Annotated in this window: 52 protein-coding genes (1 of these 52 only partly in view); 25 read left to right on the forward strand and 27 right to left on the reverse strand. The window is 72.0% G+C overall.

What is annotated here, in order from left to right:
* Positions 1–305: 305 nt before the first annotated feature.
* The 4 genes from MPTA5024_RS17290 to MPTA5024_RS17305 all read right to left on the reverse strand — a co-directional run bounded on the left by MPTA5024_RS17290 (position 306) and on the right by MPTA5024_RS17305 (position 3,002).
* Positions 306–641 carry an STAS domain-containing protein gene (locus MPTA5024_RS17290; protein ID WP_036325109.1) on the reverse strand — a complete coding sequence of 112 codons (336 nt, stop codon included), beginning with the start codon at positions 639–641 and terminating at the stop codon, positions 306–308.
* Between the two features lie 216 nt (positions 642–857).
* The gene (locus MPTA5024_RS17295; RefSeq protein ID WP_036325110.1) at positions 858–1,340 is read right to left on the reverse strand and encodes a hypothetical protein; all 483 of its coding nucleotides are present in this window, start codon (positions 1,338–1,340) and stop codon (positions 858–860) included.
* Between the two features lie 111 nt (positions 1,341–1,451).
* Positions 1,452–2,312, reverse strand: coding sequence for an SAM-dependent methyltransferase (locus MPTA5024_RS17300; RefSeq protein WP_084369866.1), 861 nt, complete (start codon positions 2,310–2,312; stop codon positions 1,452–1,454).
* Between the two features lie 186 nt (positions 2,313–2,498).
* On the reverse strand, positions 2,499–3,002 hold the full coding sequence (locus tag MPTA5024_RS17305; RefSeq protein WP_036326549.1) for a VOC family protein: 504 nt from the start codon (positions 3,000–3,002) through the stop codon (positions 2,499–2,501).
* A 115-nt stretch (positions 3,003–3,117) separates the two neighbouring features.
* On the opposite strand from MPTA5024_RS17305, the gene MPTA5024_RS17310 reads away from it, so the two are divergent.
* On the forward strand, positions 3,118–3,330 hold the full coding sequence (locus MPTA5024_RS17310; RefSeq protein WP_036325111.1) for a hypothetical protein: 213 nt from the start codon (positions 3,118–3,120) through the stop codon (positions 3,328–3,330).
* 17 nt (positions 3,331–3,347) lie between these two features.
* Here MPTA5024_RS17310 and MPTA5024_RS44285 read toward each other — a convergent pair whose 3' ends face one another.
* On the reverse strand, positions 3,348–4,757 hold the full coding sequence (locus MPTA5024_RS44285) for an ROK family transcriptional regulator (RefSeq protein WP_269750588.1): 1,410 nt from the start codon (positions 4,755–4,757) through the stop codon (positions 3,348–3,350).
* Positions 4,758–4,863: 106 nt separating this feature from the next.
* Here MPTA5024_RS44285 and xylA point away from each other — a divergent pair, with 106 nt between their 5' ends.
* The 5 genes from xylA to MPTA5024_RS17340 all read left to right on the forward strand — a co-directional run bounded on the left by xylA (position 4,864) and on the right by MPTA5024_RS17340 (position 10,715).
* Positions 4,864–6,009 (forward strand): xylose isomerase, encoded by a 1,146-nt coding sequence (xylA, locus tag MPTA5024_RS17320; RefSeq protein ID WP_036325112.1) that lies wholly within the window; start codon positions 4,864–4,866, stop codon positions 6,007–6,009.
* Positions 6,010–6,028: 19 nt separating this feature from the next.
* Complete coding sequence (xylB, locus tag MPTA5024_RS17325; protein WP_036325113.1) at positions 6,029–7,396, forward strand: xylulokinase; 1,368 nt, start codon at positions 6,029–6,031, stop codon at positions 7,394–7,396.
* A 282-nt stretch (positions 7,397–7,678) separates the two neighbouring features.
* Positions 7,679–8,347 (forward strand): DUF998 domain-containing protein, encoded by a 669-nt coding sequence (locus MPTA5024_RS17330; protein ID WP_063794703.1) that lies wholly within the window; start codon positions 7,679–7,681, stop codon positions 8,345–8,347.
* Positions 8,348–8,421: 74 nt separating this feature from the next.
* Positions 8,422–10,350 (forward strand): sensor histidine kinase, encoded by a 1,929-nt coding sequence (locus tag MPTA5024_RS17335; protein ID WP_036325114.1) that lies wholly within the window; start codon positions 8,422–8,424, stop codon positions 10,348–10,350.
* Positions 10,347–10,715, forward strand: coding sequence for a DUF742 domain-containing protein (locus MPTA5024_RS17340; protein WP_036325115.1), 369 nt, complete (start codon positions 10,347–10,349; stop codon positions 10,713–10,715). Before MPTA5024_RS17335 ends, MPTA5024_RS17340 begins: the two co-directional genes overlap by 4 nt.
* Positions 10,716–10,785: 70 nt before the next feature.
* Here MPTA5024_RS17340 and MPTA5024_RS17345 read toward each other — a convergent pair whose 3' ends face one another.
* From MPTA5024_RS17345 to MPTA5024_RS17360, 4 genes are read right to left on the reverse strand one after another with little or no spacing between them, the layout of a single operon-like run.
* A complete protein-coding gene (locus MPTA5024_RS17345; protein ID WP_036325116.1) occupies positions 10,786–11,361 on the reverse strand; it encodes a GTP-binding protein in 576 nt (191 codons plus the stop codon).
* Entirely contained in the window at positions 11,342–11,710 is a 369-nt protein-coding gene (locus MPTA5024_RS17350; protein ID WP_036325117.1) for a DUF742 domain-containing protein, read from the reverse strand. The genes MPTA5024_RS17345 and MPTA5024_RS17350 overlap by 20 nt, the downstream gene beginning before the upstream one ends.
* A 13-nt stretch (positions 11,711–11,723) precedes the next feature.
* The gene (locus tag MPTA5024_RS17355) at positions 11,724–12,131 is read right to left on the reverse strand and encodes a roadblock/LC7 domain-containing protein (protein WP_036325118.1); all 408 of its coding nucleotides are present in this window, start codon (positions 12,129–12,131) and stop codon (positions 11,724–11,726) included.
* A complete protein-coding gene (locus tag MPTA5024_RS17360) occupies positions 12,128–14,737 on the reverse strand; it encodes a sensor histidine kinase (RefSeq protein ID WP_051458281.1) in 2,610 nt (869 codons plus the stop codon). The genes MPTA5024_RS17355 and MPTA5024_RS17360 overlap by 4 nt, the downstream gene beginning before the upstream one ends.
* A gap of 212 nt (positions 14,738–14,949) precedes the next feature.
* On the opposite strand from MPTA5024_RS17360, the gene MPTA5024_RS17365 reads away from it, so the two are divergent.
* The 4 genes from MPTA5024_RS17365 (at position 14,950) to MPTA5024_RS17380 (ending at position 18,892) form a co-directional block, all read left to right on the forward strand.
* Positions 14,950–15,768 carry an SDR family NAD(P)-dependent oxidoreductase gene (locus tag MPTA5024_RS17365; protein ID WP_036325119.1) on the forward strand — a complete coding sequence of 273 codons (819 nt, stop codon included), beginning with the start codon at positions 14,950–14,952 and terminating at the stop codon, positions 15,766–15,768.
* Positions 15,769–15,902: 134 nt separating this feature from the next.
* Positions 15,903–17,009 (forward strand): acyltransferase family protein, encoded by a 1,107-nt coding sequence (locus MPTA5024_RS17370; protein WP_084369755.1) that lies wholly within the window; start codon positions 15,903–15,905, stop codon positions 17,007–17,009.
* Between the two features lie 184 nt (positions 17,010–17,193).
* Positions 17,194–17,403, forward strand: coding sequence for a hypothetical protein (locus MPTA5024_RS17375; protein WP_232326509.1), 210 nt, complete (start codon positions 17,194–17,196; stop codon positions 17,401–17,403).
* 28 nt (positions 17,404–17,431) lie between these two features.
* Positions 17,432–18,892, forward strand: a complete 1,461-nt coding sequence (locus MPTA5024_RS17380; protein WP_036325120.1) for a flotillin family protein — start codon at positions 17,432–17,434, stop codon at positions 18,890–18,892.
* Between the two features lie 133 nt (positions 18,893–19,025).
* On the opposite strand, the gene MPTA5024_RS17385 is transcribed toward MPTA5024_RS17380, so the two are convergent.
* On the reverse strand, positions 19,026–19,817 hold the full coding sequence (locus MPTA5024_RS17385) for a helix-turn-helix domain-containing protein (protein WP_036325121.1): 792 nt from the start codon (positions 19,815–19,817) through the stop codon (positions 19,026–19,028).
* 64 nt (positions 19,818–19,881) lie between these two features.
* Here MPTA5024_RS17385 and MPTA5024_RS17390 point away from each other — a divergent pair, with 64 nt between their 5' ends.
* Positions 19,882–21,285 (forward strand): MFS transporter, encoded by a 1,404-nt coding sequence (locus MPTA5024_RS17390; protein WP_036326561.1) that lies wholly within the window; start codon positions 19,882–19,884, stop codon positions 21,283–21,285.
* Between the two features lie 9 nt (positions 21,286–21,294).
* On the opposite strand, the gene MPTA5024_RS17395 is transcribed toward MPTA5024_RS17390, so the two are convergent.
* From MPTA5024_RS17395 to wecB, 3 genes are all read right to left on the reverse strand, one after another.
* Positions 21,295–22,812, reverse strand: coding sequence for an MDR family MFS transporter (locus tag MPTA5024_RS17395; protein WP_036325122.1), 1,518 nt, complete (start codon positions 22,810–22,812; stop codon positions 21,295–21,297).
* A 117-nt stretch (positions 22,813–22,929) separates the two neighbouring features.
* Complete coding sequence (locus MPTA5024_RS17400; protein WP_036325123.1) at positions 22,930–25,005, reverse strand: glycosyltransferase family protein; 2,076 nt, start codon at positions 25,003–25,005, stop codon at positions 22,930–22,932.
* A 189-nt stretch (positions 25,006–25,194) separates the two neighbouring features.
* The gene (wecB, locus tag MPTA5024_RS17405; protein WP_036325124.1) at positions 25,195–26,322 is read right to left on the reverse strand and encodes a non-hydrolyzing UDP-N-acetylglucosamine 2-epimerase; all 1,128 of its coding nucleotides are present in this window, start codon (positions 26,320–26,322) and stop codon (positions 25,195–25,197) included.
* Positions 26,323–26,378: 56 nt separating this feature from the next.
* Between wecB and MPTA5024_RS17410 the strand changes: the two genes are divergently transcribed.
* The 6 genes from MPTA5024_RS17410 (at position 26,379) to MPTA5024_RS17435 (ending at position 34,252) form a co-directional block, all read left to right on the forward strand.
* The gene (locus tag MPTA5024_RS17410) at positions 26,379–28,076 is read left to right on the forward strand and encodes a glycosyltransferase family 4 protein (protein ID WP_232326510.1); all 1,698 of its coding nucleotides are present in this window, start codon (positions 26,379–26,381) and stop codon (positions 28,074–28,076) included.
* A gap of 107 nt (positions 28,077–28,183) precedes the next feature.
* Positions 28,184–29,446, forward strand: a complete 1,263-nt coding sequence (locus MPTA5024_RS17415) for a nucleotide sugar dehydrogenase (RefSeq protein WP_036325125.1) — start codon at positions 28,184–28,186, stop codon at positions 29,444–29,446.
* A gap of 14 nt (positions 29,447–29,460) precedes the next feature.
* Positions 29,461–30,549 carry a glycosyltransferase gene (locus tag MPTA5024_RS17420; RefSeq protein WP_036325126.1) on the forward strand — a complete coding sequence of 363 codons (1,089 nt, stop codon included), beginning with the start codon at positions 29,461–29,463 and terminating at the stop codon, positions 30,547–30,549.
* Between the two features lie 65 nt (positions 30,550–30,614).
* Positions 30,615–32,444 (forward strand): DUF4434 domain-containing protein, encoded by a 1,830-nt coding sequence (locus MPTA5024_RS17425; protein WP_036325127.1) that lies wholly within the window; start codon positions 30,615–30,617, stop codon positions 32,442–32,444.
* Positions 32,445–32,454: 10 nt separating this feature from the next.
* Complete coding sequence (locus tag MPTA5024_RS17430; protein WP_036325128.1) at positions 32,455–33,111, forward strand: NUDIX hydrolase; 657 nt, start codon at positions 32,455–32,457, stop codon at positions 33,109–33,111.
* 103 nt (positions 33,112–33,214) lie between these two features.
* Positions 33,215–34,252, forward strand: a complete 1,038-nt coding sequence (locus MPTA5024_RS17435) for an acyltransferase family protein (protein ID WP_063794704.1) — start codon at positions 33,215–33,217, stop codon at positions 34,250–34,252.
* Here the strand turns inward: MPTA5024_RS17435 and MPTA5024_RS17440 are convergent.
* Positions 34,231–35,040: a polysaccharide deacetylase family protein gene (locus MPTA5024_RS17440; protein WP_051458282.1), complete on the reverse strand. Its 810-nt coding sequence runs from the start codon at positions 35,038–35,040 to the stop codon at positions 34,231–34,233. The genes MPTA5024_RS17435 and MPTA5024_RS17440 overlap by 22 nt on opposite strands.
* Before the next feature lie 96 nt (positions 35,041–35,136).
* Here MPTA5024_RS17440 and hisC point away from each other — a divergent pair, with 96 nt between their 5' ends.
* Positions 35,137–36,198, forward strand: coding sequence for a histidinol-phosphate transaminase (hisC, locus tag MPTA5024_RS17445; protein ID WP_198167201.1), 1,062 nt, complete (start codon positions 35,137–35,139; stop codon positions 36,196–36,198).
* A gap of 4 nt (positions 36,199–36,202) precedes the next feature.
* Here the strand turns inward: hisC and MPTA5024_RS17450 are convergent, their stop codons facing one another.
* The 6 genes from MPTA5024_RS17450 to purD form a co-directional block, all read right to left on the reverse strand.
* Entirely contained in the window at positions 36,203–37,159 is a 957-nt protein-coding gene (locus MPTA5024_RS17450; RefSeq protein ID WP_036325129.1) for an EamA family transporter, read from the reverse strand.
* 36 nt (positions 37,160–37,195) lie between these two features.
* On the reverse strand, positions 37,196–38,440 hold the full coding sequence (locus tag MPTA5024_RS17455) for a transcriptional regulator (protein WP_442922069.1): 1,245 nt from the start codon (positions 38,438–38,440) through the stop codon (positions 37,196–37,198).
* 261 nt (positions 38,441–38,701) lie between these two features.
* A complete protein-coding gene (murA, locus tag MPTA5024_RS17460) occupies positions 38,702–39,979 on the reverse strand; it encodes a UDP-N-acetylglucosamine 1-carboxyvinyltransferase (RefSeq protein WP_036325131.1) in 1,278 nt (425 codons plus the stop codon).
* A 172-nt stretch (positions 39,980–40,151) separates the two neighbouring features.
* Positions 40,152–41,000 carry a phosphoribosylaminoimidazolesuccinocarboxamide synthase gene (locus MPTA5024_RS17465; protein WP_036325132.1) on the reverse strand — a complete coding sequence of 283 codons (849 nt, stop codon included), beginning with the start codon at positions 40,998–41,000 and terminating at the stop codon, positions 40,152–40,154.
* A 57-nt stretch (positions 41,001–41,057) separates the two neighbouring features.
* Entirely contained in the window at positions 41,058–42,146 is a 1,089-nt protein-coding gene (locus MPTA5024_RS43565) for a LuxR family transcriptional regulator (protein ID WP_232326511.1), read from the reverse strand.
* Positions 42,147–42,240: 94 nt separating this feature from the next.
* A complete protein-coding gene (purD, locus tag MPTA5024_RS17475; RefSeq protein WP_036325134.1) occupies positions 42,241–43,479 on the reverse strand; it encodes a phosphoribosylamine--glycine ligase in 1,239 nt (412 codons plus the stop codon).
* Between the two features lie 380 nt (positions 43,480–43,859).
* Here purD and MPTA5024_RS17480 point away from each other — a divergent pair, with 380 nt between their 5' ends.
* Positions 43,860–45,110 (forward strand): magnesium and cobalt transport protein CorA, encoded by a 1,251-nt coding sequence (locus MPTA5024_RS17480; protein ID WP_232326512.1) that lies wholly within the window; start codon positions 43,860–43,862, stop codon positions 45,108–45,110.
* Positions 45,111–45,261: 151 nt separating this feature from the next.
* On the opposite strand, the gene MPTA5024_RS17485 is transcribed toward MPTA5024_RS17480, so the two are convergent.
* Both MPTA5024_RS17485 and MPTA5024_RS17490 read right to left on the reverse strand, forming a co-directional pair.
* Positions 45,262–46,359: an XRE family transcriptional regulator gene (locus MPTA5024_RS17485; protein ID WP_036325135.1), complete on the reverse strand. Its 1,098-nt coding sequence runs from the start codon at positions 46,357–46,359 to the stop codon at positions 45,262–45,264.
* 49 nt (positions 46,360–46,408) lie between these two features.
* The gene (locus MPTA5024_RS17490) at positions 46,409–47,062 is read right to left on the reverse strand and encodes a TetR/AcrR family transcriptional regulator (protein WP_036325136.1); all 654 of its coding nucleotides are present in this window, start codon (positions 47,060–47,062) and stop codon (positions 46,409–46,411) included.
* A gap of 122 nt (positions 47,063–47,184) precedes the next feature.
* Here MPTA5024_RS17490 and MPTA5024_RS17495 point away from each other — a divergent pair, with 122 nt between their 5' ends.
* Positions 47,185–48,384 carry a cytochrome P450 gene (locus MPTA5024_RS17495; RefSeq protein WP_036325137.1) on the forward strand — a complete coding sequence of 400 codons (1,200 nt, stop codon included), beginning with the start codon at positions 47,185–47,187 and terminating at the stop codon, positions 48,382–48,384.
* Between the two features lie 36 nt (positions 48,385–48,420).
* Positions 48,421–48,615: a ferredoxin gene (locus tag MPTA5024_RS17500; protein ID WP_036325138.1), complete on the forward strand. Its 195-nt coding sequence runs from the start codon at positions 48,421–48,423 to the stop codon at positions 48,613–48,615.
* Between the two features lie 165 nt (positions 48,616–48,780).
* Here MPTA5024_RS17500 and MPTA5024_RS17505 read toward each other — a convergent pair whose 3' ends face one another.
* From MPTA5024_RS17505 to fbaA, 4 genes are all read right to left on the reverse strand, one after another.
* Positions 48,781–49,707 (reverse strand): glycerophosphodiester phosphodiesterase family protein, encoded by a 927-nt coding sequence (locus tag MPTA5024_RS17505; protein WP_036325139.1) that lies wholly within the window; start codon positions 49,705–49,707, stop codon positions 48,781–48,783.
* Positions 49,708–49,791: 84 nt separating this feature from the next.
* The gene (locus tag MPTA5024_RS17510) at positions 49,792–51,075 is read right to left on the reverse strand and encodes an adenylosuccinate synthase (protein ID WP_036325140.1); all 1,284 of its coding nucleotides are present in this window, start codon (positions 51,073–51,075) and stop codon (positions 49,792–49,794) included.
* 190 nt (positions 51,076–51,265) lie between these two features.
* A complete protein-coding gene (locus MPTA5024_RS17515) occupies positions 51,266–51,688 on the reverse strand; it encodes a DUF3151 domain-containing protein (protein ID WP_036326572.1) in 423 nt (140 codons plus the stop codon).
* 99 nt (positions 51,689–51,787) lie between these two features.
* Entirely contained in the window at positions 51,788–52,810 is a 1,023-nt protein-coding gene (gene fbaA, locus MPTA5024_RS17520; protein ID WP_036325141.1) for a class II fructose-bisphosphate aldolase, read from the reverse strand.
* Positions 52,811–52,977: 167 nt separating this feature from the next.
* Between fbaA and MPTA5024_RS17525 the strand changes: the two genes are divergently transcribed.
* Complete coding sequence (locus MPTA5024_RS17525; protein ID WP_051458283.1) at positions 52,978–53,658, forward strand: DedA family protein; 681 nt, start codon at positions 52,978–52,980, stop codon at positions 53,656–53,658.
* A 56-nt stretch (positions 53,659–53,714) separates the two neighbouring features.
* Complete coding sequence (locus MPTA5024_RS17530) at positions 53,715–54,155, forward strand: hypothetical protein (RefSeq protein ID WP_051458284.1); 441 nt, start codon at positions 53,715–53,717, stop codon at positions 54,153–54,155.
* On the opposite strand, the gene MPTA5024_RS17535 is transcribed toward MPTA5024_RS17530, so the two are convergent.
* The gene (locus tag MPTA5024_RS17535) at positions 54,127–54,669 is read right to left on the reverse strand and encodes an orotate phosphoribosyltransferase (protein ID WP_036325142.1); all 543 of its coding nucleotides are present in this window, start codon (positions 54,667–54,669) and stop codon (positions 54,127–54,129) included. The genes MPTA5024_RS17530 and MPTA5024_RS17535 overlap by 29 nt on opposite strands.
* A gap of 140 nt (positions 54,670–54,809) precedes the next feature.
* Here MPTA5024_RS17535 and MPTA5024_RS17540 point away from each other — a divergent pair, with 140 nt between their 5' ends.
* On the forward strand, positions 54,810–55,442 hold the full coding sequence (locus MPTA5024_RS17540) for a TetR/AcrR family transcriptional regulator (RefSeq protein ID WP_198167202.1): 633 nt from the start codon (positions 54,810–54,812) through the stop codon (positions 55,440–55,442).
* A 120-nt stretch (positions 55,443–55,562) separates the two neighbouring features.
* On the forward strand, positions 55,563–56,442 hold the 5' portion of the coding sequence (locus tag MPTA5024_RS17545; protein WP_051458285.1) for a sigma factor. It continues 1,550 nt past the right edge of the window; the window shows 880 of its 2,430 coding nt (coding positions 1–880); it begins with the start codon at positions 55,563–55,565; its stop codon lies off the right edge, out of view.

Below are 56,442 nucleotides of genomic sequence, written 5' to 3' on the forward strand. Positions count from 1 at the left end.
GGCGGCGCCGCACCGGCGCCTGCGCGGATCGCCGCCGGCCCTCGTCGCGGGCCGCCGGACTCTCCGGGAACGCGTCATCACCCCTCCTCAGGGACGCGGGGGGTGGTTGCGGAACAGGAAAGCCGCCCGTGATGACCCGTCACAGGCGGCGGACGAGACGGCCGTACGGCCGCCCCTCAATACCTTTCCTCCTCCGGGACCAGCGGAAACGCGCGTCCACGACAAATAGGCCGCCTCGGCCTGGATCAGGCCGGGCGGCGGAGGGAGAACAGAGGCGGCGGCCCTTCGCGGGCGCCGGAGAGATATCAGCCGATCTGCAACGAGGACCAGGACAGCAGGCCGAGCAGGCGCCGCAGCGACGGCTGCACGTTGCGCAGGCGCACCGGGAGGCCGAGCGGGTCGTCGGCGAGCATGGCCAGGGTCCGCAGGCCGTAGAGATCGACGAACTTGAGCTCGGCGACGTCCACGATCACGGCGCCGGCGCGGCTGCCGGAGAGTGCGGATGCGACGGCGTCGCCGTTGGTGAGGTCGAGCTGGCCCGCCAGGGAGATCGAACCGTCGTCGGACGACCTGACGCTGATCTGCTGGTCGACGTAGAGCACGTCGTGAGGAGTGGATTCGAACGACGAGATGATGGTCATCACGTGAAGCGCCGCCTTCCTGTAGAGGGGCGGACACCTTCGAGCATCCTCGTCGCTGACTCGCCGTGTCAACCGGAGGGGACGGCGCCGGCCCCCCTCCCACGGGGCCGGCGCGTCCTCCGTACGGGCTCCCGTCAGGGGATACGCGCGCGGGCGCGGGAGGAGGAGAGGGTGACGCATCTCACGTTAGAACCGCGCCGGACCGCGGTCGTTCGGTCAGTGGGAGACGTACAGGACCTTCCAGGTGCCGGCGTAGAGGCAGTTGAGGGACGGCTTCGACGTGGCCTCGGAGCAGACCTTGAGCTCGACCTCGTACGTGTTGGGGTAGGTGAAGGAGAACGACTTCGGCTTCGTGGCGTTGCAGGTGCGGTAGGCCTTGTGGATGAAGGGCAGGTTGCCGTCGGCCTTGCGGTAGGTCACCCGGAACACGGCCCAGCCGCAGGAGGAGCCCTTGGTCCGGTCGTACACCTTGCCCGTGACGTGGGCCGTGCCCACGGCGGGGATGGTGCCGCTGAGCCCGGTGACGGCGATGGTGCCCGAGGCCTTGGCGGCCTTGCCGGGCGCGTAGGCGGGGCCCCACGACTTGGGGGCGGCGGACGCGGCGGCAGGGGAGCCCGCGGACGCCTGGGCCGCGGCGGGCGCGATCGTGACGAGGGCGGCGGCGACGGCGATTCCGGCGAGGACACGGGCGGTGGTCATCGGGAGGTCCCTTCTTGCGCTGGCGAAGACGGGACGAGTGTCGGCCGCCCGGCTTTCAACCCGCTTGACGTCGCCTGAACCCGGCGCCTGAGCACGCGGCAGGCGGCGGGGTCAGGGCTTGCGGGCCACCCCGCCGACGAACGTGTGGTAGGTGATGCCCTGCTCCACGGGCTCGTCCGGGTCGGCCCGCCACGCGGCGACGGGTACGAGGCCGGGCTCGAGAAGCTCGAAGTCGCCGAAGTACGCCAGGATCTCCTCGCGCGTGCGCCACCGCCCGGTGCCGAGGTGCTCGTTGAACAGCTTCTCGGCCGAGTACGCCTGCGCGGACACCTCGGGAAGCTCCTCGCCCGGGTTGTGGAAGTGCGACAGGGCCAGGTAGCTCCCGTCCGGAAGGGCCGCCCGCAGGCGGGCCGCGATCCCGCCCGGCTCCTCGTGGTCGTTCAGGTGGTGGAGGATCGCGAAGAGCAGCAACGCCACCGGCTGGTCGAAGTCGATGAGAGCCCGGAGGTCCGGGTGGGAGAGCAGTTCCTCCGGCCGGCGGAGGTCCGCCTGGATGACGGTGGTGCTGCCGTTGCGCGCCAGCAGGGCCCGTCCGTGGGCGAGCACGATCGGGTCGTTGTCGACGTAGACGACCCGCGCGTCCGGTGCGGCCGCCTGGGCGATCTCGTGCACGTTGCCCTGGGTGGGCAGGCCCGACCCGATGTCGAGGAACTGACGGATGCCCGCTTCGGTGGCGAGGTAGTGGACCGCCCGCTTCAGGAAGCCCCGGTTCGCCCGGCCCGCGGCCGGCGCGTCAGGGGCGATCGTGAGGGTGAGCTCGCCGACCTGGCGATCGATCGCGAAGTTGTCCTTGCCCCCCAGAAAGTAGTCGTACACCCGGGAGATGCTCGGCTTGGTGGGGTCGATACGCGTGGGCAGTTCCGTCTCCGGTCGCGCCCGGCCGTCGTCCACGTTCCGATCCTCGTCGGCCATGGTCCCGTCCCTCGCCTCGTCCGACTCCGTCGTGATCACGATAAAGCGAGAAGTGTCGCCAGTGAAGGCACAATGCGGCGAATGTCGGCGTGCGGGCGGATCTGAGGGCCAGACGGGAGACGCCCAGGCCGCCGGGCGTCCGTGCGCCGACGGGGTCGGACGACGAGGTTTGCGCGCCTGATGGGCTCAGACGGAGACGCCGACGCCACCCCGCGTCTGCGCGCCGAACCGCTCCTGCTCTTTGGCCAGGTCGAGCGGCCTGATCCGGGCGCGCCCGGCGATGATCTCCTCGGTCAGCAGGTCGGCGGGCACGAGCCAGGACACCTCGAACTCGATGCCGTCGGGGTCCTTGGCGTACAGCGCCTTGGTCGTGGAGTGGTCGGAGGCGCCCACCAACGCGCCCGTCTCCGACAGCTTCTCGGCGATCCGCTGCAGCTCGGCCAGCGTGTCGACCTCCCAGGCGAGGTGGTAGAGGCCGACGGTTGAGCGTCCGGCCTCCGACGGTCCCGCCTGGCCGCCGATCTGGAAGAGCCCGAGGTCGTGGTCGTTGGACGAGCCCGCCGCCTGGAGGAAGGCGGCGCCCGGGAACGCGTTGACGACGCGGAAGCCCAGGGCCTCCTGGTAGAAGGCGACGCTCCGCTCGACGTCGCGGACGTACAGGACCGCGTGGTTGAGCCGCTGGATCGGCATGGCCCCTCCCATTACTTGAACTCTCAAGTGATTCTACATGACGGCGGTTTTCCGGAAACTGTCGGTGCCGGGTCGTACTGTGGCCGGCGGACCGAGTCGGGCAGGGGGAGGCGCGATGACGATCGACAGGGCCACGCGGGCGCACGAGGACAACCAGACGCTGTTCCGGGCCGTGCACGAGGTGGCCGTGCGCCACCGAGGGCAGCCGTTCCACCAGGTCGTCGCGGCGCTGACCAGGACCTTGCCGCGCGAGCCCCACCTGGACGCCGAGGAGGTCCGGCGCATCGCGGAGGAGATCAGCCTCGGCCGCGACCCCTCCGGCCTCTGACGGCGGGGCCGCCGCGCTCAGGTGTGCAGCAGGGCGGCGGGGTCGGCGATGACCTGCTCGATCACCTGACCGGCCGCGCCGAGCGCGGCGGCCTCGGTGCCGAGGCGGGAGACGACCACGGGTGGCACGGTGTCGCGCATCTGCCCGAGCCGGGCGGTGAGCGTGGTCGCCACCACGTCGCCGATCCAGGGGAACAGCGGCGCGTAGATTCCGCCGAGGACGATCGCGTCCGGGTCGACCAGGTTGACGGCCGAGCAGAGGGCGACGCCGAGCGCCCACCCGGCGCGCTCGCACGCCGCGAGGGCCCGCTCGTCCCCGGCCTCCAGCCGGGACAGCACCCACGGAATGCCCCGGCCCGCCGACTCCCGCGCCGCCTGCGCGGAACGCGCCGTGTCGGGGTCCGCACCGGCGGGCTGAAAGGCGTCGGTACGGGCGGTGTCGGGACGGGCGGCCTCAGGCTGGGCGGTGTCGGGCTGGGAGGCATCGGGCTGGGAGGCGTCGGGACGGGCGGTGTCGTGGCGCGCGCCGTTGGGGTGCCCGGTGCCGAGGCGCGCGGCGTGGAGCTGGGAGGCGTCGGGATGCGCGCTGTCGGGATGCGCGCCGTCGGGACGGGCGGCGTTGAGGAGGGCGTCCTGCCCGGCGTACTGCTCCAGGCAGCCTCGTCCCCCGCAGCGGCAGAGCGGGCCGTCGGGGGCGACCACCACGTGGCCGAGCTCGCCCGCGAAGCCGTGGGCGCCCCGGAAGAGCCGCCCCCGCACGACGAGGCCGGCGCCGATGCCGATCTCACCGGACACGTGGAGGAAGTCCGGCAGGCCCGACCCGAACCACAGCTCGCCCAGCGCCGCCAGGTTGGCCTCGTTCTCCACCCGCACTGGGAACGGCAACCGGAGCAGGGACGACAGCGGCACGTCACGCCAGCCGAGGTTCGGCGCGTTGTGGACGGTCCCGCTCGCCAGATCCACCGGGCCGGGCACGGCGAGCACGCCGCCGACCACCCGAAGGCCGCTGTCCACAGCCTCGTCCACAGCCTGCATCGTGAGATCCCGGAGTCGCGCGATCACATCCACAGGCTGTGCGCTCCGGTTGTCCACAGCCTGTGTACGGCGCAGCCGCACCGTCCGGGCGAGGTCGACGACCTGGACCGACAGGTAGTCGACGTTGATCTCCAGGCCGACGGCCGCCACCTGTGAGCCGCTGATCCTCACCTCGACGCCCGGCCGGCCGCGCTCGCCGTCCCGGACCGCGCCGGCCTCCACGACGAGCCCGGCCTCGATCAGGTCGGCCACGAGCTTCGAGACGGTCGTCTTCGTCAGGCCGGTGATCTCGGCCAGCGCGGCGCGGGTGAGCGACCGGCGGGCGCTGACCTCGCCGAGCACGAGCGCGAGGTTGCGCGCCCGCATCGCGTCGTGCCGTACGGCCTGCGTCATCACACCATCCATCGTCGGGCGTTGAGAACACGGACACGCCCTCTTGACCTGCGGGGCGTGACGAACCATATTTAGTCCACAACATAGACTAATTCGGAGGCGACTCATGTACACCCCCACTCCCGAGGACCGTTTCACGTTCGGGCTGTGGACGGTCGGCTGGCAGGCGCGCGACCCGTTCGGCGACGCGACGCGCGCGCCGCTCGACCCGGTCGAGTCCGTCCACCGCCTGGCCGAGCTCGGCGCGTACGGTGTGACCTTCCACGACGACGACCTCCTCGCCGTCGAGCAGGACCGGGCCAGGGCGATCGAGAACTTCAAGAAGGCGCTCGCCGAGACCGGCCTGAAGGTGCCGATGGCGACGACGAACCTGTTCACCCACCCGGTCTTCAAGGACGGCGGGTTCACCAGCAACGACCGCGACGTGCGCCGCTACGCGCTGCGCAAGGTCATTCGCAACATCGACCTCGCCGCCGAGCTGGGCGCGACGACGTACGTGTGCTGGGGCGGCCGCGAGGGCGCCGAGTCGGACGCGGCCAAGGACGTCCGCGTCGCCCTCGACAGGTACAAGGAGGGCTTCGACCTCCTGTGCCAGTACGTGATCGACAAGGGTTACAACATCCGGTTCGCCGTCGAGCCCAAGCCGAACGAGCCGCGGGGCGACATCCTGCTGCCGACGATCGGCCACGCCCTGGCGTTCATCAACTCGCTGGAGCACCCGGAGATGGTGGGCCTCAACCCCGAGGTCGGCCACGAGCAGATGGCCGGGATGAACTTCGTGCACGGCATCGCGCAGGCGCTGTGGCAGGGCAAGCTGTTCCACATCGACCTCAACGGTCAGCACGGCCCGAAGTACGACCAGGACCTCGTCTTCGGCCACGGCGACGTGAAGAGCGCGTTCTTCCTGGTCGACCTGCTGGAGAACGGCGGCTACGACGGCCCCCGCCACTTCGACTACAAGCCGCTGCGCACCGACGACGCCGACGACGTCTGGGTCTCCGCGGCCGCGAACATGCGGACCTATCTCATCCTCAAGGAGAAGTCCAAGGCGTACCGGGCCGACCCGGAGGTCCAGGAGGCGCTGGCGGCCAGCCGGGTGCCGGAGCTCGCGCAGACCACCCTCGGCGAGGGCGAGACCTACGACGACCTGCTCGCCGAGTCGTTCGACGTGGACGCGGCGGCCGAGCGCGGCTTCCACTTCACCCGGCTGAACCAGCTCGCCCTGGAGCACCTGCTCGGCGTGCGCGGCTGACCCGGACCGGAGGACGAACGTGACGCTCGTCGCGGGGGTCGACTCCTCGACCCAGAGCTGCAAGGTGGTGATCAGGGACGCCGAGACCGGCGCCCTGGTCCGGGAGGGCCGCGCCCGTCACCCCGACGGCACCGAGGTCCACCCCTCGCACTGGTGGGACGCCCTCCAGAGCGCGATCGCGCAGGCCGGGGGGCTCGACGACGTGGCCGCCCTCAGCGTCGCGGGGCAGCAGCACGGCATGGTCTGCCTCGACGAGGCCGGCGAGGTCGTCCGGCCCGCGCTGCTGTGGAACGACACCCGGTCGGCGCAGGCGGCGGCGGACCTCGTGGCCGAGCTCGGCGGCCCGGAGAAGTGGGCGGAGGCCGTCGGCAGCGTGCCGGTGGCCTCGTTCACCGTGACCAAGCTCCGCTGGCTCGCCCGGCACGAGCCGGACGCGGCCGCCCGCACCCGTGCCGTGTGCCTCCCGCACGACTGGCTGACCTGGCGGCTCGCCGGCCGGCCCGAGGTGATCACCACGGACCGCGGGGACGCCTCCGGCACGGGCTACTGGTCGCCGGCCACCGGGGCGTACCGGACCGACCTGCTGGACCTCGCCTTCGGCGCGGTGCCGGACGTGCCGAGGGTGCTCGGCCCGGCCGAGCAGGCGGGCGCCGCCGGGCACGTGCGGCTGGCCCCCGGCACCGGCGACAACATGGCGGCGGCGCTCGGGGTCGGCATGCGCCCCGGCGACGTCGTCGTCTCGATCGGCACGTCGGGGACGGCCTTCGCCGTCGCGGAGGCGCCGTCCGCCGACCCGACCGGCAACGTCGCGGGGTTCGCCGACGCGACCGGCCGGTTCCTCCCGCTCGCCTGCACGCTGAACGCGGCGCGGGTTCTGGAGGCGGCGGCCCGGATGCTCGGCGTCGACCAGGACCGGTTCAGCGACCTCGCGTTGGAGGGGCCCGCGGGCGCCGACGGCCTGGTGCTCGTGCCGTACCTGGAGGGCGAGCGCACCCCGAACAAGCCCGGCGCGACCGGCGCCGTGCAGGGGCTGCGGCTGTCCACCGCCACCCCGGCGCACCTCGCCAGGGCGGCCGTCGAGGGCATGCTCTGCGGGCTCGCCGACGCGCTCGACACCCTGGGCCTGACCCCCGAGCGGGTTCTGCTCATCGGCGGCGGGGCCCGGTCGGAGGCGGTCCGGCGGATCGCGCCGACCGTCTTCGGTAGGCCGGTGCTCGTGCCCACCCCGGGGGAGTACGTGGCCGACGGGGCGGCGCGCCAGGCGGCCTGGCTGCTGTCGGGCGGCGCCGAGCCCCCGCACTGGGCGTCGGGGGAGGCGGCCCGCTACGAGGCCGACCCGGTCCCGGGCCTGCGCGACCGGTACCGCGAGGCCGCCGCGCTGCAGTGAGCCGCCGGCCTGCCGTGAGGCCGTGACCTGAGGACGTCGTGCCCCTGCCCGCGCCACCCGCGCGCCGGGCAGGGGCACGACGGCGATGCGGCGTTGGGCCCACGGCGACCGTGGCGGGGAACGCCGAGGGGTGGTGCGCCCACCGGCAGGAGGACAAGTGGGGCGGGTCCCAGGGCCGGGGCGGGGGAATGCCCCACCCTGAGCCGACCCTGACGGGACATCGGGGGGAACTACGCGTTGTCCCGGATGTCTGGGTGGCGTTCTTCGGGGGATCCTCAAGACATGGTCAAGAGGCTCTATCCCGTCGCCGCCTGCGCGGGCATCCTGCTCGCGGTGGTCACCGTCGTCGCGACGCAGGTCGGCGGGGCCCCCTCGCCGGACCCGGTCTCGACCACCATCAGCGAGTACGCCGCCCGCGACGGCGGCAGCGCGATCGAGACGGCGATGGCCGTCCTCGGCCTGGCGTCGCTGGCCCTGCTCGCGGGCATGCGGTCGGTGGGCGCGCCCATCGAGGGGTGGCCGGCGCGGCTGCTCGGCGTGTGGAGCGCCTCCCTGCTCGGGGCGGCGGTCGTCCCCTCGACCACCGCCGACCTCGGCACGACCTGGCAGACCGAGGTCCACCTGGCCCTGTCCGTCGTGGCCTTCGTCAGCGTCCCGGTGGCCGCGACCCTGATGGTCCCCCGCCTCGCCGCCGACGAGCGGTGGCGGCCGGTCGCCCGGCCCGTCGAGTGGCTGGCGCTCGCGTCGGGGCTCGGCCTGGCCGCGATCACGTACGTCGCGCTGCCCGGCCAGGGCGTCATGATCGGCCTGGTGGAGCGCCTGCTCCTCACCGCCGAGGTGGCCGTGCTCGGAGTCCTCGCCGTACGGCTGCTGAGCCTGACCTGGGCGCCGGTCCTCCGGGAGCGGCTGGTCGAATGGCGCGAACGGCGGAATTTCGTAACGTATCGTTAACTTTCGGCATAAGTCACATCACGCGGTGCTACTGTCCTCCGGTCGGTCGGGGGCGGGCGTACCGATGAGGTGGCATGCGATCGCACAGGTCCATCCGGTTCCGGATCTCGACGCTCCTCGTGATCCCGCTGGTCTCGCTCGTCGCGCTGTGGGTGTTCGCCGCGGCCGTCACGACGGGCCAGTCGGCCGGGCTGTTGAAGGTGAGCACACTCTACGAGGACATCGGCGACCCCGGTGACCGGCTCGACTCGGCGCTGGAGCGCGAGCACCTGCTGTCGGCCGAGTATTTGGCGACCGGGTCGTCCGAGGTCAGGGCGAGGCTCGAGGAGCAGCGCCGGGTGTCCGACACCGAGCGGGAGCGGTTCCGCTCGCTGTCCGGGTCGGCGTCGGCGCAGGACGCCATGACCCCCGCCATCAGGGCCCGGTACGACGACGTGATGGCGGCCGTGAACGGCCTCGACGAGACCCGGGCCGACGTGGACGACGGCAGCGTCGACCTGGTGGCGCTGGGCCAGCGGTTCGCGTGGCTGCCCGGCGCGCTCCAGCAGCTCATCCACGCGATGACGCTCAGCGACGACGTGCCGCTCTACCAGCAGTCGCGCAGCCTGACGATGGTCGGGTACGCGAAGGACCACCTCACCCGGGAGGCCGCGCTGGCCGCCGGGGTGCTGGCCGCCGGGCGGCCGTTCACCCACGCGGAGCGCCTGGCGTTCGTCCAGCTGGCCACCACCCGGCAGTTCCTGTTCGACCAGGGCATGGCCGAACTCGAGCCCGCGCTGCGGCAGCCGTTCGAGCAGCTGCTCGTCTCCGCGCCGTACCGGCGGTTCCAGACGATCGAGTCGTGGATCGTGAACGGCAAGGAGGGACCCGGGGTCACCCACGACCTGTGGCGGCAGGTGTCCGACACGCTCACCGACGAGTACCAGGCGGCGGTGACCCGGGGAGGCGTGGCGCTGGCGTCCCGGTCCGAGCCGGCGGCGGTCGCCACGTTCGTCCGGGCGGGGGTGGCGGGCCTGCTGGGCCTGCTCGCGTTCGGCGCCTCGCTGTTCGTGTCGCTGCGCACCGGCCGCGCCCTGACCCGCGAGCTCTCCGCGCTGCGCACGGCCGCGCGCGACCTCGCCCAGGTCCGCCTGCCCCAGGTGGTCGAGCGGCTCGGGCGCGGCGAGAAGGTCGACGTGGCGGCCGAGGCGCCGCCCATCGGCGTACGGGCCTCGACGGCCGAGGTGGGCGAGCTGGCCGCGGCGTTCGGAGCGGTCCAGCGCACCGCGGTCGAGGCGGCCGTCGACCAGGCACGCATCCGCGACGGCGCCGGCCAGGCCCTGCGCAACCTGGCGCGGCGCAGCCAGGGGCTCCTCCAGCGGCAGCTCCGGCTGCTCGACGGCATGCAGCGCACCACGGAGGACCCGGCGGCGCTGGAGAATCTGTTCAAGCTCGACCACCTGACCACGCGCATGCGCCGGCACGCCGAGGGCCTCATCGTGCTGTCGGGCGGCTCGGCCGGGAGGACGCGGCGGCAGCCGGTGCCGGTCGCGGAGACCCTGCAGGGCGCGGTCGCCGAGGTCGAGGACTACACACGGGTGCGGATCCTCCCGATGCCTCCGGCGGCCGTCTCGGGCGCCGCCGTGGCGGACGTGGTCCACCTGTTCGCCGAGCTGATCGAGAACGCCACGGCCTACTCGCCGCCGCACACCGAGGTGACGGTCCGCGGCGAGGGCGTGGCCCGCGGCTTCGCCGTCGAGGTCGAGGACCGGGGGCTCGGCATCCCACCGGAGGAGCGGGAGAGGGTCAACCGCAGGCTCGCCGGGCCGCCCGAGCTCGACCTGGCCGACACCGACAGGCTCGGGCTGGTCGTCGTCGCCCGCCTCGCGGCGCGCCACGGCGTCCGGGTCGAGCTGTGCTCCTCGCCGTTCGGGGGGACCACGGCCGTCGTGCTGCTTCCCTCGAACCTGCTCGCGGCGCCCGCCGGCGAGCCCGGACGGCTCCCGCTGGGGGCGGACGCGTGAGCGGCCGGGACGACGAGGAGTGGGTCGACGACCTGCCGGTGGTCCGGTCGTACGCGCTGACGAGGGGCCGGGCCCGGCCGACGTCGGCGGCGGCCCTGGACCTGACGGCGCTGGTCGGAGCCACGGGACGGGAGATCGCCTACGACGGCCGCCTGGGCATCGAGCACCGGCGGCTGCTCGACCTGCTGCCGGGGCCGCGGACGCTGGCCGACCTCGCCTCCGACGCGCGGCTGCCGCTAGGCGTGGTCCGGGTGCTGCTCGGCGACCTGATCGACCACGGCGTCGCCGCGGTGCGCCCGGCGGCGCGACGCTCGCCGATGGAGGACCTCCTGCGCGAGGTCATCACCGGCCTGCGCGCCCTGTGACCGCTGCCCCGACGTGAACGGCCGCCCCGCTCCCGTGGTCGTACGGGCGAGGGGCGGCCGACGGGGCTCCCTACCGCTGGGCGGCCGTGAGCATCTTGAGGGCGTGCTCGACGAGCGTGACGAGCACGACCTTGGCGGAGGCCCGCCGGCGCACGTCGCAGAGCAGGACCGGCACGTCGGGGTCGAGGTCGAGCGCGATCCGCACGTCGTCGGGCTCGTGCCGCTCCGCGCCGTCGAAGCAGTTCACCGCGACGATGAACGGCGTGCCGCGCTGCTCGAAGTAGTCGATGGACGGGAAGCAGTCGGTGAGCCTGCGGGTGTCGGCCAGCACCACGGCTCCCAGCGCGCCGTACGACAGCTCGTCCCACATGAACCAGAAGCGCTCCTGCCCGGGCGTGCCGAACAGGTAGACCACGAGTCCTTCGCGGATCGTGATACGGCCGAAGTCCATGGCGACCGTGGTGGTCGTCTTCCCTTCGACGCCGTCGGTGTCGTCCACGCCGACGCCCCGGTCGGACAGGACCTCCTCCGTGCGCAGAGGCCGAATCTCGCTGATCGCCCCGACCAGCGTGGTCTTGCCGACGCCGAAGCCGCCGGCCACGAGGATCTTGAGGGCGACCGGCTCCTCAGAGGGCGCGAAGGCCATTGATCACTTCCTTGAGAATGCGCTCGCTTGGCAGCGGCGCCACCTTGCCAGGAGCACGTACGGCGACGAGTCCCAGGTCGAGCAGATCCCCGAGCAGGACGCGGACCACCCCGAGCGGCAGGTCCACCTCCGAGGCGATGTCCGCCACCGACGCGCCGTGACGCGTGATCTCCAGAATCCGCCGCTGCTCGGGACCGAGGCCGGCTCCGACGGCCGGTGACGCGCCGGTGGCGGTCACCATGGCGATCAGGTCCAGCTTCTCCCCCGACGAGCGGGTCCGGCCGCCCGTCAGGGCGAAGGGCCGGACGACCGGGCCGGCCTCCTCGTCCATCCACTGGGGTCCCGTCATCTGGCCCCCCGCGTCACGGCGAGATCCGTCGCGGACTCGTCGAGATGTGCTGGCCGACGCGCTTGACCAGCATGGCCATCTCGTAGGCGATGTGGCCGACGTCGGCGTCGGACGCGGCCAGCACGGCGAGGCAGGTGCCCTGGCCCGCCGCCGTCACGAACAGGAAGGCCGCCTCCATCTCGACGATCGTCTGCCTGACCTCACCGCCGCCGAAGTGCCGTCCGGCGCCCCTGGCCAGGCTCTGGAAGCCGGCCGCGACGGCGGACAGGTGCTCCGCGTCCTCCCGGCTCAGCCCTTGCGAGGCGCCGACGACGAGGCCGTCCGTGGAGAGGATCACCGCCTGGCGGACGGCGGCGACCCTGCTGATGAGATCGTCGAGCAGCCAGTTCAGTTCGCCGGTCGTCGTCGCTTTGCCGGTCATTCCTCACCCTTCTCGCCGTGCCTGGTCTGTACGTGGTCGCCGGTCGCGCCGCCGGGCGGCTGCTCGGAGTCCTCGCGGCCCCGCAGCGCCCCGCGCTGGAAGGCGGAGAACATCGCCCGCGCCTCCTCGGGCGAGCGCTCCTCGGGTGCCGGTGGCGGCACGGGGGCCTGCAGCGGCTGATCGCGCAGCTGCGGCGCCATGCTCGCCTGGCGGACCCGGCGGGGCAGGCCGGCGTGCATGCCCCTGGGGGCCGACACGCGGGGCCGGGGGACGCCGCCCCGCTCGGGCGCCTCGAACGGCCCGTCGCCGGCGGGCTCCGCCGGGATCGGCCGCAGGCGCGGGACGTCCCGGGCGGGGGATACGCGCTGGGTGGCCTCGGCCGGTTCCCCAACCGCCGGCTCGCTTTCGAGGTCGTCGCGGATCGCCGAGGGCACCGCCTCGGTCCGGAGGGCGGCGGGGGTGAAGAACGGCGACGACTCGGGGCCGTCCCCGTCGTCGTCCGCGCGGTCCGGCGCGGGCGCCTCGTCCGCCGCTCTGTTCCGCCCGAGGTCCGCAGACCCGTTCGGCGAGCCGGCGTACGCCACGGGACCGGCCTCGGCGGCCTCGGCGTCCACCGGGCCCGCGTACGCGTCCGTGTGCCGGGGACCCACGGGCCCGCGGTCGGTGAAGAGCGAGCCGTTGAGCACGGGCGCGTCTCCCTGCCGCGCCGCGCCCCACGCGGCCGCCGTGCCGGCGGGATCGTCCTCGCCGGCGGCCAGGGCGGGCTTGGCGTGCGCGCCGGTGCGGACGGCCGAGCCGTTGATCGCGGCGGGGGAGCCGTCCCCGGCCATGAGGGCCCGGGGGACGAGCACGATGGCCGTCGTCCCGCCGTACGGCGAGCTGCGCAGGACCACCCGGATCTCGTACCGGGAGGCGAGCTGGCTGACGACGAACAGGCCGAGCCGGTCGCTGTCGGCCAGGTCGAACTCGGGCGGGTCGGCCAGCCGGGCGTTGACCTCGGCGTACTCCTCGGGGCTCAGCCCGAGCCCCCGGTCCTCGATCTCCAGGACGATGCCGTTGGCCACGACCTCGCCGCGCACCTGCACCTTCGTCTGCGGCGGGGAGAAGATGGTGGCGTTCTCCAGCAGCTCGGCCACGAGGTGCACGATGTCCGCGACCGCGGTCCCGCTGATCGACGTGTCGGGCATCGGCATCATCGTGATGCGGGTGTAGTCCTCGACCTCGGAGATCGCGGCGCGGACCACGTCGATGAGCGGCACCGGCTTGCGCCACGACCGGCCGGGGTTGGCGCCGGAGAGGATGATCAGGCCCTCGGCGTGACGGCGCATGCGGGTGGTCAGGTGGTCGAGCCGGAAGAGGTCCTCCAGGCTCTCCGGGTCGTCCGCGCGGCGCTGCATGGAGTCGAGCAGCGTGAGCTGACGGTGAAGCAGGCTCTGCTTGCGGCGGGCGAGGTTGAGGAAGACCTGGTTGACGCCCCTGCGGAGGTTGGCCTGGCCGACCGCGGCCTCGACCGCGGTCCGCTGCACCGAGCTGAACGCGTGGGCGACGTCCTCGATCTCGTTCGAGCCGCCCGCCTGGATCGGCGGCGCCTCGGCCTCGACGTCGACCTCCTCGCCCCTGCTGAGCTTGTCGACGACCTGCGGGAGCCGCACGTCCGCGAGGTCGAGCGCGGCGTCGCGCAGCCCGGCGAGGTCGCGGGCGAGGCGGCGGCCGAACCGGACCGAGAAGACGATCGTGATGATGATCACGACGAGCCCGAGCCCGCCGGCGACGCCGATGCGGGCCATGATGCCGCCGGCCACCGAGGTCGCGTTCGCGGTGAGGGCGTCGGAGGCCTTGACCCGGGCCGCGTCGAGCCGCATCCCGAGGCTGTCGACCGTGGACGCCCACTTGTCGCTGTCCTGCGGGAGCGGGCCGCCGGCGCGCACCTGGTTCACGATCCGGTCCTCGAGCCCCGCGAACCGGTCGAACAGCGGCGAGGTCAGCACCTGCTCGTACGGCTCGCGCATCGCGCCCGTCAGCACCGGCCGGTTCTTGGCGTACAGGAACCGGCGGGTGGAGACCCACTCGCTGAACGCGTTCTGCTCGTCCTGCGACATCCGGCCGCTGGCGAGCGCGCCCCTGACCAGGGCGTCCTCGCGGGCGATCATCTCGTACGCGTTGCCCATGCCCTGCATGGCGGAGGCCTGCTGGAAGATGGCCAGGTCGGGGACGGACACGAGCCGCTCGTACAGGGCGAACATGTCGTCCATCAGGCCGTCGTAGGCCGTGATCGCCTGCAGCCGGCTCGACTTGCCGAGCGTCACGCCCTCGCGGATGGAGGGCAGGCGGTCGACCGAGGCGATCATGGTGTCGAGCGGGACCCGCAGGTCGTCGCCGGCCGCCTCGCGGGTGGCGTCGTCGGTCGCGGCCCTCTTGAACTTCTCGGCCGCCGCGCTGGTCTTCGCCTGCTGGTCGGTGAGGGCGGCGGACCCGGTCTGGCCGGTGCTGAGCACGCCGACCGTGAGCGCGCGCTCCGCCTGGATCTGCAGGCCGAGGTCGGTGGAGGTGACGCCGATGGTGTCGTAAAGCGTCTTCGAGTGGAGAAGGACGAGTCCGTCACCCACCGTTAATTTAAGGACAAACCCCCACATAGCGCTCAACATGAGCAGTGGTAGGAGCAGCAACAAGAAGATCTTGAACCGAATCGACCGGTTTCTCGAACCCATGGCCACTCCTGCAGTGCTGGAGGCTCGCGCCGCATTTATGGGGAAATGCACCTCCGGAAGATCGCACAGAAGGCTAGCACCGATACAGTTCTGGCGCAGTGGAGGATCTGATGATTACTGTGATCACCGGGGCGAGTGCCGGAATCGGTGCAGCGTCCGCCCTTGATCTCGCCCGGCAGGGGCACCAACTTGTGCTCGTGGGGCGGAACCCGGAGAAGCTCGGCGTGGTCACGCGGCGTGTCGAGGCGATCACGGGAACGCCCCCGGACACGTTCACGGCGGACTTCGCGTCCCTCGACGAGGTCCGCGGGCTCGCCGCCGGGCTCCTCGACCGGTACGAGCGGATCGACGTCCTGGTGAACAACGCGGGCGTGATGAGCCCCGACCGCCGCACGACCGGGGACGGCCACGAACTGATGATCCAGGTGAACCACCTGGCGCCGTTCCTGCTGACGAACCTGCTGGCCGAGCGGCTGAAGGAGTCCTCGGCCCGGATCGTCACCACCTCCTCGCGGGCCGCGCGCACCGGCCGCCTCGACCCCTCCGACCTCGACCGCGAGCGCCGGCGCTGGAGCGGCTGGCTGCAGTACGGCGACTCCAAGCAGGCGAACGCGCTGTTCACGGTCTCCCTGGCCGAGCGCGGGTTCGCGGCCACCTGCCTCCATCCGGGCGTGCTGCGGACCGAGTTCGCCGCCGGGACCTTCTTCATGAAGCTCGTCATGCTCGTGCCGGGCATGGGCGAGGCGCCCGAGGTCGGCGGGGCGAGGATCGCGCATCTCGCCGCCCATCCCGACGGCGTCACCCACGCCGGCCGGTTCTTCGCCAGGAACAGGCCGGCGGAGGTGCCGGAGCGGATGCGCGACCCCGCGCTCGCCGCGGCCCTGTGGGACGCCAGCCTCGCGGCCACCGGCCTTCCGGCGGCCGCCTGAGGGCCGCCCGCCCCGCTCGCTCAGGGGGCCGGGCGCGGTTGGCAGGGGTCTCAGAGGACTCCCAGCAACTGTTCCGGGAATGTTCGTCCGGCGTTGGAGCCGAGGGCACCGGGCGGTGACTAAGGTCCGGCTCCGTGACCGCGACCGTTCCCGCCCCCGCCCTCCCGTCCGGTACGGCTGCCGCCCGCGACCCCCTGCTGGACAACGCCAAGTACCTCGCCATCCTTCTGGTGGTCTCCGGCCACCTGATCGAGGACCTCCGGGACGTGCCCGCGGCGCACGCGCTCTACTTCTTCGTCTATTTGTTCCATATGCCGCTGTTTATTGTTATCAGCGGCTATTTGTCCCGTAATTTCACGTTTTCGGCTGGTAAGGCGAGGAAGCTCATCACCGGCCTGGCGGTGCCGTACGTGATCTTCGAGGTCGCCTACTCCCTGCCCCGCTACTTCCTGTACGGCAAGCTGGAGATCAGCCTCCTCGACCCGTACTACCTGACGTGGTTCCTGATGTCGCTCTTCCTGTGGCGGCTGTCCACGCCTGTGTGGCAGCAACTGCGCTGGCCGCTGACGGTCGCCGTGGGCCTGTCGCTGCTGTCCGGGACGAGCGCGCTGCCCGACGAGCTGTCGATGAACCGCACGTTCGGCCTGCTGCCGTTCTACGTGCTCGGGCTGATGCTGCGTCCCGAGCACCTCGACCTGCTGCGCCGCGGATGGGCGCGGATCACGGGCGCCGTGATCCTGGCCGGTGGTCTCGTCGTGGCGTTCCTCGTCCACTACGACGTGCCGACCGAGTGGATCCGCTGGCGGCACGCCAACCACCAGATCGGGGTCGACGACGTGACCGGCACGCTGATCCGGCTGGCCATGCTGACGGTGGGCGCCCTCCTCGTGGCCGCGTTCCTGGCGATCACGCCGAGCCGCCGGACCTGGTTCAGCGGCCTCGGGGCCGCCACGATGTACGCCTACCTCCTGCACGGCTTCGCCGTGAAGGTGGCCGAGCGCTTCCACTCCTCGCTCGTGAACCCCGTGGGCGTGGCCGCCATGATCGTCTTCGGGGTCGTGCTGGCCACCGTGCTGTGCACGCCGCCGGTCCGCAGGCTGTTCAAGTGGGCGGTCGAACCCGACATCTCGTGGGCCTTCACCAGGCTCCGCCGGCCGGGGGGCCGTCCCGGGGACCGGGGAAGCGGACGGGCCGACGGTCAGGAGACGCCCCACTCGCCGCGGCACGCCGTCAGGGCCTGACACCGCCCGGGAAACGGCGTACGCGGGGAAGGGAATAACCGGAACGTTTCCCAAACACCGTCCGTTGTCGGGGTGAAGGCGAATGCGCGGCCGTGCGGCGGCGGGTGACGGTTTCGTTCCCGCACCTGTCGTCGATCGGCGCCACGGGGTAACGTGCGCTTTCGCGGTGAAGTGAAACGACGGGGTGACACGGGTGGTCGGCAGGCAGGGCAGGGTCACGGGGAAGATAGGCCCCGGCCTTGTCGGCGAGGTGATGGTGGCCATCCGCGGGGGTGTCGAGGCGTTCTACGCCTATCCGAGCGTGCCCGACGAGGAGATCGCGGTCGGATCGATCGTCATCGTCGTGGAGTATTCACCGCCGCGCACGGTCTACGTCGCCCGCGCGGTCGTCTGACTCCTCTCCCCCCACTGCGGAGGCACGCATGCCCACGGAGATCGTGGTCCTGGGTGGCGCGATAGTCGTCGCCCTCATCGTCCTCATCCTGGTGTTCAAGGCCGTCTGGCGGGTGGCCGAGCCCAACGAGGCGCTCATCATCTCGGGCCTCGGCGCCCACACGAAGAACGAGCTGGCCGACAGCCTCGGGTTCAAGATCGTTACGGGCAAGGGCACGGCCGTCCTGCCCGGCTTCCAGAACGCCCGCCGGCTGCGGCTCGACAGCCGCGCGGCCAACCTCCAGGTCTCCTGCGTCACCCAGCAGGGCATCCCGGTCCAGGTGCGCGGCGTCGTCATCTACAAGGTGGGCGACGACTTCGCCAGCATCGCCAACGCCGCACGCCGCTTCCTCGACCAGCAGGACTCGATGAACGGCGCGATACACGAGCTGTTCACCGGTCACCTGCGCTCGATCATCGGCAACCTGACGGTCGAGGACCTCATCCTCAACCGCGAGCGGCTGACGAGCGAGACGCGCAGCTCGGCCGCCGACGAGATGAGCAAGCTCGGCCTGGTCGTCGACTCCCTGCAGATCCAGGAGATCGACGACGAGACCGGCTACATCACCAACCTGGGCAAGCCGCACGCGGCGAAGATCGCGGCGTCCGCCCGCATCGCCGAGGCGCAGCGCGACCAGGAGGCGACCGAGGCCGAGCAGGTGGCCGCCGCGAACAAGGCCGCGGCCTGGCGCGACGCCCAGATCAAGCAGGCCTCCTACCAGGCCGAGATCGACGAGGCGCAGGCGCGGTCCCGGCAGGCCGGCCCGCTGTCGGAGGCGTCCGCGCGCCAGGAGGTCGTCGTCCAGGAGACCCGGGCGGCCGAACTGGAGGCCCAGCTGGCCGAGCAGCGGCTGCAGTCGCAGGTCCGCAAGCCTGCCGACGCCAAGGCGTACGAGACCGTCACGCTCTCGCAGGCCGAGCGCGACGCCCGCATCGCGCAGGCCGAGGCCGAGGCGCGGGAGACCGAGCTGCGGGCCGTGGCGCAGGCGTCCCAGGTGAAGCAGGCCGCGGCGGCGGACGCCGAGTCGGTCCGCGTGCGCGGTGAGGCGGCGGCCGCGGCGACCAGGGCGACCGGTCTCGCCGAGGCGGAGGCGTCCCAGGCCCGGGGTCTCGCCGAGGCGGAGGCGGCCAAGGCGCGCGGCCTGGCGGAGGCCGAGGCGATCCGGGCGCGTTCGCAGGCGCTGGCGGAGAACCAGGAGGCGGTCATCGCCCAGCAGCTCGCGGAGAACTGGCCGCAGATCGTGGAGGCGGGCGCGAAGGCGTTCGGCAACGTGGACCACATGGTCGTGCTGAACGGCGCCCAGGGCGTCGAGGAGATGCTCGCCAAGGCCCTCACGCTGGGCGGCGCCGGCCTCGGCCTGGCCCGCTCCCTGCTGTCGGGCGGCGCCGCCGGCAACGGCGCCCCGGCGAGCGTCAACGGCGCCGAGCCGAAGTCCCTCAGCGAGTCCTGACGCGCCGTCCCGGGCGCGCACATCGCGACGCCGTACGGGCGAGGGCGGCGCTCGTTGCTCCGGCCGCGAGCGGGGCGGCGACGACGGCGGCGCCGTCCCCCGCACATCGGCATCCGGGACGCGCGCCCCGCTGTCAGCCGTCCTGACCGGCCGTCCCGCCGGAGAAGAGCCGGCGGAGGCGGCCGGGCGGGTGCCCGAGCTCCGCGCGCACGGTCCGGGTGAGGTGCGCCTGGTCGGCGAAGCCGAGAGCGGCGGCGAGGGCGGCGAGGTCGCCCTCGCCCTGCTCGATGCGGGCGAGGGCGCGGCTCACCCGGACGCGGTTGCGGTAGCGGCTGACCGTCATGCCGACGTGCCGACGGAAGGTCCGGCTCAGGTGGGACGGCGACACCCCGAGCGCCTCCGCCAGCCGCACCAGGTCGGCCGCGTCGGGGTCGTCCTCCAGGATGGCCTCGCGGGCCCGGTCGGCCAGGTCGCCGCGGGCGGAGCCCGGTTCGCCCGGCGGGCGGACGGCCGCCGCGAGCGCGTGCACCAGCCGTTCGGCCGGGTCCGCGGCGTCCTCCCCGGTCCGCAGGAGCAGCCGGTGGGCGAGCTCCACGCGGCCGTCCACGGCGACCGAGGGGCCCGGCGCGTCGTCCGCGACCACGGCCTGCCAGAGCGAGGGGCGCACCTGGATGAACGTGCACACGTCCCCTCCGGAGGGGTGCGCGAACGCGTACTCGCGTCCCGGCGCCTGCACATAGCCCGTGGTGGGATCGGCCACCACGCGGTGACCGTCGCTGCGCACCCGGAACATCCCCCGGTGCACGAGCACGATGCCGTTCGTCGCGCCCTCCTCGGGCGCCGACCAGGCGTGATGCCGGGCCGTGCAGGAGACCACCCGGACGGAGAAGTCCGGCGTCTCCACGACCGCCCTCCAGGTGCGCACCGATCCACTCTACGGGCAAGAATCTTCAAGACCCGGGCGTGCGGCACGGCGGAGCCTGGTGTCCATGACGATCTCGACGACCCGGCCGGGCACGGTCCTCACCGTGCTGCTGGCCGGGCAGACGATGGCATCGATGGACGGCTCGATCGTCACGGTGGCGCTGCCGTCGATACGGCGCGACCTGCAGGCGGGCGCGCCCGTCCTGCAACTGGTCCCCTCGGCGTACCTGCTGACGCTCGGGGTCCTGGTCGTGACCGGCGCCCGCCTGGGCGATCTGCTCGGCCATCGGCGGGCGTTCCTCTGGGGGCTGGCGGCGTTCACCGCGTCGTCCCTGCTGTGCGGGGTGGCGCCGGCCGCGCCGGTGCTGGTGGCGGCCCGCGTCGCGCAGGCGGCCGGCGCGGCGCTGATGATGCCGCAGGTCTTCTCGCTGATCCAGCTCCGCTTCGACGGGGCGGCCCGCAAGCGGGCCATCGGCCTCTACTCGACGGTGCTCGCCCTGGGCGTCGCCCTCGGCCAGCTGGCCGGCGGCGTGCTGGTCGCCGCCGACCTGTTCGGGCTGGGCTGGCGACCGATCTTCCTGGTCAACGTTCCGGTGGGCGCCGTCCTGGTGGCCGTGGGCCCGCGCGTCCTGCCCGAGGGACGGCGCGTGGCGCGGCGGCTCGACCTCGGCGGCGTCGCGCTGCTCACCGCGGCCATGGCCGCCCTGGTCGTCCCGCTGATCTTCGGCGGGCGGCACGGCTGGCCGTTGTGGGCCTGGGCCTCGCTGTGCGGCGGCCCGGTGCTGCTGGCGTTGTTCGCCGGGTACGAGGGCCGGGTCGCCCGCGCCGGAGGCGTGCCGCTGCTCGACCTCGCCGTGCTGCGGCCCCCCGGCGTGCGGCCCGCACTGCTCACGTGCTGTGCGGTGATGGGCTGCTACACCGCGTTCCTGTTCACGCTGACCCTGCACCTCCAGGGCGACCTCGGCTTCGGCGCCCTCGCCGCCGGGCTCGCCTTCCTGCCGTACACGGCCGGCTTCGGGGCGCTGAGCCTGACGTGGGCGCGGCTGCCCGAACGGGCGCAGTCGGCCCTCCCGGTCGCGGGGCCCGCCGTCTTCGCCGGAGTCGTCCTGGTCGTGGCCGGGTTCGCGGAGGCCCTCCCCGGAGCCGGGTGGCCGGCGGGGCTCGGCACGCCCCTGCTGTTCCTGGCGGGCGCCGGGCACGCCGCGGGCTACAGCCCCCTGATGGCGCAGGTGGCCGCCGTCGTGGGCCCGGACCGGGCCTCGGCGCTGTCGGCGCTGAACTCGACCGGCCCCGTCCTGGCCTCGGTCGGCGCGGTCGCCGGGCTCGGCGGGCTCTACCTGGCCGCCGGCGCCGGGCCGGCGCTGGCCGTCGTCGCCGCCCTGCTCGCGGCCGGGGCGCTGAGCGCCGCCGTCGCCCGTACGGCGTTGCGCCGCCGCGCTCCCATCGAGGAACACGCCGCCGTCGGATGACCGCGCGGCTCAGTCGAAGGACAGTTCCCTCGTACGGCGAGGCATGAGCAGCAGCGCGCCGACGCTGAGCACGGCGACCACCACGAGGACCAGGAAGACGTTGTGCACCGCGTCGTACAGGGCCGAGCGGACGAACGCGGCCACGGCCGGCTGGGCCGGCGCCTGCCCGTTCAGCACGGTGTCGGTGGCGTCGAGGCTGGCGGGCAGGTGCCCGGCCACCCCGGCGGGCGGCCGGGAGAAGCGGTCGGACAGCGTGGCGTTGGACACGGCTCCGAGGATCGCCGCGCCGAGGGCGCTGCCGATCGAGCGGCAGAACATGTTGGTCCCCGTGACGACGCCCCGGCGCTCCCAGCCCACGACGGACTGCACGGCCACCATGGTCGGGCTCGCCGACAGGCCGAGGCCGACGCCGACGACGAAGCAGGCCGCGGCCACCTCCCACAGCTCGGAGCCGCGGCCGAGCAGGACGCACAGCACGGTGCCCACCACGACCACGACCGTGCCGATCAGCGCGGTGTCGCGGAAGCCGAGGCGCATGTAGACCCGTCCCGACAGGGCGGCCGCGATCGGCCAGCCGAGCGTGAGCGCCGCCAGGGCGAACCCGGCGACCAGCGCGCCCGTGCCGAGCACCCCCTGGGCGTACGTCGGGACGTAGGAGGTGAAGCCGATGAGCAGGGCGCCGACGCCGAGCCCGACGAGGTTGCCGCCGGTCAGCGTGCGGCGGCTGAACACCCACAGCGGGAGGACGGGCTCGGCCGCCCGGCGCTCCACGAGCACGAAGGCGGCCACCAGCACGGCGCCCGCCCCGAAGATGAGGAGGCTGACGGGGGACGCCCACTCCCAGGCCACCCCGCCCTCCAGGAGGCCGAGGATGAGCAGCGACGACCCGGCGGTGAGGAGGGCGGCGCCGAGGTAGTCGATGGTGTGCGAGCCGCCGGCCACCTTCTCCTTGAACCGGCGCGCCAGCGTCCACGCCGCCAGCGCGCCCAGCGGCAGGTTGACGAAGAAGATCCAGCGCCAGGAGACGTACTCGGAGAACAGGCCGCCCAGGGTCGGGCCGACGACCGAGGAGATGCCCCATACGCTCGCGATGTAGCCCTGGACGCGGGCCCGCTCCTCGACCGAGTAGAGGTCGCCGACCATCGTGATGCTCATCGGCTGCACGGCCCCCGCGCCGATGCCCTGGAGCGCCCGGAAGCCGATCAGCGCGCCCATGCTCCAGGCGCCGCCGCACAGCGCGGAGCCGAGGAGGAACACGGCGATGCCGACGAACATGACCGGCTTGCGGCCGAAGACGTCGGCGAGCTTGCCGTAGATGGGCACGGTGACCGCCTGCGTGAGCAGGTAGATGGAGAACAGCCACGGGAACTGCGAGAAGCCCCCGAGGTCCCCGACGACGGACGGGACGGCCGTCGCGATGATCGTGCTGTCCAGCGCGACCAGCCCGGTGCAGAGCATGATGGCGGCGAGCACCGGACCGCGTTCCGACCTGAGACCCACTCCCGTCCGCGTCGTTGCCGTGGTCACGCCCTACCCCCGTACGTCCGGTCACGCATCCGATCGGACCGCGGGCGGCGGTCCCAGCAGTTCGCAACCGGCACGCCATCCCGATAATTCCGATATCTCCCATTGGGAGGTTATCGGTCAGATGAGGACGTGCGCCTCCGGGTTTCCGGCGAAGCAGAACTGGGCGTTGCGGGTGAGCTTGTAGTCGGCGGCCTGCCAGGTGTGGGCGGTCGCGTCGGAGCCGCGCATGTAGACGAAGTTGAAGCGGTCGGCCGAGTAGATCCGCACGCCCTCCTCCTTGCAGCGCCGCACCAGCCGGGTGTCCTCGCCCGCGTTGACCGCCTCGAACGGCATCGAGCGCAGCAGGTCGGCCCGGGCGACGATGGTGGCGCCCTGGATGAGGTGGGCGTACCGGTGCTCCAGGCCGGGCAGGCGGAAGACCGTGACGTCCTGGTCGGGGAAGTAGGTGTAGTGGGCGCCCTTGCCGACCATCTCGGCGTCGGCGTAGTCGAACGCCCGGATCAGGTCCGACAGGTAGTGCTCGCCGTACAGGTTGTCGTCGTCCATCTTGGAGATGAGCTCGCCGTCGGCGTGCGCGATGCCGTGGTTGAGCACCTCGCCGAGCGTCCACGAGGGGTCGGCGGTCAGCACCTTGACGGCCGGGATGCCCGCGGCCAGAGCCTTGTCCCTGACGACGCCCGGGTCCTCCGACAGGCCGTGCAGCACCAGCACGAGCTCCAGGTTGCGGTGCCGCTGGCGGGCCACCTGGCTGATCGCGTGCTCCAGCTGGCCGGCCCGGTTGGTGGGCAGCACCACAGAGACGGACGGCGTGCGCGAGGCCGCCGGGCGCCCGAGGTCGGCGAGGATCTGGTCCACCCGGTGCGAGAACAGGTGCCTGTCGAACACCTCCCGCATCGCGAGGTGGGCCTGACGGGCCCGCAGCTCGGGGCTGTTGATGAGGTACAGCGCCCGGTTGTAGGCCTCCTCCTGCGAGTGGGCCACCGGGATGAGCGGGCCGAACGTCTCCTCGATGGCCCGCGACCAGCCCGACAGCACGGTGGTCGAGCAGGCCGACAGCTCGAACACCCGCCGGGCGCACATGGTCGGGGAGTCGATGACCGAGTTGACGTTCAGGAAGACCTTGTACATCTTGTACGCGGCCAGCATCTGCTCGTACGGCAGCTCGCCCACGATGTGGGGGCGGTACTCCTCGGGCCAGGCGTACTTGTCGTCCACCGTGCCGTTGCGGGCGAAGATGTGCAGGCCCAGCTCGCGCGTGGGCGCGAGGACCGTCTCCATCTGCTCGCGCCGCTCGGGGTGCTTGTCCCGGAAGTACATGCCCGCGAAGACGATGTCGTACGGCCGGCCCTGCTTGGTCTGGATCGGGTTGTGGATCCGGGGCTGGGCCGCGAACTGCAGCACGCCGACACGGTCGTGTCCCAGGACTTCACGATATTTCGGGATCATGTCGCCGTCGCACGTGTACACGTAGTCGAACAGCTTGGCCGTGTCGATGAAGAAGTCGAAGTTGGGCGGGTCCTCTTTGTTCCAGAAGACCGTGGGGATGCCCTCCTCGTTGCACCAGGCGATGAGGTCGCGGAGCTCCTGCTTGGGGGCCTTGGTCCCGGTCATCTGGTAGCGCCAGCGGCCCTGGTTGCCGTGCCAGGCCGACTCGCAGAACAGCATCTCCGGCCGCTTGGCGGCGAAGACCTCGCGCCAGTCGTTCAGGCCGAACTCGATCTGGTCCCACTCGTACCGGAACGCCATCCGGGAGAAGTCGTCCAGGATGACGGCCACCCGCAGGTCGGGCCGGACCACAGGCCCGTCCGGCCACTGCAGCGACGGGATCCTCACCTCGGGGCCCCGGGCCTCGGCCAGCTTGGCGGCCTCGGTCACCGGCAGGGGCGGCTTGGGGCTCTTGCGCTCCTTCATCGCCTTGCCGAGGTCGCGCGGCAGCTTGACGATCTTCGCGGGCCGCCCGGCGCCGGTGAGCGCCTGCGCGACCCGGTACGGCCGCTGCGTCTGGGTGGCCTTGAGCTTCCAGACGGCGTAGTCGGCCCGGGCCTCCTCGATCGCGAGCTTCTTCTCCAGCTCGCGGATCCGCTGCTCGTAGCGCTCGACGAGCTTGCGCTCCTCGGGCAGCCAGTTCGCCGGGCCCAGGCGCTGGAAGCGCGGGCCGTCCGGAGTCTCGGGCGTCTCGTCTGTCTCAGCCATGCCTCTCCCCCTTACGGAAGAGACATCGTACGGGGGGCACCGCCACCTTTGTGCCGTTTTACCCGCTTCACCGTCGGGGCGCTCACTCGCCTCGTCTTCCCTCGTCATTCGGAAGCTCGTCCCTCGCTTCCTCACTCCTCAGTCCAGACAAGGCCGCGCCCCTCCGGCTCGCTCGGACCGGTTCCCGGGCTAACTGACCCGGCCGCGGGACGCGGGCGAGAGGTTCTCGTCCCGCAGCCACGCCTCGATGACGCGGGCGATCCTCGGGCCCGCCGCGCCGTCCCACAGCGGCGGCAGGTCGCCGCTCGGCGTCGCGGCGCCGTCGGCCAGCGCCTTGGACGCGGCAGCCGGCAGCGAGGCCGGGGTCACGAGGCGGTTGGTCCCGTGGGTCACCGTGATGGGCCGCTCGGTGTTCTGCCGCACGGTCAGGCAGGGGACGCCCAGCACGGTCGTCTCCTCCTGCACGCCGCCGGAGTCGGTGACGACCAGCGCCGCGCCTCGCACCAGCGACAGGAAGTCCACGTACCCGAGCGGGTCGACGATCTGCAGGTTCTCCCGGTCCACCAGCCCGGCGTCGGCGAGCCGCTGCCGCCCGCGCGGGTGCAGCGGGACGACCACCGGCACCTGGTCGGCCACGCCGAGCACCGCCTCCACCAGCTCGCGCGCCGCCTCGGGGTCGTCCACGTTGGCCGGCCGGTGCAGGGTGGCCACCGCGTACCTGCCGGGGACCCCCAGCCGCTCCCGCACCGGCGCGGGGTCGAGCTTCGGCAGCGCGGCGAACAGGCTGTCGATCATCGGGTTGCCCACGAGATGGACCCGGGCGGGGTCGACGCCCTCGTTGGCGAGGTGCGACAGCGCCTCCGGCGAGGTGGCGAACAGCATGTCGGCCAGCGCGTCGGTGACGACCCGGTTGACCTCCTCAGGCATCTCCCGGTCGAACGAGCGCAGCCCCGCCTCCACGTGCGCGGTCGGCACGTGGAGCTTCGCGCACACGAGGATGGCCGCCAGCGTGGAGTTCACGTCGCCGTACACGACGACGAGCGCCGGACGGTGCTCCTGCACGACGTCCTCGAGCCCGACGAGCAGCGCCGCGGTCTGCCGGGCGTGGGATCCGGAGCCGACGCCGAGGTTGGCCAGCGGCTCGGGCAGGCCCAGGTCGGCGAAGAACACGTCGGACATCAGCGCGTCGTAGTGCTGGCCGGTGTGGATGATGCCCTGCCGGACTCCGAGCGCGGCCAGCCCGTTCACGACGGGAGCCGCCTTGACGAAGTTGGGCCGGGCGCCCAGCACGTGCAGGACGAGGGGGTTGTCCCTCATTGACCTCGCCTTTCATACGGACCTGGGGCAAACGTTGCCTATGGTACGGTCACGCCGTGGAATCCGAGGCCAACAAGCCCGCAGAGGCCGTGCCCGCGAACGGCGGCCCGGCACCGGCCACCGGGATCGCCGCCGCGTCGGCCAAGGCCGGACTCGGCCGCTTCCTCCGGGGATTCGCGAGGAACCCCGTCCTCGTCTCCCGGATCTTCGTCAGCAAGGTGAAGTCGGATCCGGTGCGGGTGGCCCAGGCGGCCGCCGACGCGATGCCGGCCCGCGTGCGCCCGCTCGTCGGACGGGTCGCCTGGCCCGCGGCGCGGTACGTCAAGGTCACCACCCGCCGGATCATCCGGCGGATGGCCGACGGGCCGCTGGAGGAGGCGAAGGTCCACTTCGAGGCCGGCCGGATGTCGCAGGCCGTCAAGGTGCTGCGGCCCCACCAGCGGTGGCCCTTCATCCGCCGCAGGATCGCCTACTACGAGGGCGAGATGGCCGCCATCGGGGCCGACCCGATCCCGCCGAAGCCCAAGGTCATCATGGGCGAGCGCGTGCAGGGCCGGGTGCTCCACATGGTCACCAACGCCCTGCCGTACACGCAGGCGGGGTACACGGTCCGCACCCATCGGATCGTCACGGCGCAGAAGGCGGCCGGGCTCGACCCCCACGTGGTGACGAGCTGGGGCTGGCCCATGCTGCAGGGCCACACCGACGCCGAGCCGTACGAGGAGATCGACGGCATCCCGTACTACCGTCTGCTGCCGAAGGGCGACGTGCCGTTCGAGAGCCGGGGACGGATGATCCGCGGCGCGGCCGACGTGTCCGAGCTGGTCAGGACCCTCCGTCCGCAGGTGCTGCACGCCGCGACCGACCACAGGAACGGCTCGGTCGCCCTCGCCGTGCGGGAGCGGACGAACACGCCGTTCGTGTACGAGGTGCGCGGCTTCCTCGAGGAGACCTGGACCTCGCGGGACCCCAAGCGCATCGGCAGCGAGCGCCACCTCATGCAGCGTGAGCGCGAGGCCCACATCATGCGCGAGGCCGACGCCGTCGTGACGCTGGCCGAGACCATGGCCGCCGAGATCGTCGAGCGCGGCGTGCCGCGCGAGCGCATCTTCCTCGCCCCCAACGCCGTCGACGACACGCTGCTCACCGCCGACTACGACGGCGCCGCCTTCCGGGAGCGGTACGGCATCGCCCCCGGCGAGATCGTGGTCGGATCGGTGTCGAGCATCGTCGGCTACGAGGGCTTCGCCACGCTGCTCGGCGCGGCCGCCCAGCTCAAGGATGCCAAAACGCCGGTCCGGGTGCTGATCGTGGGTGACGGCGCCGAACGGCCCGCCCTGCTGGAGCAGGTCGAACGGCTGGGGATCGGCGACGTCGCGATCCTGCCGGGGCGCGTGGGGCCCGACGAGGCGCTGCAGGCCCAGGCCGCCCTCGACATCTTCGTCTGCCCGCGTGAGGACCTGCGCGTCTGCCGGCTCGTGACGCCGCTGAAGCCGGTCGAGGCGATGGCGCTCGGCAAGCCGGTCGTCCTGAGCGACCTGCCGGCGCTCTCGGAGCTCGTGGGCGGCGAGGGGGCCGGGCTCCTGGTCCCCGCCGGCGACCCGGCCGCGCTCGCCAAGGCGCTCGCCGCGCTGAGGGACGATCCCGAGCGCCGCAGGACCATGGGCGAGGCGGGCAAGGCGGAGGTCGCCGCCCACCGCACGTGGAGCAGTCTTGCCCGTACCTATCAGGAAATCTACCGGTCCCTGACCTAAGGTCGCCCATACGCACATTGGAGGATCCTGTGCATCAGGCATCCTTGGTGCCGAGTTGAGATAGCCTTTGCCACCATGAAGTGTTGTTTCCGCCCTCAGGTCACGCCGTGACCGCCTTCGATCTCACGATCATCGGGCTGGGGTACGTGGGCATGCCGCTGGCCAAGGAGGCCACGGCGGCAGGTCTGCGGGTGGCTGGTCTGGACGTCGATCCCCGCAAGGTCGAGGCGCTGAACGCCGGTCAGTCGTACATCGACGACCTGACCGACGCCGATCTCGACGCCATGCTGTCCGGCGGCTTCACCGCCACGCTGGACGCCTCCGTGCTGGCTTCGTCGGCCACGATCGTCATCTGCGTGCCGACCCCGCTCGACGAGGACCACCGGCCGGACCTGTCCGCCGTCGAGGGCGCGACCAGAGCCGTCGCCGAGCACATGCGGCCGGGGACGCTGGTCGTGCTGGAGTCCACCACCTGGCCCGGCACGACCGACGAGCTGGTGCGGCCGATCCTTGAGGGGTCGGGCCTGACGGCCGGCGAGGACTTCCACCTCGCGTTCTCGCCGGAGCGGATCGACCCGGGCAACCCCAAGTACGGCCTGCGCAACACGCCGAAGGTCGTGGGCGGATACACAGCCGCCTGCAAGGAGCGGGCGGCGGCCTTCTACGCCCGGTTCGTCGAGCGGGTCGTGCCGGTCAGCGGCACCCGCGAGGCGGAGATGGCGAAGCTGCTGGAGAACACCTACCGGCACGTCAACATCGCCCTCGTCAACGAGATGGCGATCTTCTGCGACGAGCTCGGAGTGAACCTGTGGGAGGCCATCGAGGCGGCCTCCACCAAGCCGTTCGGGTTCCAGAAGTTCCTGCCCGGCCCGGGCGTCGGCGGCCACTGCATCCCGGTCGACCCGTCGTACCTGTCGTACACGGTCCGCAAGCTGGGCTACCCGTTCCGGTTCGTGGAGCTGGCCCAGGAGATCAACGAGCGGATGCCGTCGTACGTCGTGGCCCGCGTGCAGCGGCTTCTCAACCGGGCCCGCAAGCCCGTCAACGGCTCCCGGGTGCTGCTGCTGGGCGTCACGTACAAGCCGGACATCGCCGACGAGCGCGAGACGCCCGCGATCCCGCTCGCCGAGGCCCTGCTGGAACTCGGCGCCGAGCTGTCGTTCTGCGACCCGTACGTCAAGGAGTGGTCGGTCGAGGGCCGGTCGGTCCCCCGTGAGGAGGACCTGGCGGCCGCGGTGGCCGGCGCCGACGTCACTGTGCTGCTCCAGCAACACTCCGCGTTCGACCTGGACGTGGTGGAGGAACGGGCCTCGCTCGTGCTGGACACCCGGGGCGTGCTGGCGACGAGCGATCGCGTCGAGCGGTTGTAGGAAGGGTCCCGCGCGTGCACGTGCTCGTCATGACGGTGGTCCACCACCCGGAGGACGCCCGGATCCTGCACCGGCAGATCCGGGCGCTCGTCGACGCCGGTCATGAGGTCACGTATGCCGCGCCGTACACCGCCCGTGGGGTCGTCCCCCGGTCGTGGGTGACGGGGGTGGACCTGCCGCGAGCCGCCGAACGCCGGCGGTTCGCGGCTGTACGGGCCGCGCGGAGGCTCTTCAAGAGCATGCGCGGCAAGGTGGACCTCGTGCTGGTCCACGACCCCGAGCTGCTGTTCGCGGTGGCGGGGGTGCGCGGGCGCCCGCCCGTGGTGTGGGACGTCCACGAGGACACCCCCGCGACGCTGTCGCTCAAGCCGTGGCTGCCGTCGTTCCTCCGGCCGCCGATGCGGTTCCTCGCCCGGCTGATGGAGGGGACGGCCGAGCGGCACCTGCACCTGCTGCTGGCCGAGGCGGCCTACGCGGGCCGGTTCCGTCAGGCCCACCTGGTCGTGCCGAACGAGACCTGGGTGCCCGACAGCGTCAGCCAGCCCGGCGACGACCGGGTGGTCTACCTCGGCTGGCTGTCGGAGGCCCGCGGCGTCCACGAGGCCGTCGAGGTGGCCCGGCTGCTGCAGCCCCACCGGGTGACCGTCGAGCTCATCGGCTACGCCGACCCACAGAGCCGCCCGCTGCTCAACGAGGCCGTCGCCGACGGCGTGCTGGAGTGGCGGGACTTCATGCCGAACGACGAGGCGCTCAAACGGCTCGACGGGGCGCTCGCGGGACTGTCCCTGCTGCACGACGAGCCCAACTACCGCCACTCGATGCCCACGAAGATCGTGGAGTACATGGCCCACGGCATCCCGGTCATCACCACGCCGTCCCCCCGGGCCGTCGAGCTCGTGGAGCGTTACCAGTGCGGCATCGTGGTGCCCTGGAACGACCCGAAGGCGGTCGCCGAGGCCGTCCTGCGGCTCAGGGACAACGCCTTCGAGCGGCGCGGCACCGGCGGCCGTGGCTACGCCGCGGCGCGCGCCAACCACCACTGGCCGAACTCGGCCCGCCGCTTCGTCTCCCAGCTCGAGTCCTGGGCGGGCGTCAAGAGCTGAACTCCAGCTGAACACGCCGGTTTTATGCGGTATGTCCATGAACGACGGGCGGTAGTGTCCTGAACGTGCGCTGGCTCACTCTGATCCTCGGTGTGGCGATCCTCGCGGGCGTCGCATCGGTGGTGATCGTCCTGCGTGACGGGACGCCCCGGTCCGGAACGGTCAACGCGGGAATGACGTCGCCGGCCACACCTCCCAGCGCGCGCCCCTCGAAGAGCGCGTTCACCGACCCCTGTGGCACGTTCGACACGGTCGCGACCACGCCGTACGCGGTGAGCGGCTACTGGCTCATCCCCACGGCCGACCCCTGCACCTGGCGCACCCAGCTCGAGGCCATCCACCGGCTCGGCGGCGACACGGTCGTGCGGCTCGGCTTCGGCCTGTCGCCCCGCCAGGTGGACGACGAGGGCCGGGTCCTGGAGAAGATCGACGACAAGGACCCGCAGAAGGACCTCAAGCCCGACGGCCGGTTCGAGGTCTGCCAGGAGAACGGCCTCACGTGCGTCCAGGCGGCCGAGAAGGACCTCAAGGCCGCGAACCCCGGCAACCGCATCACCTGGACGTACACGTACCGCACGGACGAGCAGTACGGCCCGGGCATCTTCCGCTGCCCGCAGATGGAGCACAAGATCGTCGTGGGTGACGACGTCTTCTACCGGCTCGTCGCCCCCGACGACGGCTCGGACGACCCCACCTGCGACTTCTCCTCCAAGGCCCGCGGCTACCACCTGATCCTGGTGTCCGCGGGGACGCAGGACAGCCTCAGCCAGCTTCTCGACCTGGGCGACCGGTTCGGCATCAAGGTCTTCCCCGCGCTGCCGCTCGCGCCCCGCGACCCGACCGAGCCCACCCGCGCCGACCCCCGGCACATCGGCACGCTCACCACGCTGACCCGCCGCATCGTGCAGGACTACGGCGACCGCTTCCAGGGCCGGCAGTCGCTCGGCGGCGTCTACCAGCCGTTCGAGCTGCAGCTCCGGGACTGGCCCGACCCGAGCAAGGTGCAGACGCTCCAGGTGTACGCCGAGCAGCACCGCATCGTGGAGCAGGAGCTCCCGGGCAAGCCCATCCTCGTCAGCCCGTACATCGACAGCCGCCGGCGGCTCAAGTACACCTCGACGCCCGCCCAGGTGGCCCGCGGGTTCAAGGCGCTGGCCGAGACCGGCGTGGGCATCATCGCCCCCCAGGACGGCCGGGGCACCGGCAAGGTGGGGCTGTACTGGCCCAACCTGAAGAACGAGCCGGTGGACGACCGGCTCAAGCCCGTCGTGGGCGAGAGCACGTACGCCACGGCCTATTACGGCTCCACCCGCGACTACTACCGCGCCATGTCCCAGGCGCGGGAGGAACTGTCCCAGGAGAGCGTCCAGGTGGAGCTGTGGGCCAACGTGGAGGCCTTCGAGCCGTCCGCGACGGACACGTGCGGCCGCCAGGGCACACGCGGCCGTACGGACAAGGGACGGCTCGACACGCAGGTGGCGCTCGCCGCGCCGTACGTCTCGAAGATCATCTCCTACATGTGGAGCGACTTCTTCACCTGCGGCTCCCCGTCGCTCTCGGAGGAGATCGCGGCCGACTGGAACCGGCCCATCGCGGCGGAGGCGCAGCGGGTGAAGCGCCAGATCCAGGACGGCCTGGAGGTGCGCGGCTACCACCTGGGCGACGCCAAGGTCACGCTGAGCTGGCAGGGGCTGGACACCCCCCGGGTGGTCGACTCGGCCACGGTCGGCTGGCACGACCCCGCTCCGATCCCCGGGCTGCCCGCCGGCACCGAGCGCATCTGGATCCCGGTGGACTGGACGACCGTGCCCGCCGGCGTCTGGGTGCGGGTGGACGTCACCTCCCCCGACGGCCGCAGGTCGGCGGAGCCCATCTACTTCCACAACAGCGTGTAGCGTGCCTAGCGTGATCCCGCGCATACCCGTCAGCGTGGATCTGGTCGTGCTCACCGTCAGGTCCCAGCAGCTCAGCGCGCTGGTGTGGCGCCGCGACCGGCCCCCGTACGAGGGCCGGTGGGCGCTGTCCGGCGGGTTCATCAAGCTGGAGGAGGACCTGCCCGCCGCCGCCGCCCGCGTGCTGGCGGAACGAGCCGGCCTCCCGGGGGCGCCGGTGCACCTCGAACAACTGCAGACGTACGGCTACCCCGACCGCGACCCCCGCCAGCGGGTGGTCAGCGTGGCCTACCTCGGGCTCGCCCCCGACCTGCCGGCGTCCACCGAGGCGCACATGAGCTGGCAGCCGGTCGCGGAGCTGACCGAGATGGCCTTCGACCACCGGCGCATCATGCTGGACGGCGTCGAGCGGGCGCGGGCCAAGCTGGAGTACACCTCCCTGGGCGCCGCCTTCTGCCCGCCCGAGTTCACGGTGGCGGAGCTGCGGCGGGTCTACGAGATCGTGTGGGGTCGTCCGCTCGACCCGCGCAACTTCCACCGCAAGGTCACCAAGACCGAGGGGTTCCTCGTGCAGACGGGCCGGACGACCACCCGGGACGGCGGCCGGCCGGCCATGCTCCACCGCCGCGGGCCCGCCGTGCTCCTCCACCCGCCGATGCTCCGGATTTAGTTCGTCCCCGACGATCTGTACGGATATATTCCGGCATATGCTCGCAGCGGCCACACGCATTTCGGATGCGCCGGCCAAATCCGCTGAATCCCCCCGGCTTCGCGTGCTCGACCTGCTGAGGTTCTGCGCGGCCATCTCGGTGGTCTTCTTCCATTTCGGCGAAACGCGCGCGTGGGGAACGCCCAACGCCTTTCCCGCGCTCAGCGCCGTCACCATGTTCGGCGTGTACGGCGTGCGCCTTTTCTTCCTCATCAGCGGCTTCGTCATCCTGATGAGCGCGTGGGGCCGCGGGCCGGGCGAGTTCGCGGCGTCCCGGATCGCCCGGCTCTACCCGGCCTATTGGGCGAGCGTGCTCCTGCTGGGCGCCCTCGGGGTGGCCGGGCTGGTCACCGACCACCGTCCGACGTTCGCGGAGCTGCTGGCGAACCTCACGATGCTCCAGCACGGACTGCGGGTGCGCGACCTGGAGATCGTGTACTGGACGCTCTGGCAGGAGCTGGTGTTCTACGCCCTCATCGCCTGCTTCGCCGCGGTGGGGATCACCTATCGCCGCTGCCTGGCGTTCATGGGGGCGTGGCTGTTCCTGCTGGCGATCGCCGAGCGGGTGGACGCCGACCTGCTGCAGGCGGTGCTCGTGCCGTTCAGCGCGCCGTACTTCATCGCCGGGATGGCGCTGTTCCTCATCCACCGGTTCGGCGGGTCGCTGTTCCCCTGGCTGTTCGTGGCCGCCGGCTGGGCGCTCGCGCTGGTCCAGGTGCTGGGGGAGAACCCGCCGGCCGTCGCCCGGTTCGGCGTGCCCCTCGGCTCGGCCCTCGTCGTCGCCGTGATCTCGCTGCTGTTCCTCGTGATGGTGCTGGTGGCCCTGGGCGTGCTCGACGGGCTCGACTGGCGGTGGCTCACGGCGCTGGGCGCGCTCACCTACCCGCTCTACCTGTTCCACCACCATCTGGGGTTCCTGCTCATCGGCGTGCTGCGGCTGCCGCTGGGCAACCGGCTCGCGCTCCCCGTGGTGGTGGCCGCCGTGCTCGCCGTCGCGTACGCCGTGCACCGGCTGGTCGAGCGGCCGCTGCAGTCGCGGCTGCGCGCGGCGCTCGACCGTTCGCTCGTCGCCGACGTGGCCTACTTGCCGCGCGGCGGGTAGATCTCGCCGCCCTTGAGCTGCCGGCCCTGCAGCAAGGTGGTGATCGTCACGAACCTGTAGCCCTGCTTCTCCAGCGTCGTCAGCACGCCCGGCATCGCCTTGACCGTCTCGGGGACGATGTCGTGCAGCAGGATCACGCCGTTCCGCTTGGCCAGGGCGAGCGTGCGCTTGGCGATCACCTTGGTGTTCCTGGCCTGCCAGTCGAGGGTGGAGCCCGTCCACAGGATCTGCGGCAGGCCGAGCTGGGCCATGAGCGCGCCCACCCGGGAGTTGGTCGCGCCGCTCGGGGGCCGCATCATCGTGGGGGCCTTGCCGATCGTCTCCCTGATGATGTCGGTGGTGCTGCTGACCGTGCTCAGGATCTCCTCGTCCGACAGCGTGGGGAGCACCTCGTGGTCCCAGGTGTGGTTGCCGATCTCGTGGCCCTCGGCGACGATCCGCCGCGTCAGCTCGGGACGGTTGGCCACCTTGCGGCCCAGCACGAAGAACGTCGCCTTGGCCTTGTGCTTCTTCAGCGTGTCGAGGAGCGCCGGCGTGTACGGCCAGGGACCGTCGTCGAAGGTCAGGGCGATGCACTTGTATCGCGCGCAGTACGGCTTGGGCTTCGTGCCGGCCGTCGCCGCCGTTCCCGCAGAAGCGGCCGCCGGCCGTGCCGAGGCGGCGGCCGTTCCCGCCGAGCCGCCGGCCGCCGCGGGGACCGCCGCCGTCTGCGCCTGCGCCGCCCCCGGGACGGCGAACATCCCGGCCGCGCTCGCGCCGGCGATGACAACCCTGATCTTGCGCCACATGCCGCCGAATCCTAGTGAAAACGGCGCACTCGCGGGCAAACGGTAAGGGACAGCTGGGGTTGCGACCGGGTGAGGAGCGTCTCCTAAGGTAAGGACATGCCTCGATTCCGTTCCATCCTCGACACCGTGCCGGCCTACAAGCCGGGTAAGGCCGTGGTCGCCCCGGACGGCCGGTCGTACAAGCTGTCCTCCAACGAGAGCCCCTACGAGCCGCTGCCGTCGGTCGTGGAGGCCGTGGCGCGTGCGGCGGGGGAGATCAACCGCTACCCCGACCCGGGCGCCGTGCGGCTCATCGAGGCGCTCGCCGCCAGGTACGGCGTGCCGGAGGAGCACGTGGCCGTGGGCGCGGGGTCGGTGGCGGTGACCCAGCAGCTCCTGGAGGCCGTCGGCGAGCCCGGCGCCGAGGTGCTGTACGCGTGGCGGGCCTTCGAGGCGTACCCGCTGCTGACCGCCCTCGCCGGGGCCACCGCGGTCGAGGTGCCGCTGGTGGACGAGACCCATGACCTCGAGGCGATGGCCGACGCGGTGACGCCGCTGACCCGGCTGGTCCTCGTGTGCAACCCGAACAACCCGACCGGCACGGCCAACCGGAGGGCCGAGATCGAGCGCTTCCTCGACCGCGTGCCCGGCGACGTGCTCGTCGTGCTCGACGAGGCCTACCGGGAGTACGTCAGGGACGCCGACGTGCCCGACGGCCTCGCCTTCTACCGCGAGCGGCCCAACGTGGCGGTCCTGCGCACGTTCTCGAAGGCGTACGGCCTGGCGGGGCTGCGGGTGGGCTACCTGATCGGGCACGAGCCGGTGGCCGCCGCCGTCCGCAAGACCCTGCTGCCGTTCGCGGTGAACCACCTCGCCCAGATCGCCGCGGTGGCGTCCCTGAAGGCCGAGGACGAGCTGCTGGAGCGCGTCGAGACGGTCGTGAAGGAGCGCACCCGGGTCCGCGAGGCGCTGCTGTCCCAGGGATGGCAGGTGCCGCCGACCGAGGCCAACTTCGTCTGGCTGCGGCTGGGCGACCGGACGGTGGAGTTCGCCGAGGCGTGCGCCGGGGTGGGTGTGGCCGTGCGGCCGTTCCCCGGCGAGGGCGCCCGCGTCTCGATCGGCGACCCCGAGTCGAACGACGCGTTCCTGGCCGCCGCCGAGGCCTTCCGCGGCCGCTGAACCGTCAGGGGCGGCGCCCGGTCTCGAGCGCCGCCTCTCCGGGCTCCGCCTCCCCGGGCTCCGTCTCGGGTGCGGGCCTCGCGCGCTCGGTCGAGACGACCAGCGCCACGCCGACGACGATGAGCGCCCCGGCGACGATCATCGCCGTGGTGACGTCCTCGCCCAGCACGATCACGCCGAGGACCACGGCGACCACGGGGTTCACGTACGCGTAGGTGGACACCAGCGAGATCGGCGCGTTCCCGAGCAGCCACACGTACGACGTGAACGCCACGAGCGACCCGAACAACACCAGGTAGGCCACCGCGGCCCAGGAGCTCGCGCTCACGGCCGTCAGGTGCACCCGCTCGCCCGTGCACAGGGCGAGGAGCAGCATGCCGGCGCCGCCCGCGGCCATCTCGATCGCGCTCGCCGCGAACGGGTCCTCCGGCATGGCGATGCGCGGCGAGATGAACGATCCGAGCGACCACGCCAGCGACGCGAGCAGGACGGCCCCGATCCCGACGCCGCTGGCCGACGCGCCGCCGCCGAGGGTGAGCCCGGCCACGCCGACGAAGCCGACGAGCACCCCGGCCAGCGTCAGCACGTGCGGCCGGTCCCTGACGACCGTGCGGAACACGACGAGCCACAGCGGCACCGAGGCCACGAGCAGCGCGGCGAGGCCGCTGGAGATGTGCTGCTCGGCCACGCCCACCAGGCCGTTGCCGGCCGTGAGGAGCAGCAGCCCGACCAGGGCGGCGCCGCCGCACTGGCGGGCGGTCACCCGGAAGGGCGCGGTCCCCCTGCGCAGCAGCAGGACCGCGCCGAGCACCAGGGCCGCCGCGACGAACCGGAGACCGCCGCTGATCAGCGGGGGAAGGGTCTCGATGGCGAACTTGATGGCGAGGTACGTCGAGCCCCACACGACGTACACCGCGGCGAGCGCCAGCCAGACCCTGATGTCACGACCGTTCCGTCCCATGGGTCATGACATTATCTCCCGCCTCCGCGGCGGCCGTCACCGGTTCAGCTTCTCCACGATGAGCCGGTAGAGCTGCCGGGGACGGCCCGGCTGCGGGGTCCGGTTCGGCGGGAGCGGCCACGCGAGTCCCTCGTCAACCAGCGTGCGCAGCAACCTCCGAGCCGTGCGGGGGGTGACGCCGAGCATCTTGCCGGCACCCTCCGCGTCCACCACCGTGTCCCCGCCCTCCAGCTTGGCCGCCAGGCGCGCCAGGACCTCCACGCCCTTGGGCTTGACCGGCCCGCCGGCCTGGGGCGGCATCCGGGGCGGCGGGACCAGCGCCCTGCCCTCCCGGTCGACCGCGAAGCCCTGCGGCTGCTTTCCGCCCTGGCTGCGCGCCAGCGCGCCCCTGGCGTGCGTCTCGGCCTCGTGGGTGGTGCGGCCCATGCCCACGCCCACCTCCACCGCGAGGCCCAGCTCCTCGCGGATGCGCGCGGCGAACGGAAGCACGCGGAAGCCGTCCGTGGCCGCCGCGATCGACCCCTTCGTCGCCACCACCAGGTAGCTGTGGTCGTCGATGGGCCACACGCTCGCATTGATGCGATTGGCCTCCTGCACCAGCAGCCGGTGCAGCGACAGCCGCAGCTCGTCGCGCCAGTAGCGGGGCGCCGCCCGCCGTACCGGCTCGCGCAGCGTCGGCACCTCCACGAGCACGACCGTGAGCTGCGACTCCTCCAGCCGGTGGCGGGCGCCGAGGAGGGCCGCCGTGTGCAGCGCCGTACGGACGGCCGCGGACGTCGGCCGGATCGGCACGACCGGGACCCCGGCCGAGACCAGCCGCTCGGCCACGCCGTGGACGCACGTCAGCGCGCCCGTCGTGACGCCCTGCCGGAGCAGCCGCTCGTGGAAGGCCGCGATCGTCCCGACCGGGCCGGGCTCGTCACGGGTGTGCACCTCGCCCGAGGGGAGGTTGAGGTCGCCGTAGACCTCGTCGATCTCCGTCCGGCCCAGCACGTCGACGCTGACCCGGCGGGGGTCGATCCGGTCGTCCAGGGCCGCCTTGGCCACGGCCGCCACGAGCGCCGCGCCGCCCAGCTGCACGTGGGTGGCGGGCATCGTCAGCACGCCGGCGCGCCGGGCGAGCTCGAAGGGGACCGGGCTCGCGAACAGGCACGCGTCCACTCCCGGTCCCAGGCGGGTGACCTTGTCCGCCGCCTCCTGTTCGTCCCGGTAGGCCGCCGCGACCAGCCGGCAGGGCACCGGGGCCGCCGAGTGGCCCATCAGCATCACCCGCTCGACCAGGTCGTGCGACCCCACCACGCCTATCGTGAGGTCCGGTGTCACCGTCCCCAGGCGCGACCCGCGCGGAGTGTCTTCCGTGCGCTCGACCAATGTTCGTCCCATCCCACGTCGCCCTCGTTGTTGTGGCTTCTCTTTGGAACGATCGCTGGTTAAGGCCGTAATGTCACGCCCGGGTTTGCCGGAATACCATTCTGGCAGGTGCGGGGGAGTCCCTTATTTGTAATGTTTTCGCTGGTCAGGCCGGAAAGATAGGTTTCCGGACTAACCCTCGTTCAAAGTGGAAATTTCACGGACCACATCTGCGCCGAGGGCCTGCATCCGCTGGGCGAGCGCGGCGTGCCCCCGGTCGATGAGATAGCCGGAGCCGATCGTGGTCTCGCCGTCGGCGGCGAGCCCGGCCAGCACGAGGGCGATCCCCGAGCGCAGGTCGTGCGCCGTGACCTCGGTGCCGCGCAGCGGCGTCGGGCCGTGGACGACCGCCCGGCTGCCCTCGACCTCGATGTTGGCGCCCATCTTGTTCAGCTCGCCGGCCAGCGCGAAGCGGCCGTCGAAGATCCGCTCGTGGATGTAACTGGAGCCGTCGGCCAGGCAGGCCACGGTCATCAGCGGCGACTGGAGGTCGGTGGCGAAGCCGGGGTAGGTGTCGGTGATCACGTTGATCGGCCGCAGCGGCCGGTCGCGGCGGACGTGGAGGACGGCGCCGTGGTTCTCGAACTCCACGCCCATCTGCTCCAGCTTCCAGCGCACCACGCCGAGGTGCTCCAGCGACGCGCCCACCAGGTTGACCTCGCCGCCGGTGATGGCGGCCGCCATGGCGAACACGCCGGCGTCGAGGCGGTCGGGCATGACGGTGTGCTCCACCGCGGTGAGCTCGTCCACGCCCTCGACCGTGATGAACCCGGTGCCGCCGCCCTGGATGCGGGCGCCCATGCGGCTCAGCATCGAGATGACGTCGAGCACCTCCGGCTCCAGCGCCGCGTTCTCGATCACGGTCGTTCCCGGCGCGAGCGAGGCGGCCATGATGAGGTTCTCGGTGCCGGTGTGCGACGGGGTGTCGAGGTAGAGCGGGGCGCCGACGAGTCCGCCCGCCTTGATGTGGATGACCGCCTCGCCCTCGTCGACCATCGCGCCGAGCCGCTTGTAGCCGAGGTAGTGGAAGTCGAGGTTGCGGCTGCCCAGGTTGCAGCCCCCGATGCCCTCGATGATCGCCTCGCCGAGCCGGTGGAGCAGCGCCGGGACGAACAGGACCGACCCGCGGAACCGCCGGGCGATCTCCGCCGGCAGCACCGGGCTCGTCAGCCGTGAGGCGTCGATGACGAGGGTCCGCTCGCTCTCATGGAACTCCACCTTCGCGCCGATGGCCTGCGCCAGCTCGACCGCCCTGCGCACGTCCTCGATGACGGGCACGTTGCGCAGCACCGTGCGGCCTTCGGCCGCCATCAGGGCCGCGCCGATCATGGGCAGTACGGCGTTCTTCGCGCCCTGGATGAAGGCGGTTCCACGCAGCACGTTGCCACCGCGGACGCGGTAACGAACCATGGATGAGACTCCTATGTCGGGGGAAGATGTGGGGACTCGCACCCAGGCGGCGACCGATCGTCGGCGGGGTCGTCGGCCCAGCGTAGCCGCTAACCCGGGCGTTTCGCGGAGGAACTACCCGCGTGGCCGCTGAGGGAACGCGGTACTGGAGGTACTTTTGTGACTTGCGCGGTCAGTCCCTGAACCGCCGGCCGGTGATGCGCTCGTAGGCCTCGACGTACCGGCTCCGGGTGCGCTCGACGACCTCGTCGGGCAGGCGCGGCGGCGCCTCTCCCGAGGCCCGGTCCCATCCCGAGGCGGGGGACACGAGCCAGTCCCTGACGTACTGCTTGTCGAACGACGGCTGCGCGTGGCCGGGCTCCCACCGGTCGAGGGGCCAGAACCGGGACGAATCTGGCGTCAGCAGCTCGTCGCCCAGTGTCAGCACGCCCTCGGCGTCCCAGCCGATCTCGATTTTCGTGTCGGCCACGATGATGCCCCGGCCCAGCGCGATCTCCGCGCCCCGGCTGTACACCTCCAGGGTGATGCGCCGGAGCCGGTCGGCCACCTCGGCCCCGACCTCGGCCGCCACCTGCTCGAACGTCATCGGCTCGTCGTGCTCGCCCACCGGCGCCTTGGTCGACGGCGTGAAGATCGGCTCGGGCAGCCGTGAGCCGTCGGTGAGGCCGTCCGGGAGCCGGAGCCCGGAGACCGCGCCCTCCTTGCGGTAGTCGACGAGCCCGGAGCCCGTCAGGTAGCCCCGGGCCACGCACTCCACCGGCACCATGCGAAGCGGACGGCACAGCACGGCCCGCCCGGCGAACTCCGCCGGCACGTCGGCCGACACCACGTGGTTGGGGACCACGTCCTCGAGCTGCTCGAACCACCACAGCGACAGCCGCGTGAGGATCTCGCCCTTGTCGGGGATGCCGGGCTCGAGCACGTGGTCGAACGCCGAGATGCGATCGGAGGCGACCATCAGCAGCAGCCCGTCGGGCGTCTCGTACAGGTCGCGGACCTTGCCGGAGTGGAGGTGCTTCACCCCTCCATCCTCCCAGCCCCCGTCCCGTTCCCCGCCGCGGGTGCGGGCCACGTACGGCTAGCCCGGCGAGCCGATGGAGCCGAGCCTGGACCGGTCGGCCACGCCGAGCTTCGTGTAGACGCGGCAGAGGTGGTTGCCGACGGTGCGGGGGGACAGCCCCAGCCACTCGGCGATCTCCCGGTTGGTCATCCCCCAGGAGGCGAGCTGGGCCACCTCCTGCTCGCGCCGGCTGAAGTCGCCGGAGGCCCGGGAGCCGCCGTTCACGGGGTGGCCGGCCGGACGGCCGAGCCGGCGCAGCAGGTCGCGCACGACGATCGGGCCGAGGCCCTCCCGGAGCGCCGCGCGGTGGATCGGGCGGGCGAACCGCACCTGGAGCCGGGTGCCGAGGCGGTGTGCGCGCACGAGGCCACGGCGCTCCAGCCGGTGCAGGGCCGCGGGCGAGGTCAGCCGCTCCAGCGCGTCCACGTCCACCTCGCCGGCCACCGCCAGCAGGTCGAGGGCCTCACGCTCGCCGTCGTCGAGGTGGCCGATCTCGTCGCGCACCAGCTCGCGCACCCGGTCGCCGAGGGGAAGGTCGCCGCTGAGCGTCCAGCGGTCGTCCTGCAGGCTCAGCCGCCCGGAGGCCAGGCCGGTCTCGACCAGCTCGCGGAGCAGCCGCATGTTCCCGGCGGCCGCCCGCCACAGCCGCTGCGCGGTCGCACCGTCCACCGGCCCCCGTAGCGCCGCCGCCAGGATCCGTACGGCGTGCTCCGCGGGCAGGGGGGACAGGTCCCACCGGGTGGCGAGCCCCTCGACGAGCAGCGCGGACACCGGCCCGGGTGGTTCCGCGCCGGTGCGGGCCTCGGCGAGCAGCGTCGCCTCGCCGGAGGCGACGAGATCGTGCACCCACTGGGCCGACGCGGGGTCGAGCAGGTGTGCCCGCTCCACGACCAGGAGCAGCGGTCCCGCCGGCTCCGGCGGCAGGGACGTTCCCGGCACGGCCACGACCGTGACCCCGCCCAGCTCGCGGACGGCCCGCCGGATGAGGGCGGTCTTGCCCACCCCCGGTCCTCCGGTGACGACCAGGCTCACGCCCGCGCGCACCGTCTCGACGATCTCCCCGATCTCGCGGGCCCGCCCGCTCATCGGCCACCGCACTCCGCTCATGTCACCGACGCTAGGCCGGGGAGGCGGCGGGGACATCGGGGCCCGCCCGGCCGTCGTCTCCGGGATAACCCGGAGGAACGGCCGTCGTGCGAGGTCAGCCGGGTGTGCCGGCCGCGATGTCGGAGCGGTGGTGGGAGCCGCGCATCGTGATGCCGGCGAGCGCGTCGTACGCCCGGGCCCTGGCCTCGGCCACGTCGCTCCCGGTCCCGACCACGCTCAGCACGCGGCCGCCGTTGGACACCAGCCGGTTGTTCTCGTCGAGCGCGGTGCCCGCGTGCAGCACGTACGCCTCCTCGGCGTCGGCCGGCAGGCCCGCGATCGGGTCGCCCTTGACCGGGTCGGCCGGGTAGTTCTCCGCGGCCAGCACGACGGTCACGGCGGCGCCGCCGCGCCACTCCAGCGGCCCGTGCGCGGCGAGGTCGCCGGTCGCGCAGGCGAGCAGCAGCCCGCCGAGCGGCGTCGCCAGCCGGTCGAGCACGACCTGGGTCTCCGGGTCGCCGAAGCGCGCGTTGAACTCGATCACCCGCGGCCCGTCCTGCGTCAGCGCCAGCCCGGCGTACAGGACCCCGGTGTACGGCGTGCCGCGCCGGGCGAGCTCGGCCACCGTGGGGTTCACGATCTCGGTCATGACCTGCTCGGTGAGGCCGTCCGGCGCCCAGGGGAGCGGGGTGTAGGCCCCCATGCCGCCGGTGTTGGGCCCCTTGTCGCCGTCGTAGGCGCGCTTGAAGTCCTGCGCCGGCTGCAGCGGGACCGCGGTGCCGCCGTCGCACAGGGCGAACAGCGACACCTCCGGGCCGTCGAGGTACTCCTCGACCACCACCCGGTCGCAGGCCCGCGCGTGCTCCAGGGCCTCCTCGCGGCTGTCGGTCACCACGACGCCCTTGCCCGCGGCGAGCCCGTCGTCCTTCACGACGTACGGCGCGCCGAACTCGTCCAGCGCGGCGGCCGCCTCCTCCTCGGTGACGCAGGTGCGGGCGCGCGCCGTCGGCACCCCCGCGGCGATCATGACGTCCTTGGCGAACGCCTTGGAGCCCTCGATCGCGGCCGCCTCTCCGGAGGGCCCGAAGCAGGGGACGCCGGCCGCGCGCACCGCGTCGGCCACCCCGGCGACCAGCGGCGCCTCCGGGCCGACGACGACCAGGTCCGCCCCCAGGCGGCGGGCCAGCGCGGCCACCGCCGCGCCGTCGGTGGGGACCACCTGATGCAGGTCGGCGACCTGCGCGATGCCGGCGTTGCCGGGCGCGCAGTGGACTTCGCTGACGGCCGGGTCGAGGCGGAGGGCGCGGCACAGCGCGTGCTCGCGGCCCCCGGAACCGATGACAAGTACGCGCACGCGTCCATTGTCGCAGCGTTCGCCACCCCCTCCTCCGCACCGGTGCCGGCCGTACGGGAAGGGGTGAGATACACATGCTCAGCCGATTTGTTCCGGTGCTTTTTGGCAAGTAGTGCATGATCCACCGCTGTTGGTGGGGGTACCCTGGAAAGGCCGCCGGACCCCGATGTGGTAAGTTAGGCGGGCTTAGCGTCGTCTCCTCGTGATTGGAGGTGGTCTGGGATGAATTCTGGTGATCCCGTCAGTACGTGCTCGCGCACGTACGTCGTGCGCACTCCCGACCACTTCGACACAGAGCCCGAGGGGCAGCTCACGCCTGCATGAAGGGGTGACATCACGTCGCGCGTGGAGCGTGCCGACTCGGGCGGGAAGGGACCGCCATGCGCTCCTCGATCATCTTTCCTCGCATCAACAGGCACACCCGTGTCCTGCCCACGCGCCTGACCGCCACCGCCGCCCCGGTCGCCGACGAACCGCTCGGCCGCTGCGTGCCGCCGAGCAGCTCCCTCGTCGAGTTCGGCGCCTACGTCGCCGGCGAGAAGATCGACGCCGCGGGCATCCCCGAGGCCGTCCGCCTCGTCCGTGAGCACAACGAGACCGCGCCGATGCCCGACGCGTACGTCTGGGTCGGCCTGCACGAGCCCGCCGCGCCCGAGGTCGAGTGGCTGGCCGAGGTGTTCGGCCTGCACCCGCTCGCCGTCGAGGACGCCATCAAGGCCCACCAGCGCCCCAAGGTCGAGCGGTACGGCGACTCGTTGTTCGTCGTGCTGAAGACCGTCGCCTTCCTCGACAACGAGGTGTCCGCCGCGACCGGCGAGATCATCGGCACGGGCGAGATCATGGCGTTCGTGGGCGCCGACTTCGTCGTCACGGTCCGGCACGGCCGGCACTGTCCCCTCGGCGACGTCAGGGAGAAGATCGAGGCCAAGCCGAAGCTGCTGGGCCGCGGCCCCACGGGCGTGCTACACGCGATCGCCGACCACGTGGTGGACAAGTACCTCCAGGTCGCCGACCTCATGCAGGCCGAGCTGGAGGAGGTCGAGGCCGCCGTCTTCGCCGAGGTCAGCTCCCGCGACATCAACCGCATCTACCAGCTCAAGCGCGAGATGCTGGAGCTCAAGCGGGCCGTCGCCCCCCTCCTCACGCCGTTCAACGCGCTCCCCCAGCGCCGCGTGATCCCCTCCGAGATGCGCGAGTACTTCCGCGACGTCGGCGACCACCTCTCCCGGGTCTGCGAGCAGGTGCAGTCGTCCAACGAGCTGTCCGACTCGATCCTCCAGGCCGCCCTGGCGCGCTCCAACGCGCTCGCCAACGAGGACATGCGGAAGATCTCGTCGTGGGTGGCGATCATCTCCGTTCCCACGATGATCGCCGGCATCTACGGCATGAACTTCGAGCACATGCCCGAGCTCAGGGCCGCGTACGGGTACCCCCTCGTGCTGGGCGTCATGGCGGTGGCCTGCACACACTCCTCCACCGCGCCTTCCGCCGCAACGGCTGGCTCTGACCGACCGACGTGGCGGGGGAGGGCGGTGCCGCCCTCCGTGCCTTCGGCGGCCGCGGGAGACGCTCCGGCTCCTCCCGCGGCCAGAGCCTTCGTCTCTCGGCTCGGCAGATTCCGTACTTCCTGATGTAGCCCCCGAAGGTCGCTCCGGAGCAGGGCAGCCGCATGCCCGTCTCCTTGAGCGTGTCGATCAGGTTGCCGGCTCCCACCTCGCTGAGCTTTCCTTCGCCTGAGGCACATGGCGTCGAAGACCAGTGGCGGTGGAGGGCCGGACCGGTTCACGGTTCGAGATCCGGGTCGTGCCGTGGAGGCAGATCGGACTCCTCGATCTGGCCGCGCATGAGTTCCACCGCCCGCGAAGAGGTGATCAGGCTTCTCTTCCACGCCTGCAGCACGGCGTGCGCGTAGCTCGGCGGAACGCGGACTCTGTCCAGGTCGGGCTGCGGGGCCCAGCCGACGGCCTCCATCAACTCGGCACGTGTCGGATTCGCGTGGCGCAACTCCCGGGCGTGCTCCCGGCTCGTCGCTCCCGCCGCCACCGCCTGGCGCAGGGTGAGCGACCAGGACGTCTTGTACGTGGCGGCCAGTGTGACGAGAGCCTCTCGTCCGAGTTCGCGCGTCTCGCCGACTGGATCGGCGAAGGAGCCGACGGGGAGTAGAAGTTCGGCGGCGAAGGCGTCGATGATGTTCTCCCTCTCCGCGCGGGAGGCATGGACCCCCAGGTCCGAGGAGTACTCGTCGCCTATGACGAGGTGCCCGAGTTCGTGTGCCGCGGTCGCCCGCCGCCGTCCCGGATCGCCCTCGCCGCTGACGACCGCGACGGCCACCCCGTCGTCGACGAGAGACGCCCCGTCGCCGGGGGCGTCGACCACGGCGACCATCTGCCCGAGCCGCTCGCAGACGCCGAGCAGGGAGGTGGGCGGCTCGAAGCCGAGGTCGAGCCGGCGCCGTACCCACTGGGCGGCGGCGCGGGCGGCCGAGGCGTCCTGCACGGCGTCGGGGTAGCGTGCGGGCGCGGACGGAATCAGTTCACCGAGGTCGATGAGTTGCCGCACGTCCGCGAGCCAGGATCCCAGGGCCGTCTCCAGACGGAACGACTGGCGGGCCACGTCGGTCGCCGTGTCCTCGGTGAGATCCCGGCGGCGGGAGACGACCGAAGGGGGACGGACCAGGAAGAGGCCGAGAGGCACGTCGAGGATGGCGGACAGCCGGGCGAGCTCCAGAGCGTCCACGCGTCGCGTTCCGGCCTCGATCTTGGCGATCATCGTGCGGTCCAGCGTCATCGCCGATGCGAGCTGCTCCTGTGACAAGCCGGCCGCTATGCGGAACTCGCGCACGCGGTCGCCCACGTCCGCCCATTCCCCGGGTTCCCTCATAGTGCGATATTCGCACACCGCAGAAGTGAGCTGAGATCGCCGGAGGTCTTTACCCGATGCCGTCGCGTTCGTCGCCGTTCAGAGGCCGGGAGCCGAGGGTGCCGAGGCCGCGGAGGGTGAGGTCGACGGCGCGGCGACCGGCCTCCCAGACGCGCTCGGGGGGCTCGCCGCGCTCGATGCTGGTCAGCGCGGCCAGGTGGCCGGCGCCCGCGACGGCGCCGACGGCCGCGGCGGCCTCGGTGAGGTCGATCTCGTCCGCGTACGCCTGGTGGAGCGCCTCCGCCAGGCGGCGCTGGGTGTCGAAGAGCAGGTGGAGCCCGCGGGCCTGCAGGGCGGGCACGGACATCACGAGCCGGTGCCGCAGCGGGAACAGGTCGGCGGTCAGGTCCGTGTCCAGGAAGGCCGACCGGAGGCTCTGGTGGGCCAGGCGCATCAGGAGGCCGGCCACCGGCTCGCCCGGCCGCCGGTCGGCGACCACCTTGAGCGCCTCGTCGGCGCGGTGCCGGTGGTCGAAGAAGACGACGTCCTCCTTGCTCGTGAAGTAGCTGAAGAACGTCCGCGTCGACACGTCGACGGCCGAGGCGATCTCGGCGATCGTCGTCTCCTCGTACCCCTGCTCCTGGAACAGGCGCAGGGACGCCTCGATCAGCGCCTGCCGGGTGCGCAGTTTCTTGCGTTCGCGCAGGCCAGGGCCGTCCGTCATGTCCAAGACTCTATGACATTCGCAATGAACTTTCATTCGTTGCAAATCGACACCCGATGCTGTTATGTGAAGGGAGCAGGCGACTCGACAGCGGACCGTTTCCACCCTTACAGGAGCGTGTCATGACCGAGGCCACACCGCGGATCGCGACCTTCCCCGTCAAGCGGGAACGCGCCTTCGACCCACCCGACCTGCTCCGCCGGTGGCAGGAGGAGGCGCCGATCCGGCGCATGACGTACGCCGACGGGCACGAGGGCTGGGTCGTCACCGGCTACGCCGCGGCCCGCGCGATCCTGGCCGACCCCCGGTTCAGTACCCGTCCCGAGCTCCTGCACTCCCCGATCCCGCAGCGGAACCTCCGGCTGCAGAACATGAACGTGCCTCCGGGGTTCTTCATCCGCATGGACCCCCCCGACCACACGCGCTACCGGAAGCTGCTCACCGGCCAGTTCACCGTACGGCGGATGAAGCTCCTGGAGCCGAGGGTCGAGGAGATCGCGAACGCCCGGCTCGACGAGATGGAACGCCAGGGGCCGCCGGCCGACCTGGTGTCGGCGTTCGCGCTGCCCATCCCATCCCTGGTGATCTGCGAGCTGCTCGGCGTGCCGTACGACGACAGGGCGAAGTTCCAGCGGGACTCGGCCGTCATGCTGAACCTCGACTCGACCCTCGACGAGGTCACGGCCGCCATGGCCGACCTGCTGACCTACCTCCACGACCTCGTCATGCGGAAGACCGCCCACCCGGAGGACGACCTGCTGAGCGGCCTGATCGCCGGGGGAGAGCTAACGGACCGGGAGCTCGCCGGCATCGCCCTGCTGCTGCTCGTGGCCGGCCACGAGACGACGGCGAACATGCTCGGCCTCGGCACGTTCGCCCTGCTGTCCAACCCGCCGCAGATGGCCGCCCTGCGCGAGGACCCCACACTCATCGACAACGCGGTGGAGGAGCTGATGCGCTACCTCAGCATCGTCCACCTCGGTCCCATCCGGGCGGCGCTGGAGGACGTAGAAATCGACGGCCACCTCATCCGGGCGGGCGAGTCGGTCACGCTGGCCATCGCCGCGGCCAACCGGGACCCGGTGCGGTTCGGCGGGGGCGACATGCTCGACGTCACCCGGTCGGCCCACGGGCACCTCGCGTTCGGGCACGGCGTCCACCAGTGCCTCGGGCAGCAGCTCGCCCGGACCGAGATGCGGATCGCATACGCCGCGCTGCTGCGCCGCCTCCCCGGCCTGCGGCTGGCCGTGCCGCCCGCCGAGGTGCCGATGCGGTCCAATATGGCGATCTACGGAGTGCACCGCCTGCCGGTCGCCTGGTGACGGGTGATTTGGTAGGACGGAGGGAAGGAGGGGGACATGAAGATCAAAGCGGACACGGACAAGTGTGTCGGCGCCGGCATGTGCGCGCTGTCGCTGCCCGAGGTGTTCGACCAGAGCGAGGAGGACGGCACGGTGGTCGTGCTCGATCCCGAGCCGCCGGAGGGCCTGGCGACCGGCGTGCGCAGGGCGGTGAACCTGTGCCCCTCCGGAGCCCTGTCCGTCGAGGAGTGACCCCGCCGTCGCGCGACGTGACCCCGGTCACATGTGACGCTGTGCTACTTGACGGGCACACTGCGATGGGGTTGGCTGGTAATCGGCTGTACCAAGCCGTTTCTTGTGGGTGACCCTGAAGCCCCGTCCTCCTCGGGCGGGGCTTCCCCATGTCGTCCGGAGTGGTCAGGCCCCGACGGGACGGAGCGGACTGACCGGCTCGGGCAGCGCGAGTCCCCGCGCCTTCCACAGCCGCCGCATCCGGTCGGGGTAGTCGGTGACGATCCCCGCCACGCCCATGTCGGCGAGCCGGGAGGCGTCCTCGGGCTCGTTGACGGTCCAGGCGACGACCGGCAGGCCGCGGCGGGACGCGCTCTCCATCAGCGCCTCGTCGATCAGCGTGTGGTCGGGGGACAGCGTGGTCGCCCCCACGATGTCCGCGGCCGCGGCGAGGTCGCCGCCGATCTCGTCGAGGCGGACGCCGTTCATCCAGGCCGGGCTCATCGTGGCCCGCTCGACCAGGGCGTACCGCTGCTCCACGAGCGGCCGGGCCGCCTCCAGGACGCGCCAGTCGAAGCTGAGCAGGGCCGCCCGGGACAGCCGGTCGTGCCGGTCGAGCTCCGTGGCGACGAGTTCGGTGAACCGCACCGGGTCGGCCGACAGCTCGGGCCGGGTCGGGTCGGACTTCAGCTCCACGTTGAGCCGCACCTTGTCGGCGCCGAGCGCCCCGATGAGGCCCAGAACTGCGCCCAGCGTGGGCATCCGGGTGTCGGGGAGCGGCACCTGCGTCATCGCGAACCGGTCGTCCGGCCGCTGCGGCAGCCGGACGCCCACGTCGAGGGTGCGCAGCTGGGGCAACGTCAGCGAGATGATCGGCCTGCCGACGTACGGGAACATCTCGTCGCCCGGGTGCGCCATGCCGGTGTCGGCACTGGTGACCGGGGACACCAGCAGGTCGTGGGTGAGCACGAGCTGGCCGTCGGCCGACACGGCCACGTCGAACTCCAGCGCGTCCACCCCGAGCTCCAGCGCGAACGCCAGGCCGGGAAGGGTGTTCTCGGGCCTCAGCCCGCGTGCGCCGCGATGCCCGTGTAGCTCAACGTATCCCTGCACAAGGGCGTACCTTACTGGGTCGTCCTCCGCGCGCCGGGCATCGCCGTGTTCCCGGCGCGCACACCACGAACCCGCCCAAACCGATCAGATGAGGGACCGGAGCTGCAGCGTCTGCGTCCGGCCGGGCCCGACGCCGATCGCCGACACGGGCGCGCCGCTCATCTCCTCCAGGGCCCGGACGTACGACTGGGCGTTCGGCGGGAGGTCGTCGAACGTCTTGGCGCTGGTGATGTCCTCCTGCCAGCCGGGGAACTCCTCGTAGATCGGCGTGGCGTGGTGGAACTCGGTCTGCGTCATCGGGATCTCCTCGTGGCGCACGCCGTTCACGTCGTAGGCCACGCAGACCGGGATGCGCTCCAGGCCCGACAGCACGTCGAGCTTGGTGAGGAAGAAGTCGGTGACGCCGTTGATCCGGGTGGCGTACCGGGCGATGACGGCGTCGAACCAGCCGCAGCGGCGGTTGCGCCCGGTGGTGACGCCGTACTCGCCGCCGGTCTGGCGCAGCCACTCGCCCTGCTCGTCGAGCAGCTCGGTGGGGAACGGCCCGGAGCCGACACGGGTCGTGTACGCCTTGAGGATGCCGATGACCCGGGTGAGCCGGGTCGGCGGGATGCCCGACCCCGCGCACGCGCCGCCCGAGGTGGGCGAGCTGGAGGTGACGAAGGGGTAGGTGCCGTGGTCGATGTCGAGCAGCGTGCCCTGGCCGCCCTCCAGCAGGACGACCTTGCCCTCGTCGAGCGCCTTGGACAGGACGAGCGAGGTGTCGGCGATGTGGGGGCGCAGCCGCTCGGCGTACCCGAGGTACTCGTCGAGCACCTTGGCCGGGTCGAGGCCGCGCCGGTTGTAGATCTTGGTGAGGATCTGGTTCTTCTCGCCGAGGGCGACCTCGATCTTCTTGCTCAGGATGCCCGGGTCGAGCAGGTCCTGCACGCGCACGCCCATGCGGTAGATCTTGTCGCCGTACGCGGGGCCGATCCCGCGGCCGGTCGTGCCGATCCTGGCCTTGCCCAGGTAGCGCTCGGTCACCTTGTCGATGGCCTTGTGGTGGGGCATGATCAGGTGCGCGTTCGCCGAGATCAGCAGGCGGTCGCACGAGATGCCGCGATCGGCCAGCCCGTCGATCTCGCTCAGGAGCACGCCGGGGTCGATCACCACGCCGTTGCCGATCACAGGGATCACCTCGGGCGACAGCACTCCGGTGGGCAGGAGGTGCAGCGCGTACTTCTGATCCCCGATCACCACGGTGTGACCCGCGTTGTTGCCCCCCTGGTAGCGGACGACGTAGTCGACGTCGCCGCCGAGCAGGTCGGTGGCCTTTCCCTTGCCCTCATCGCCCCACTGGGCGCCCACGAGAACGACAGCCGGCATGGTCTTACTCCCGCGACAAAACGAAAACCCCTGACGCAAGCGCGGCAGGGGCCTCTTGCAAACAGAGACTACCCGAGTGCCCCCGTGTGGGTGAACGGGATCTTACGTACGGATGCCCCCTTTCCCGGCGGGCCGCCGCTGCGAGGCGGCCGGCCGGGAGGACGTCAGGGGGACCGCCGCGGACGCGAGGTCACGTGGTGGCCGTGAGAACCCGCGCGGCCTCCTCGCTGCTGTCGCGGAGGAACTGGGCGCACCGCTCGGCCTCGTCCTTCTCCCCGATCGCCTGGGCCGCCCGGGCCAGGGCGTTCAGGCAGCGCAGGAACCCCTGGTTGGGCCCGTGGTCCCACGGGATGGGCCCGAAGCCCTTCCAGCCCGCCCTGCGGAGCTGGTCCAGCCCCCGGTGGTAGCCGGTGCGCGCGAAGGCGTAGGAGGTGACCGCGTGTCCGGCCGTGAAGTAGTCGTCGGCGAGAACGGCCCAGGCCGCCGAGTAGGCGGGGAAGCGCGCGGCCACGTCGGCCGCCTTGGCGCCCGATTCGAGCATCTGCCGCGCGTCGGGGTTGTCCGGCAGCAGGGTGGGCGGCGGACCGCCAAGGAGGTTCTCGTGCGTTTCCATGAGCACAGTCTTACCTGTAAGGCCGCTGAAAGAGTATGGCCGATCATGGAGAACGGGGGATCGATGTCGTATCGATCCCCCACTCCGCCGCCGTGCGAACTACTTGATCTTGGTGCCCGCGGACTTGAGCTGCCGGCAGGCCTCGACCACGCGCTGCGCCATGCCCGCCTCGGCGGCCTTGCCGTACGCGCGGGGGTCGTAGGTCTTCTTGTTGCCGACGTCGCCGTCGACCTTGAGGACGCCGTCGTAGTTGCGGAACATGTGGTCCGCGATCGGCCGGGTGAAGGCGTACTGCGTGTCGGTGTCGATGTTCATCTTCACCACGCCGTACGAGATGGCCTCGTGGATCTCCTCCAGGGCGGAGCCGGAGCCGCCGTGGAAGACCAGGTAGAACGGCTTCTCCTTGCCGTACTTGGCGCCCACGGCGTCCTGGATCTCCTTGAGCACGCTCGGGCGCAGCTTGACGTGGCCCGGCTTGTAGACGCCGTGGACGTTGCCGAACGTGGCGGCCACGATGTAGCGGCCGCGCTCGCCCAGGCCGAGGGACTCGGCGACGGCGAGGGCGTCCTCGGCCGTGGTGTAGAGCTTCTCGTTCATCTCGCCGACGATGCCGTCCTCCTCGCCGCCGACGACGCCGATCTCGACCTCGAGGACGACCTTGGCCGCGGCGGTCTTGTCGAGCAGCTCGGAGGCGATCTGCAGGTTCTCGTCGAGCGGCACGGCCGATCCGTCCCACATGTGCGACTGGAACAGCGGGTCCTGCCCGCGGGCGACGCGCTCCGCGGAGATCTCCAGCAGCGGGCGCACGAACGAGCCCAGCTTGTCCTTCGGGCAGTGGTCGGTGTGCAGGGCGACCGTCACGGGGTACTTCTCGGCGACCACACGGGCGAACTCGGCGAAGGCCACCGAGCCGGTCACCATGTCCTTCACCGTGGTGCCCGAAAGGAACTCCGCGCCACCGGTCGACACCTGGACGATTCCGTCGCTCTCCGCCTCCGCGAAACCGCGAAGGGCCGCGTGCAACGTCTGCGACGAGGTCACATTGATCGCCGGATATGCGAACCCGCCTGCTTTGGCGCGGTCGAACATCTCGGCGTAGACCTCGGGAGTGGCGATAGGCATCGGGAGTCATCTCCTTCTGGGACGGTAACCGGCGCTGGCCAGTATTCCCAAGGCCATGCCGATCAGGGAAGCGCGGGGTCACCCGCGCTCATCTCACGGTTTCACGGTTGTCGAGCGCGCCTGTCGCTTCTCAGTCTGATCTCATTCCGGACAGGTAGGCTCACCCCGTGGACGTGCTCTTGGATCTTCTTGACCCGAAGTGGTGGCTGGGCATGCTCGGCGCCTTCGCGACGATCGGTGTCATCGCCATCGTATTCGCCGAGACGGGCCTTCTTGTCGGGTTCTTCCTGCCCGGCGACTCGCTTCTGGTCACCGCGGGCATCTTCAGCACGGCCGCCGCCGCACACGGTTTCGGGATCGCTCCGCTCTCACTGCCCGCGCTCCTGGTGTTCGCGCCGATAGCGGCCATCGCCGGCGCGCAGTTCGGCCATTTCCTCGGGGCGAGGTTCGGCAGGAAACTGTTCGACAAGCCCGACTCGCGGCTGTTCAAGCGTGAGCACGTCGACAAGGCGGAGTTCTACTTCGAGAAGTTCGGCCCGGCCAAGGCCGTGGTCGCCGCCCGGTTCATGCCGATCGTCCGCACGTTCATGAACCCGGTCGCCGGCGTGCTGGAGATGGACGCGCGGCGCTTCTTCGTCTGGAACGCCCTGGGCGGCGTCGTCTGGGTGGAGGCGCTGCTCCTGCTCGGCTACTTCCTGGGCAGCAAGGTCGAGGGCATCGACAAGTACATCCTCCCCGGGGTCTTCGTGGTGATCCTGCTGTCGATCATCCCGATCGTCCGGGAGGTGCTGAAGAGCCGCAAAGCCGCAGGGCTGGAGCCCAAGGGCCGTCACCACGCCCCGAGGTAGGCCGTTTGTGACTCGCCAGTACTGAGATATCCCTCACACCCGCTACTCTCCGGGTTGTGGGACGCCACAGGTCTGACCCGCTCGGCATCGCCAGGCTCGCCCTCGCCGGCCTGGCCGTGGTGCTGCTGCTCGCGCTGCTGGTGATAGGGGCGAGATCCCTGTTCTCCGCCCTGGGATCGGACGAGGCCGCCCCCGCCTCCGGTCCCCCGTCCACGAGCATCGCGGGCTCGCCCACGCCCGCCGCCTCCCGCGTCCCGACGGTGCGCATCGTCTGCCAGGCGGACAGGTGCCCTGTCTTCGTCCGCGTCCCGGGCGGGGACGTGCTCATCGACCGCGACATGACCAGGGGCGAGCAGGCGTCCTACTTCGACCCGGAGCTCGCCGTCGTCCTCGACGACGCCGCCACGGTCGCCGTCGAGGAGAACGGGACGGCCCGCCCGGCCGGGCAGCCGGGCGAGCGCCAGTCGTTCAAGGTGACGAGATCCCAAGGTCGGTGAGCGTGTAGGCGGAGCGGTACGGCACACCGGCGCCGGCCAGCGCCTCGTCGCCGCCGCGGTGCACGATCGTCGCGATCCCGACAACCTCGGCGCCCGCCTCGCGCAGCGCCTCCACGGCGGTGAGCACCGAGCCGCCCGTGGTGGTCGTGTCCTCCACGGCCAGCACCCGGCGTCCCGCCACGTCCGGACCCTCGACCCTGCGCTGCAGGCCGTGGGCCTTGCCCGCCTTCCGCACCACGAACGCGTCGAGCGCCCTGCCGCGGGCCGCCGCCGCGTGCAGCATCGCGGTCGCCACGGGGTCGGCCCCCAGTGTCAGGCCGCCCACCGCCTCGTACCCCAGGTCCTCGGTCAGGTCGAGCATGACCCGGCCCACCAGCGGCGCGGCGACGCCGTCCAGCGTGATGCGGCGCAGGTCCACGTACCAGTCGGCCTCCTTGCCGGAGGACAGCACGACCCGGCCGTGCACGATCCCCTTGTTCTTGATCTCGTCCAGGAGTCTGTCGCGGTCACCCATGGTGCTCAGCGTACGGGCGGCCCGGCGGTGGAAGGTCGCCAGCTTCGGAGTGAGCGCTCACTCACTATTGACGGAGTGAGTGCTCACTCCGTAGTGTTGATCGCATGACGGATACGACGCCCCGGCGGAGAGCGCCGGGAATGAGCACAGAGCAGCGCCGCGCCATGATCGTGGCCGCGACGCTCCCACTGGTCGCCGAGTACGGCGCCGGCGTCACCACCAGTCAGATCGCGCGGGCCGCCGGCATCGGGGAGGGCACCATCTTCCGCGTCTTCGCCGACAAGGACGAGCTGATGGGCGCCTGCGCGGCCGAGGCGATGAACCCCGACCACGCCCTGCGGGAGCTGACCTCGATCTCCATCGACGACCCCCTTCCCGCACGGCTCGTCCAGGCCGCCGAGGCCCTGGGCGCCCATCTGCGGCGGATGGGGACCGTGCTCGGCGCGCTGCACGCCTCCGGCGTCCGGCGGGAGCGGTCCGCGGGCGAACGGCCTTCCGCGGGTGAGGAGCCTTCCGCGGGTGACAGGCCCTCCACGGGTGAGGGGCCTTCCGGCGGTGGTCGCGAGCGGTCGTTGCGCGCCGTCCGCGAGGCGGTGGCCGAGCTCGTCGAGCCCGACCGGGACGCCCTCCGGATGGATCCGGAGCGGGTCGCGACGTTCTTCCTTGGCCTGCTGTTCGCCCGGCTCCCCCTGACCGGCGACGAGCCGGAGCCGACGCCGGAGGAGTTCGTCGACGTCCTCCTGCACGGCGTCCTCGCCCACGAGCCGGCCTGACGGTTACCCGCGGTAAAGGGCGGGCTTCGGTTTAGCCAGGACGTGGATTGCGGAATGTAACGCGGTGCAACTCATCGTAATCGCGAGGTCGCAATGCGTCGAGAAGCCCGTCGGACCGACATGGAACTGATCGAGGCCGTGAGGAGAGGAGACTCCTCGGCCTACGGTCTGCTCTACCAGCGCCACGCGGCCGCCGCCCGGTCCCTGGCCCGGCAGCTCGTGCAGGGGGACGACGAGGCCGAGGACCTGCTCGTCGAGACGTTCGCGCGGGTGCTGGAGATCGTCCGGGAGGGCGGGGGCCCGCCGGCGGCGTTCCGGCCGTACCTGCTGACGGCCCTGCGGCGGTACGCCGCGACCGGCCGGATCGACGCCGCGGAGCCCTGGACGGTCCATGTGCACCCCGATCTCGCGGGGCTGGAGCGCTCGCCGCTCGCCCGGGCCTACCTCTCGCTTCCGGAGCGCTTCCGGATGGTCCTGTGGCACGCCGAGGTCGAGGGCGCGGCGCCCGAGGAGACGGCCCCGCTGCTCGGCATGTCGGCGGGCGGCGTGGGCGGGCTGGCCCGGGCGGCCCGCGAGGCGCTGCGCCACGCGTACGTGCGGATCCACCTGGAGGGCGGGCCGGGCCGGGAGTGCCTCGGGGTTCTGCCGAAGATCTCCCGTCACGTCGAGGGCGGGCTGCCCCCGGCCGAGGCGCGGCTGGTGGACGAGCACGTCGCCGAGTGCATCGACTGCCGGTCGGTGCTCCTGGAACTGGCCGACGTCACCCGTGGCCTGCGGGTGGTCGTCGGCCAGCTCATCGCCGGCCCGGTCGTCGACGACTACCTCGCCGACCTCGCCCGGCAGGGCGGCGCCGCCCCGGGCGGTCCGGTCGCGGCGGCCCGAAGGGCCCTGACCGGGCGGCCCCGCCTCTCGGAGCTGGCCGGCCTCCTGCGCCCGGCGCGGCCCGAGCACGCCCGTCCGAGCGAGCGGAGCAGGATGGGCTCGTCCTGGGCCGGCGACC

It is taken from the genome of Microbispora sp. ATCC PTA-5024 (assembly GCF_000511135.2).
Classification (GTDB): domain Bacteria; phylum Actinomycetota; class Actinomycetes; order Streptosporangiales; family Streptosporangiaceae; genus Microbispora; species Microbispora corallina.

What these genes read in the sequence shown, in the direction of transcription:
- MPTA5024_RS17290 (WP_036325109.1), bottom strand. Translation starts at nt 641, where the DNA reads ATGACCATCATCTCGTCGTTCGAATCCACTCCTCACGACGTGCTCTAC.
- MPTA5024_RS17295 (WP_036325110.1), bottom strand. Translation starts at nt 1,340, where the DNA reads ATGACCACCGCCCGTGTCCTCGCCGGAATCGCCGTCGCCGCCGCCCTC.
- MPTA5024_RS17300 (WP_084369866.1), bottom strand. Translation starts at nt 2,312, where the DNA reads ATGGCCGACGAGGATCGGAACGTGGACGACGGCCGGGCGCGACCGGAG.
- MPTA5024_RS17305 (WP_036326549.1), bottom strand. Translation starts at nt 3,002, where the DNA reads ATGCCGATCCAGCGGCTCAACCACGCGGTCCTGTACGTCCGCGACGTC.
- MPTA5024_RS17310 (WP_036325111.1), top strand. Translation starts at nt 3,118, where the DNA reads ATGACGATCGACAGGGCCACGCGGGCGCACGAGGACAACCAGACGCTG.
- MPTA5024_RS44285 (WP_269750588.1), bottom strand. Translation starts at nt 4,757, where the DNA reads ATGACGCAGGCCGTACGGCACGACGCGATGCGGGCGCGCAACCTCGCG.
- xylA (WP_036325112.1), top strand. Translation starts at nt 4,864, where the DNA reads ATGTACACCCCCACTCCCGAGGACCGTTTCACGTTCGGGCTGTGGACG.
- MPTA5024_RS17330 (WP_063794703.1), top strand. Translation starts at nt 7,679, where the DNA reads ATGGTCAAGAGGCTCTATCCCGTCGCCGCCTGCGCGGGCATCCTGCTC.
- MPTA5024_RS17335 (WP_036325114.1), top strand. Translation starts at nt 8,422, where the DNA reads ATGCGATCGCACAGGTCCATCCGGTTCCGGATCTCGACGCTCCTCGTG.
- MPTA5024_RS17345 (WP_036325116.1), bottom strand. Translation starts at nt 11,361, where the DNA reads ATGGCCTTCGCGCCCTCTGAGGAGCCGGTCGCCCTCAAGATCCTCGTG.
- MPTA5024_RS17350 (WP_036325117.1), bottom strand. Translation starts at nt 11,710, where the DNA reads ATGACGGGACCCCAGTGGATGGACGAGGAGGCCGGCCCGGTCGTCCGG.
- MPTA5024_RS17355 (WP_036325118.1), bottom strand. Translation starts at nt 12,131, where the DNA reads ATGACCGGCAAAGCGACGACGACCGGCGAACTGAACTGGCTGCTCGAC.
- MPTA5024_RS17365 (WP_036325119.1), top strand. Translation starts at nt 14,950, where the DNA reads ATGATTACTGTGATCACCGGGGCGAGTGCCGGAATCGGTGCAGCGTCC.
- MPTA5024_RS17380 (WP_036325120.1), top strand. Translation starts at nt 17,432, where the DNA reads ATGCCCACGGAGATCGTGGTCCTGGGTGGCGCGATAGTCGTCGCCCTC.
- MPTA5024_RS17390 (WP_036326561.1), top strand. Translation starts at nt 19,882, where the DNA reads ATGACGATCTCGACGACCCGGCCGGGCACGGTCCTCACCGTGCTGCTG.
- MPTA5024_RS17400 (WP_036325123.1), bottom strand. Translation starts at nt 25,005, where the DNA reads ATGGCTGAGACAGACGAGACGCCCGAGACTCCGGACGGCCCGCGCTTC.
- wecB (WP_036325124.1), bottom strand. Translation starts at nt 26,322, where the DNA reads ATGAGGGACAACCCCCTCGTCCTGCACGTGCTGGGCGCCCGGCCCAAC.
- MPTA5024_RS17440 (WP_051458282.1), bottom strand. Translation starts at nt 35,040, where the DNA reads ATGTGGCGCAAGATCAGGGTTGTCATCGCCGGCGCGAGCGCGGCCGGG.
- hisC (WP_198167201.1), top strand. Translation starts at nt 35,137, where the DNA reads ATGCCTCGATTCCGTTCCATCCTCGACACCGTGCCGGCCTACAAGCCG.
- MPTA5024_RS17450 (WP_036325129.1), bottom strand. Translation starts at nt 37,159, where the DNA reads ATGGGACGGAACGGTCGTGACATCAGGGTCTGGCTGGCGCTCGCCGCG.
- murA (WP_036325131.1), bottom strand. Translation starts at nt 39,979, where the DNA reads ATGGTTCGTTACCGCGTCCGCGGTGGCAACGTGCTGCGTGGAACCGCC.
- MPTA5024_RS43565 (WP_232326511.1), bottom strand. Translation starts at nt 42,146, where the DNA reads ATGAGCGGAGTGCGGTGGCCGATGAGCGGGCGGGCCCGCGAGATCGGG.
- MPTA5024_RS17480 (WP_232326512.1), top strand. Translation starts at nt 43,860, where the DNA reads ATGCGCTCCTCGATCATCTTTCCTCGCATCAACAGGCACACCCGTGTC.
- MPTA5024_RS17485 (WP_036325135.1), bottom strand. Translation starts at nt 46,359, where the DNA reads ATGAGGGAACCCGGGGAATGGGCGGACGTGGGCGACCGCGTGCGCGAG.
- MPTA5024_RS17490 (WP_036325136.1), bottom strand. Translation starts at nt 47,062, where the DNA reads ATGACGGACGGCCCTGGCCTGCGCGAACGCAAGAAACTGCGCACCCGG.
- MPTA5024_RS17495 (WP_036325137.1), top strand. Translation starts at nt 47,185, where the DNA reads ATGACCGAGGCCACACCGCGGATCGCGACCTTCCCCGTCAAGCGGGAA.
- MPTA5024_RS17500 (WP_036325138.1), top strand. Translation starts at nt 48,421, where the DNA reads ATGAAGATCAAAGCGGACACGGACAAGTGTGTCGGCGCCGGCATGTGC.
- MPTA5024_RS17510 (WP_036325140.1), bottom strand. Translation starts at nt 51,075, where the DNA reads ATGCCGGCTGTCGTTCTCGTGGGCGCCCAGTGGGGCGATGAGGGCAAG.
- MPTA5024_RS17515 (WP_036326572.1), bottom strand. Translation starts at nt 51,688, where the DNA reads ATGGAAACGCACGAGAACCTCCTTGGCGGTCCGCCGCCCACCCTGCTG.
- fbaA (WP_036325141.1), bottom strand. Translation starts at nt 52,810, where the DNA reads ATGCCTATCGCCACTCCCGAGGTCTACGCCGAGATGTTCGACCGCGCC.
- MPTA5024_RS17535 (WP_036325142.1), bottom strand. Translation starts at nt 54,669, where the DNA reads ATGGGTGACCGCGACAGACTCCTGGACGAGATCAAGAACAAGGGGATC.
- MPTA5024_RS17540 (WP_198167202.1), top strand. Translation starts at nt 54,810, where the DNA reads ATGAGCACAGAGCAGCGCCGCGCCATGATCGTGGCCGCGACGCTCCCA.